Origin of the sequence: Blastomonas sp. RAC04 (assembly GCF_001713435.1) — a bacterium.
GTDB lineage: Bacteria > Pseudomonadota > Alphaproteobacteria > Sphingomonadales > Sphingomonadaceae > Blastomonas > Blastomonas fulva.
In genome coordinates this window covers 1,691,006-1,747,832 of sequence record NZ_CP016460.1, presented here as the reverse complement: position 1 = coordinate 1,747,832, position 56,827 = coordinate 1,691,006, and the positions used below count along the sequence as shown (strand labels likewise).

Here is a 56,827-nt window from a genome sequence, read left to right as displayed (position 1 = left end):
GCGGGCATTTCGAAGCTGTCGAGCCACTTGCCGTTAACATAGGCGTAGAAGTCATCGCCGGGCTTGACCGCCGGGTTCATCACGGTGGTGTCGATGCCCCATTTGCCCCAATAGTCGCGCGCGGTGGTGGTGATGCCCTCGGCATCGGGGGTGCCGGCCAGCGGCGCGTCGGCAGACGCTTCGCCTTCGATCAGCAGGTCGATTTCCGGGCCCTTGCCGTCGGTTTCGTGCGCGCTGACAGGTGACGCCGCCAGCGCGATGAGCGCTGCCGATGCCAGCAGAATCGATTTTACCATATGTAGCTCCCCTAAGGTTTGTTGAGCCCGCATTGCAGGCGGTCGCCATGCCGCGCCGGAACGGCGGACTGCGACGATGCGGGCAGCCTAGGGCGTGTCCGACAGGCGGGCAAAGCTTTTCGGCAGGCAGCAGGGCAGCGTCGACCAACGGCTTTGCAGCACCAGCTGGCCGCGCCGCCCCCGCGGCCGCGATCAGCCGGGCATCGCGATCGTCCGCCGTCCGGGAAGGACGCTCAGGCTGCTGCTTCCGGCCAGATCGGTGCTGCGTTCGCGAATGGTGCGCAACTTGTGCCAGTGCGCTGTGGCGCTTTGCTGGGTCAGTTGCAGCGTCATGTAGCCGCGCGAGCTGGTATCGGCCCATTTGAGCTGCGGATTGCCGCGCACCAGTGCACCTGCGACATCGGCGGGGGCAATGGTCGGCGCATAGGCCTCGAACCCCGGCGAGCTGATCGAATGACCGGCAAACTCGACCCCGGCGGGCTTGTCGCCCGCATCCAGATCGAAGCCCCAGCCATTGTGGCTGTCGCCCGACAGCACGACCAGATCGGCGTCCGCGGCTTGCGCGGACTGGAGCAGCGCCTCGCGCTGGACGGGGTAGCCATCCCATGCGTCCATGTTGAACGGCAGGCCGGCCTTGCTCGCGGCAAGCCCCGCAGCCGATCGGCTGCGCACGATCGCGGGCGCGTCCCTGGGCACCCAGTCGGCGGTTTCGAGCGGAAGCTTCATCGATCCCATCACGCATTGCTGCGCCCACACCTGCCAGCGGGTGCCCGACGCCTTGGACGCCTTGAACTGCGCGCCCAGCCAGCGTGCCTGATCGTCACCCAGCATATGGCGGGCAGGGTCGACCCATTTTTCGTCGCGGAACCTGGCCAGTGCTGCAGCGATGTCGCCGCCACCGGCAAACGCATCGGCGAGCTCGGCGGGTTTGTCTCGGCCCGACAGGCGGCTTTCGGTGCGGATCAGCGTGGCAAGGTTGCCGATCTGGTAGCTGGTCCACAAGGGGTCGGCGGGCGCCAGATCGGCGACCGGCATCCACTCGCGATAGACCTGTTCGGCGATGCGGCGGCGGGTCGCATAATCGCCTTCGCTGTCGCTCTGATGGTTCTGCGCGCCATCGCGATAGCTGTCGTTGGCGATCTCGTGGTCGTCCCACATCGCGATCATCGGCACCACCTGGTGCAGCCGCTGCAGATCGGCATCGAGCCGGTAGCTGGCATAGCGCAGCCGGTAATCGGCCAGCGTCACCATCTCGTGATCGGGCTGGACGCTGCGTCCGGGGAGCGCCTGACCGCGCGTGGGGTACACGTCGAGACCGTATTCATAGACATAGTCGCCGGTGTGCACCGCCAGATCCAGGTCGTTGCGCGCGGCGGCATGGGCATAGCCGTTGAACCAGCCAAAGGGCAGGTTGGAGCAGGAGAACACGCCGATGTTGAAGCCTGCGGTCTCGCCCACCGGCAGCGTACGGGTGCGGCCGACCGGTGACGTGCTGCCATCGGCCGCAACGAAGCGATAGAAATACCAGCTGTCGGGCTTGAGCCCTGTGACGGTGAGCTTGGCGATATGGTCGCGCGCGGCGCTGGCAGTGACCGACCCGCCGCCCACAGGCCTGGCGAAATCGGGGGTAGGGGAGAGCTCGGCGGTCAGTCGGGCGTCGCTGTCCGCGACATAGCGCGTCCACAGCAGCACCGAATTGCCCGAAGGTTCGCCGCTCGCCACGCCATGGGTGAAGCCGCGCCCTGCAAACAGCGCCTGCGCCGCACCGGGAATGGACAGCGCGGCAAGCCCGAAGGTGCCCGCCTTGATCAGCAGCCTGCGGTCGATTGTCATGGTCATGGGGACGGCCTCTCCGGAGTGTTTTTGCAGCGCATCGGACAGCGCGCGTGTCTGATGGTCAAGTCCCGTGTCGTGCGTGTGACAATAGCGTGAAATTTTGAAGATTACAGAAATATGACATATGAACGTCTTTTATATGACAATGATGTTGCATTGACTGTCACATAGGCATAGCATTCGACCTGTCACGTTGAGAAAGGATCAGATGACATGAACACCAAAGTTATCGCAATCGCGGCCGTGGCCGCCCTCGGTATGGCTGCGCCTGGCTTTGCCCAGCCTGTGCAGAACCGGGCGGCGGCGAATGAAATCGGTTATGATGCCGGCGCGCTGGGCTATGCCGCGCTGCTGCAGGGCAATTACCCGGCCGCTCTGGAACAGATGCAGGCCGCAGAGAAACAGGTTTCACCGGCCGCCCGCCGCGATCCCGCAAGGTTGATCAACATGGGGCTGGCCTATGCCAAGATGGGCGATGTTGCTTCGGCGCGTCAGCATTACCAGGCGGCGATCAACGCCCCGGCATCGTTCGACATCATCCTGTCGGACGGGCGCGTGATGGACAGCCGCGTTGCCGCGCGCCACGCCATGCGCCGCCTCGATCAGGGCTATGCCAGCCGCTGATCGCGCCGATCGATCGAAAATCACCAGCGCCCGGCCGGACCTGTTCCGGCCGGGCGTTTATGCGTCCGGCTGTGGGACAGTTGTGGCAATTAAGTCACCTTATTCGCGCAATGCGCATGCGCGTGGCGACTCATTCGGCGCTCGCCAAGGCCTTGGCTGAACTGCAGGCTTCGCCCAGGCGTTCGGATTAGTCCTTATTTATTAGGTAGATAGGTCGGTGCATCTGCCCCGTGACCCGGTTCTGTCACATAAGACTCCAAACCGTCATAATCCTGTCGCTCCATTGTCACTGAAATAGCGCCGCAGGTTCATCTTGCCTGCCTATCTGCCCCCTCGAACGGCGTTCCAGGGGGTGGAATCAGCTCATCTCCGCCTCGTTCCAGAAAAGCCGACAGACTGATCTGTCCTGATTTGCGGAGATTCAAAGATGCTCAATGCACGTGTTCGTTCGGTCCTGATGGCTTCGGCCGCGGCCCTGGTAGTTACCGCTTGCGGCGCAGATGACGTCGCATCGCCCGGCGAAGGCGTCATCGTTGTTCCGACTCCCACGCCGGCACCCGCGCCCGCCCCGACGCCGACTCCGACCCCCACGCCGACCCCGACCGGTCCGGCTGCAGACTGCCCCAACGGCACCGCCAATGTCGGCACCATCACGCTGGGTGGCGGCGCAGTTGCCCGCAACTGCCAGCTTTCGGGCACGATCACGACCAACCTGGTGATCCCGCGCCGCGCCGGCACTGTCTACTCGCTCTCGGGCCGCGTTCAGGTCGGCGTCGATGTCGGTGCCGCAGGTGGCGCCGGAACCTCGGCCATCCTGACCATCGAGCCGGGCGTGACCTTCTTCGGATCGTCGGGCGCCGACTTCCTTCTGGTCAACCGCGGCTCGCAGCTGTTTGCCGAAGGCACCGCGACTCAGCCGATCATCTTCACCGCACGCGACAACGTCGTGGGCACCGCCACCGCCAACTCCAAGGGCCTGTGGGGCGGTGTCGTGATCCTCGGCCGTGCGCCGCTTTCCGACTGCGCCACCGGTTCGCCGACCAACCCTGGCGGCACCCGCACCGATTGCTCGGGCGTCGTCGAAGGCACCAACGCCAATTATGGCGGTGCGGTCCCCACCGACAACTCGGGCCGCATCGCGTTCTTCCAGGTTCGCTATTCGGGCTTCGAGGTCCAGCCGGGCAACGAGCTCAACGGCATCACCCTGGCAGGCGTGGGCTCGGGCACCTTCTTCCAGAACGTGCAGGTCTACAACAGCTCGGACGACGGCATCGAATGGTTTGGCGGCCGCGTCAACGGACGCAACCTCGTCGGCCTGGGCAATGACGACGACACCTTCGACATGGATCTGGGCTATCAGGGCTTCAACCAGTTCCTGCTGGGCATCCAGACCGCCAGCGCCAACCACGTGATCGAAGGCGATTCGAACGGCAACGAAAACGCCGAGCCGCGCACCAAGTGGTCGATGTCGAACGCCACGTTCGTCTCCACCCAGACCACCGCAGACGAAGCGGCGATCCTGCTGCGCGGCGGCATGGACTTTGCCGCGTTCAACAGCGTGATCAGCGGTCCCGGCTGGTGCCTTGACGTTGACTCGGCGGTGACGATGCAGGCCGCAGGCACTGCGGGCGCTGGTGACGAAGCCGGCCCGCCGCGCTTTGAATCGGTGTTCCTCAGCTGCCCCAACGCCTTCACCGATGATGGCAACGTGACCGTTGCCGCCATCCAGGCGCTGTTCACCGCCGGATCGAACAACACCACCAACGGCACCTCGACGCTGTCGGGCATCTTCATCAATGGTGCCAACGAAACCGCGCGTCCGGTGTTCAACGTCACCGCGATCAACAGCTTCTACAACTCGGTCACCTATATCGGTGCGGTGCGTGATGCTGCCGACACGCGGTTCCAGGGATGGACCTGCGGCCTTTACAGCAGCACGCCTGCTTGCACCGCCGTGCCGACCATTCCGACCACCTGATTGTAAACCGCTGACCGGTTTCGGGGCGGCGGCGAAAAGCGCCGCCGCCCCTTTTTGATGAATTCTTGGAGGGACTCATGGCGAAATTGACGCCGCTTTCATTCGCTGCATTGCTGATGGCCAGCTCAGGCTTGGTTTCGCCGGCCGCCTTCGCCCAGGAAGCCCCCGCGCAGCCGACCCAGGATGCCGCCCAACCGGCTGCCGAGGAACCGGACGCCGAGGAACCCGCCCAGGAAGAGATCGAAATCTCCGGTCCCGGTGCGGGCGGCGGCAGCAGTGAAATCGTGGTGCGCGGTCGCTTCATCCCCAACCCGATCCGAGCGACCTCCGAGGTGCTCTCGGTCCTCAGCGAAGCCGACATCGCGCGCACCGCCGATGGCGACATTGCCGGATCGCTGCAGCGCGTGACCGGCCTCAGCGTCGTCGGCGGCCGCTTCGTGTTCGTTCGCGGTCTGGGTGAACGCTATTCGCTCGCGCTGATGAACGGATCGCCGCTGACCTCGCCCGATCCGCTGCGCCGCACCGTGCCGCTCGACATCTTCCCGACCAGCGTCATCGCCTCGACCACCATCCAGAAGAGCTATTCGGTGGACTATCCGGGCGAATTCGGCGGTGGCGCAATCAACCTCACCACCAAGTCGGTTCCGCGCGACCCGTTCTTCAAGATCGAGGTCGGCACCGGCGGTGACACCATCACCACCGGCGAGGTGGGCTATACCTATTTCGGCTCCTCGACCGATTTCACCGGCTTCGACAATGGCGCGCGTACGCTGCCGCGCAACCTGCGCAACGCCTTTGCCTCGGGCAATCCGATTTCCGTGGGGGCCAATTTCACCGCCGGTGAAGTGCGCGACCTGACCGCAAGCCTGGCCAACGCCAACACTGCGCTGATCCAGCGCAACAACAACATCCCGGTCAATTTCTCGGGCCAGATCAGCGGCGCGACCAGCTTTCTGATCGGCGATGTCAACATCGGCATCGTCGGCGCGACCGGCATCAACAATACCTGGCGTACGCGCGGCGGCGTCCAGCAGATCTCGCAGGGCATCGTGCCGGTGAACGGCGTCGATACGCTCAACCCCGACATCGATTTCCGCTATCTGACCACCGAGAACCGCATCGTCGTCAACGGCCTGCTGGGCATCACCGCGGACGTCGGCGAGCACAAGTTCAAGCTCACCAACGTCTTCATCCGCGATACGCTTAAGGACGCATCGATCCGTGAAGGCATCGACGCGCGCGTCACCGACACCCGGCTGATCAACCGCAGCCGTACCAACTGGTTCGAACGCCAGCTGATGAACACCCAGTTCGTCGGCGAGATGAAGTTCGACGATTTCCGCCTCAACTTCCGCGGCAGCTACGCCAATTCGCAGCGCGAAGCCCCGTATGAGCGGACGTTCGACTATACCTTCAACGCGGTCGCTGGTGACTTCGTCAACGATCTCCAGTCGGCGGGCGAGGGCGCGCGCATCGCGTTCAGCGATCTCGACGACAATGTCTACGGCGCCAATGTCGACCTTGCCTATGACACCGACATCGGCTTTCCGATCACCTTCTCGGCCGGCTATGCCTATTACAAGAACGACCGTACCTCGATCCGCCGCGACTTCCGCTTCCTGAGCGGGCAGGGACCGCTGCCGTTTGCGGTTTCGCAGCAGCGCCCCGACTTCCTGCTGTCGGACTTCAACGTCTACACCTTCGATGTCCGCCTGGTCGAAACCTCGGGCACCAACGGCGCGGCAGCCTATGATGCCGGGCTGGAAGTGCATGCAGGCTATCTGCAGTTCGAGGCCAAGTTCACCGACACCCTCAAGCTTCAGGCAGGCGTGCGCTATGAAGATGGCTCCCAGTTCGTGCTGCCGATCGATCTGTTCGGCCTGGGCAGCGCCAATCTGGTGGCGACCAGCATCAAGAAGGACGACTTTCTGCCTGCCGCGACGCTGACCTGGAACCTGGCCGAGGACATGCAGGTGCGCTTTGCCGCCTCCAAGACCATCGCCCGGCCGCAGTTCCGCGAGCTTGCGCCGCAGCAGTATCTCGATCTGGAATTCGACCGCACCTTCTTTGGCAACCCGTTCCTCAAGAACAGCCGCCTGATCAACCTCGAAGCGCGCTACGAATATTTCTTCGGGCGTGACGAGCGCGTGACCGCCGCGATCTTCTACAAGGACATCAAGGATCCGATCGAAAACCTCGGTTTCCGTCAGGGCGACAACTTCTTCACCACCTTCGCCAACGCACCCACCGCCACGCTCTACGGTGCGGAAATCGAGCTGGTGAAATATTTCGATCTGATCGATCTGGGCGGCACCTTCTTCGAGGAACGCCGTCTGCTGATCGCGGGCAACTACACCTACACCAATTCGGATGTGAAGGTGACCGCGCAGGACCAGATCGCCGATCCGCTGAGCGGCAACATGGTCGCCGCCTCGACGATCTTCCGCACCGGCGGCTTTGCGCTGACCGGCCAGTCCGATCATATCGCCAACATGCAGGTCGGGCTTGAAGGCACCGGCGAACGTCTGTCGCAGCAGACCATCCTGCTGTCGTGGAACAGCAACCGCGTGACCAACCGCGGTCCTGCGGGCCAGCCCGATTTCGTCGAATACACCGGTCCCCGGCTCGACTTCGTGTGGCGCGAGGGCTTCAAGGTCTTCAACAAGGTCGCCGAGCTCAAGTTCGAGGCCCGCAACCTGCTGGGAACCGATTATGTCGAATTCCAGCAGCTCAACACTTCGACCATTCTCAACAACGCCTATGACATCGGCCGGGCCTTCTCGATCAGCGCATCGCTGCAGTTCTGATCGGTCCAAGGCGGCCAAACGATATGTGTGATGGGGGGCAGTCCGCAGGGGCTGCCCCTTGCCGTTGGCGTTTCAGGCCGATCACGCGCGCATTTGCATTCAAATATCTGTCATAAACTGGTAATCCAACCGTCATGCGCCGCGCCTAGCAGCGTGTCAGGGCCAAGGGGATCGGCCCGCAACGGGGAGTGATTCGTGGCATCAGCGGCCCATCACGGCGCGCAGACAGGCCTTGGTGCTTCTCTTTCCCGATTCCGGTCGGCAAGATTTGCAGCCCCGGCCAGCGGTCTGGCGCGGTTTCTGCCCAAGGAGTTGTATGGCTGGCTGCGGGCGCTGCTGATCCTTGCGCTGGTCATCCAGATCGCGCGGCTGATCTGGACCATCATCACACCGATCGCGCCTTTGGGCGACTGGCAGGCGCGCACCGCCAATGTCATGTCCGCGCCTTCGCGCGCCGCGCTGTTCGCGAGCTTCGACGGGTTCGACCGCGCGGCGACCGCGGGCGATGCCAGCGCGGCAGTCACCTCGCTCGATCTGACGCTCTACGGTTTGCGGATGAACGAGGCTTCGGGCGGCGGCTCGGCGATCATCGCCGGGTCGGACGGCGTCCAGCGCAGCTATGGCGTGGGCGAGGAGGTGGCACCGGGCGTCAAGCTGGTGCAGGTGCTGTTCGATCATGTCGTGCTCGAACGCGGCGGATTGCGCGAGAGCCTGTTCATCGACCAGTCGGTTCCCGCCGATACCGTGGGCGACACAGCGGCGGCGCCAGCCACACCGGCGCAGGCGCTGCCTGTGGCGCAGGCCGGGCCGCTCACTGCAGAGGCGATCACCGCGGGCATCGGCTTTGCCCCGCGCAATGAGAACGGGCGGGTCAGCGGTTTTGCCGTCACCCCCAAGGCCGATGGCGCGGTGTTCGCGCAGGCCGGCTTCAAGCCCGGCGATATCGTCACCGAAATCAACGGCCGCAAGGTCAGCTCCGCGCAGGATGGCGCGGCGTTGGCAGGGCAGCTTCGTCCCGGAGCCCGGCTGTCGCTGCTCATTGAGCGCGGCACCGAGACCCTTCCCATTGCGCTGATCATACCGGAACCATGAAAAAACACATTTCAACCCTGGCGCTTTGCGCCGCGCTCGTGTTCGCGTCACCTCTGGCCGCGCAGCACAGCCTCAATGTCCGCGATGCCGATGTACGCGCCTTTATCGAGGATGCGGCCACGGTGACCGGGCGCACGTTCATCATCGATGGCCGTGTGCAGGGCAAGGTTTCGGTGGTTACCGACCGACCCTTGAGCCGCAGCGAGTATTTCGAGGTGTTCCTCTCCACGCTGCGCGCCAACGGGCTGATCGCGGTGCCGACCGCCAACGGCGCCTATCGCATCCAGCCGACCGATGGCGCAGCGTCTGCGCCGGGCCGGGTGGGCAGTCGCGGCGGGCAGAACGAGTTCGTCACCGAGGTCTTCCGCCTGCGCGCGATCGACGCGACCACCGCGGTCGAGACGCTGCGTCCGCTTGTCAGCCGCGAAGGATCGATCACCGCCAACCGCAGCGGCAACAGCCTGGTCGTCGCCGATTATGCCGACAACATCCGCCGCATCCGCGCGCTGATCGGCCAGATCGATCGCGACAATGCGACCACCCAGGTGATCACGCTCAACCATGCCGGCGCGCGCGAGATCGCGATGACGCTGCAGCAGCTGGCGCCCGCGCCCGGCGGCGGCGCGGAAGGCGGCGGGGGCGGCGCGCCGCTGGTGTCGGTCGTCGCGGTGGATTCGAGCAATTCGGTCGCGCTGCGCGGCGATGCGCCCACCGTTGCGCGGCTGACCGCGATCGCCAGGGAGCTCGATGCGCGCGCTGCGAACGGCAGCGAGATCCGCGTGATCTGGCTCGATTATGCCGATGCCGAGCAATTGGTGCCGGTGCTGCAAATGATGGTCGGCGCGCAGGGCGGCGGCGGTTTGCAGCCGATGTCCGCGACGCCTGCGGCGGCTCCCTCTGCCAATGGCGCAGCCCCGGCTGCGGCGTCCTCCCCGATCGGCGGCGCGGTGGGGCTTTCGAACGGACGCGGCACCGCGATCATCACGCGCTATGAAGGCGCCAATGCGGTGATCATCTCCGCCCCGGTCGATGTCCAGCGCTCGCTCGCCGAGCTCGTGCGCCAGCTCGATATCCGCCAGGAACAGGTGCTGGTCGAGGCGATCATCGTCGAGATCTCCGACCGGGTCGCTCGCGAGCTCGGCGTGCAGTTCCTGATCGGCGGCAAGGACATTCCGTTCCTCGTCACCCCGTTCTCCAACGTCGCGCCCAACATCCTCGATATCGCGGGCGGCATTCTCGCCAACGATCTGGATGAGACCACCACGGTGATCAACGGTGATACCGTGACCACCAGCAACAACAGCGCGGTGGGCGATTTCCTGCGCCAGAACGCTGCCAACCGCATCTTGGGCGCGCGCGGCGGCTATACCGGCTTTGCTGCCGATATCGGCAACAACCGGGTCTTGGGCGCGATCATCAATGCGGTGCAGGAGGACAGCGAGTCCAACATCCTGTCGACGCCATCGCTGACCGTGAACGACAATGTGCAGGGCTCGATCCTGTTCGGCCAGGAAATCCCAATCAGCACCGGCGAGGCGCTGTCGAACAATTTCGACAACGCCTTCCGCACCATCCAGCGGCAGAATGTCGGCATCGAGCTCGAGGTGAAGCCGCAGATCAACGCGGGCAACCAGATCAAGCTCGACATCAGGCAGGAGGTCAGCTCGATCGTCGGACCGGTGAGCAACGATTTCAACGAGCTGATCATCAACAAGCGCGAGGTCAAGACCACGGTTACGGTCAAGGACCGCGAGATCATCGCTTTGGGCGGTCTGCTCGACGACAACGAGCGCCGCACGATCCAGAAGATCCCGCTGCTCGGCGACATCCCGATCATCGGCGAGCTGTTCAAGTCGCGCGGGCGCGAGCGGACCAAGACCAACCTGATGGTGTTCATCCGCCCGACGATCCTGCGCACCGCCGAGGACGCGCAGGCGATCGCGGCGCGGCGCTACAATTATGTCCGCGCGGCGCAGATCGAGTTCAACCCCAAGGTCGAACCCTCGCTCGACACCATCGTGCGCGACTATCTGGGCGCGAACATTCCGGTCGCCGCGCCGCCGGGGCCGAATGACCAGGTGATCGCGCCGCGTCCGATGCCCGGTAGCGGACCGCTCGACACAACCACGCTGCCTGCCAGCCAGCCCGGCCAGGCCGAGCTGCCGCCGGTGGGGGGAGACCGGCCATGAAGATCCGCAAGGGCGAAGCCGGTGACGGCACGATCGATGAAGCCGCCGCCGACGCGCCGCTCGAGCTTGCCGCCGAGCGCAGTCTCGCGCGGATGATGCTCGACATTCCCTATGGTTTTGCCCGCGACAACGGCGTGGTGATGCTGGGCGAGGCCGACGGGCGGCTCAAGGTCGCGCTGCGCGAGGGCGCGGACCCGATCACCTTGCTCGAGGTGCGGCGCTATCTGGCGATGCCGTTCGATGTCGAGCTCGCCCCGGTGGCGCAGTTCGAGCGCTATCTGTCGGATCATTATGCGGTCGAAGGCAATGCCGCGGCGATGGCAAGCTCGATGAACATCGATGGCAGCGATCTGGAGATGCTGGCGAGCGACCTTCCCAGTGCCGAGGATTTGCTCGACAGCGCCGACGATGCGCCTGCGATCCGGCTGATCAACGGCGTCATCGCCGAGGCGGCGCGGCAGGGCGTGTCGGATATCCATATCGAGCCTTATGAAACGGGCCTCGTGATCCGCATGCGGATGGATGGCGTGCTGCAGGAAAAGCTGCGGATGCCGCCCAATGTCGCGCCGGTGATCGTCAGCCGCATCAAGGTGATGGCGCGATTGGACATCGCCGAGCGCCGCGTTCCGCAGGATGGCCGCATCGGGCTGACGATCGGCGGCAAACTGCTCGACGTGCGCGTATCGACCTTGCCCAGCCGGGCGGGTGAGCGCGTGGTGCTGCGTTTGCTCGACAAGGAAAACGCCAATATGGATCTGGGGCTGCTGGGCATGAGCCCGCGCACCCACAAGATCCTTGCCGAGGCGCTGTCCGAGCCCAATGGCATCGTGCTGGTTACGGGTCCCACCGGATCGGGCAAGACCACCACGCTCTATTCGTGCCTCAAGCAGCTCAACGACGGCTCGCGCAACATGCTGACCGTCGAGGACCCGGTCGAGTACGCCATCGAGGGTGTCGGCCAGACTCAGGTGAACCCCAAGGTCGGGCTGACCTTCGCCGCCGGGCTGCGCGCGATCCTGCGCCAGGACCCCGATGTGGTGATGATCGGCGAAATCCGCGATCACGAGACCGCCGAGATCGCGGTGCAGGCCTCGCTCACCGGGCATCTGGTGCTCTCGACCGTCCACACCAACGACGCGATCGGCGCGATCACCCGGATGCGCGACATGAAGATCGAGCCGTTCCTGCTCGCCTCGACCTTGCGCGCGGTCGTCGCGCAGCGGCTGGTGCGGCGGCTGTGCCCCGAATGCCGCGAGCCGGTGCAGGCCGATGGCTCGCTCGCCTCTTTGCTCGGCTTCGACAAGGGTACCGTGGTCTATCGTCCGGTCGGCTGCGACCATTGCAACCACACCGGCTTCCAGGGCCGCATCGGCGTTTTCGAGGCGGTGCGGGTGGATGAAACCATTCGCCGCCTGATCAACGATGGCGGCGATGAGGCGATCATCGCGCGGCACGCCTTCCTGAATGCGCCCAATCTGGGCTCGGCGGCGCGCGAACTGGTGCGCACCGGCCAGACCACGGCCGAAGAGGCGATCCGCATTTCGCGGCGCGAGGCCGAGCCGGTGCCCGAACCGCTGAGAGCCTGATGGCTGACTTTGCCTATAAGGTGATCGATTCCGCCGGGCGCGAGCGACAGGGGCGGATCAGCGCGCCTTCGGATGCGCAGGCGCGCGCGGCGCTGATCCGCAAGGCGTTCCACATCGTTACCGTCACACCTGCACCACCGCGCAAGGCGCTGATCTCGCAGCGCACCGCGCGATTGAGCCCCAAGCAGCTCACCCTGTTCACCCGGCAGATGTCGTCGCTGATGAGCGTCAGCCCCCTGGAAGAGGCGCTGCGCACGATCAGCCGCCAGACCGAAAAGGCCAATGCACGCGAGGTGCTGATCAACGTGCATGCGGGCGTGATGGAAGGGCAGTCGCTCGCCGAAGCGATGGCGCGCGAGCCGCGCAGCTTCCCGCCTTTGTTCCGCGCGATGATCAGCGCGGGCGAAAGCTCGGGCTCGCTGCCGGTGATTACCGAGCGGCTCGCAGCCTTGCTCGAACAGCAGGCCGAGGTGCGCGGCAAGATCATCTCGGCGCTCGCTTATCCGATCATCCTGACCCTGGTCGCGTTCGGCGTGGTGGCCGGGCTGATGATCTCGGTGGTGCCGCGCGTGGTCGAACAGTTCGACAATGCCTCTACTCAGCTGCCGCTGATCACGCGGATCGTCATCGGCATCTCCGATTTCCTCAGCAACTGGTGGTGGGCGCTGGCCATTGCGATGGTGCTCGCAGGCGTCGCCTTCTGGCGCGCCATGAAGGTGGCTTCGTTCAAATACCGCTTCGATGGCATGCTGCTCAAGCTGCCGCTGATCGGGCGGCTGATCCGCGACATGAACGCGGCAAGGCTGGCGCGGACGCTGGCGACCATGGTGCACAGCCGCCTGCCTCTGCTCGAAGGCATGAAGCTGACCACACGCACCGTGCGCAACGCGGTGCTGCGCGAGGCGCTGGAAGAGGCGGTGGAGTCGATCCGTTCGGGGGGCTCGCTTTCGGGCGCGCTCAGGAATGCGGGGACCTTTCCGCCGCTGCTGGTGTATCTTGTCGCTAGCGGCGAGAGCGCAGGCCAGCTCGATACCATGCTCGAGCGCGCCGCCGATTATCTCGAACGCGAGTTCCAGAATTTCACCTCCACCGCGATGGCCCTGCTAGAACCAGCTATCATCGTGGTCATGGGCGGGGTGGTCGCGCTGATCATCCTGTCGATCCTGCTGCCGATCCTGCAGCTTCAGAACCTGACTGGCTTATGAGGACCAACATGCTGAAATTCCGATCCGCGCTGCTCAAGCGCCTTTCGCCCCAGGCGCGCAAGCGTGCCAACGGGTTTACTTTGGTCGAGCTGATGGTGGTGATCTTCATCATCGGGCTGCTCGCGACGATCGTGGTCATCAACGTGCTTCCCAGCCAGGACCGCGCAATGACCGAAAAGGCGCGCAGCGACATCGCGACGCTGAGCCAGGCGCTCGAAATGTACCGGCTCGACAACCTGGCCTATCCGGGATCTGCCGAGGGGCTGAACGCGCTGGTCACCGCGCCGCCAACGCTGGCGCAGCCGGGCCGCTATCGCAGCGGCGGCTATATCAAGAAGCTGCCGCAGGACCCCTGGGGCCGCCCGTATCAGTATATCAGCCCCGGCACGACGGGTGCCTTCGACCTCTATTCGCTGGGCGCCGATGGCGCGCCGGGCGGCGAGAACGAGAATGCGGATATCACCGCGGATGGGGCTTAAGCGCCTAAAGTCCTCCCCCAGCTTGCTGGGGGAGGGGGACCGTTCGCGGAGCGAATGGTGGAGGGGCAGCGGGATCGAGCCCATGAAAACGATGTGCGCCTCGCTACCCCTCCACCCCCGACCTTTGGTCGGCGGTCCCCCTCCCCGAGACAAGCTCGGGGAGGATTTGAGGAACGGCTTCACCCTCATCGAGCTTATGGTCGTCCTGTTCATCATCGGCCTGGTCGCAGGCGCGGTTGTGCTGTCGTTGCCCGGCGACAGCGCGGCGCTCTCCGAAGACGCCGATCGCTTTGCCGCCCGCGTCGCCGCCGCGCGCGATGAGGCGGTGGTCAGCGCTCGGCCCATCGCTGTGTGGATCGCGCCGTCGGGCTATGGTTTCGATGCGCGGCAGGACCGGCAATGGGTGCCCTTGAACGCGCGCACGCTCGCCAACCGCGACTGGAAGCCGGGGACGATGGCGCGGATCGCGGGCGAGGCGGCGGAGGTCGCTGCGCCGCCTGGGACCGATCCTGCCGCTGCCGGCGCCCCTTCGCGCGCGCGCTTCTGGTTCGACAGCACCGGGCTTCCCAACGCCCCAGTGGAGGTGGTGCTGTCGCGTGGAGCCAACAGCGATCGGATCATCATCAGCGCAACCGGCGAGGTGGGCCGCCCCCGCTAGTTGGCCGAACTGGTCACCGCCAGCGCAGGTTGTCCCGCGTCAGCTGGTCGAGCCGGGTGACCCCCATCAGCTTCATGCCGCGTTCGATCTCTCCGCGCAGGTTGGCAAGCGTGCGCTCAACCCCGCGCTGACCGCCGGCGGCGAGCGCGTAGAGATACAGCCGACCGCCCGAACACGCCTTCGCGCCGAGGCTCAGCGCCTTGAGCACATGCGTGCCGCGGGTGATGCCGCCGTCGCAGATCACCTCGATCCTGTCGCCGACCGCATCGACAATCTCGGCAAGCTGGTCGAACGGCGCGCGGCTGCCGTCGAGCTGGCGCCCGCCATGGTTGGAGACCATGATCGCGGTTGCGCCGATCGCCACGGCGCGGCGCGCATCCTCGACGCTCATGATCCCCTTGAGGCAGAACGGGCCGTCCCAGGCCTTGCGGATGTCCTCGGCCATTGCCCAGTCCATCGACTGGTCGAGCATGGTGTTGAAATAGTCGGCGACCGAAATCGCGGCATTGCTGCCCGCCGCGATATGGCTTTCGAGGTTGGGCAGCGAAAAGCGTTCGCGGCCCATGTAGTTGAGCGACCAACCCGGATGCGTGGCAAAGCTCAGCGCCGACCGGGGCGTGAGTTTGGGCGGAGAGGTGAATCCGGTGTGCAGGCACCGCTCGCGCTTGCCCGAGACGATGGTATCCACGGTCAGTGCCAGCGCATCGAACTTCGCTGCCTTGGCCGCCTGGATCAGCGCGGCGTTCAATCCCTTGTCCTTGTGAACATAGAGCTGAAACAGCTTGGGGCTGGAGATGCTGTCGCCGATCTCGGCAAGGCTGACCGTGGCGAGCGAGGAGATGCCGAAGAAGGTGTTGAACTTCTCCGCCGCCGCGCCGACCGCCTTTTCGCCGCGCCAGTGAAACAGTCGCTGCAGCGCGGTGGGGGAGAGGAACAGGGGCATGTCGATCTTGCGCCCCATCAGCGTGGTCGACATGTCGATATCGGCAACGCCTGCCAGCACGTTGGGGATCAGGTCGCAGTCCTCGTACGCTGCCGTGTTGCGGCGCCGCGTCCTCTCGTCGTCGGCGGCGCCATCGATGTAATGGAACACCGGATAGGGCAGCTTGCGGCGCGCGAGGTCACGAAAATCGTCGACCGTGTGGCAATCGGCCAGCCGCCGGACCGGAAAACGTCGCATGTGTGTTGCCCCCAAATCCAGTCCCAACTGCCGACACTCTTGCAACAGATATTCCCGTCACCCCCGCGAAAGCGGGGGTCCCGCTTTTGGAAGCATCCTCTGTGAAAAGCGTCATCCCCGCGTTCGCGGGAATGACGGCTGAATCGACCAAAGCGTTATAATGTAACGACGACGGCTTTCGCCGGAGAACGGGGTTTGTTCAAGAGGACTTTTACTTCATGCTCGCGGGCGCAGGTGCGGACGGGTATTTGCAGCCGCGCTGCAGCCCGACGCCCTTGAGGAAGCTTCGGCGGACGACGCCGGCATAGACTGCAGCATTGTAGCGACGCTCCTGCGCGGCTGCGCCCGAAATCTCGCGGATCACGCGGCGGAAGGGGATGATCGAGTTGACGATCAGTCCGCCGACCTTGCCTGCGGTGTCCTTGCGCTTGTCATCGCGGGTCTTTTCATAGGGCACGTCGAGATCTTCGCCCAGCACCGCATCCATGTCGCCGATCGCGCTGCGTATCTGCGAGCAGGTCTTGATGCCCACCAGCGAATAGGGCTTGTCCTGAATGGCGATCAGGTTTTCCGGAATGTCCTTCTTGTCGAGCCCGACATCCTCGACCGGCTGGGTCACCACCTCTTCTGCCACCTGTTCGGTCGAGCGCGGGCCATTCGAGCCCGGGTTCTGCGCACTGGCAGGCAGGGCGCTGCCGACAAAGGCAAGGCTGGCAAGCGTGATCACGGTGCGGTGCATGGTTGTTCCCCTCATGTCGGCGTCAAACGGGACGCCCTTGTTGCGGATACGCGCGGACCTGCAAAACGATGCACCGTTCTAGAGCCGTGCCGCGCTGAACGTGTCGCACTGCGCCGGATCGCCGGTGCTCAGGCCCTTTTTCAGCCACGCCATGCGCTGTGCCGACGTGCCATGGGTGAAGCTTTCGGGCACCGGCCTGCGTCCGGCGGCCTTTTGCAGCGTATCGTCGCCGATGGCGTTGGCGGCGGTCAGACCTTCCTCGATATCGCCCGGCTCGATCCGCTCGCGGTTGCGCGCGGCCCACACCCCGGCATAGCAGTCCGCCTCGAGCTCCATGCGGACCTGCAGGTCGTTGCCCTGTGCCTCGCTGGCAGTGCGCTGCGCGCGGCGGACCTGATCGGAGCGGCCGCTGATCGTCTGGATGTGGTGGCCGACCTCGTGCGCGATGACATAGGCCTGCGCGAAATCGCCCGCTGCGCCGAAGCGGGTGGCAAGCTCGTCGAAGAAGCTGGTGTCGAGATAGATGCCGTTGTCGGCGGGGCAATAGAACGGCCCCATCGCGCTTTGCGCCGCGCCGCAGCCGGACTGGCCGTTGCGGTCGTAGAAGGTGAGGGTGGCGGGCTGATAGGTCTGCCCCTGTTCCTTGAACAGCGCCCCCCAGGTGTCCTCGGTGCTCGCGAGCACCTGGCAGCTGAACTTGCTCTTTTCATCGACCGCGCAACTCTGGTCTGCGCTCTGGCCTCCAGCCGCTCCAGGGCCCTGCGTCTGCACCGGCGCGCCGCCAGGCATGCCGCCGCCCTGCATCAGCTCCATCGGGTTGATTCCGAACACCAGCGCCGCGATCCCCAGGATCAGGATGGTGCCGATGCCCATCTTGCCGCCGCCGATGGGAAAGCGCGGGCCACCCCCGCCGCCGCCGCGCTGGTCGGAGATATTGTCGGAGGTGCGATAGTCGTCGAGCTTCATGGCGTTGGCGGTTCCTGTCCTGATTGGCAGGGATGGTACGCCGGGAACGGCGTTTTGGCAGCACCGTTTTTTCACGCCAATTGCGTTATGGTGCGCTGCGGCATAGGGTTGGCGTCAAAGCGCGTGGACGCACGCCACCAGATAAGGACCTTCTATGCCCGGCACTCAAGATGCGCTGGATACCCAGTCCGCAGCCGTTCCGCTGCCTGAAACCGTCGCGCTGGTGCTGCAGGGCGGGGGTGCGCTGGGATCGTATCAGGCCGGCGTGTTCAGCGAGCTGGTGCGGCAGAATGTGCGAATCGACTGGGTCGCAGGCATCTCGATCGGTGCGATCAATGCGGCGATCATCGCAGGCAACGAGCCGCATCTCGCCTGCACCCGGCTGCGTGAGTTCTGGGAGCTGGTAACCTCGGGCACGTTCGACTTCATGCTGGGCGATGCCGATTACTGGCGCGAGATGAACCATTATGCGGGCGCCGCGATGGCCGCGACCGTCGGCGTGCCGGGCTTCTTCCGCCCGCACATGTTGCCGCCCACCTTCGCCTGGCCGGGAACGCCTGCTGCGGTCAGCATGTATGATACCACCCCGATGATCGAGACGCTCAACCGCTTTGTCGACTGGGACCGGCTGAACAACGGGCCCGTGCGCTTCTCGGTGGGCGCGGTGAACGTGGAATCGGGCAATTTCTATTATTTCGACACCAAGGACCCGCATGGTCCGCAGACGATCGATGCGCGGCACATCATGGCATCGGGCGCGTTGCCGCCGGGCTTTGCGCCGGTGGAGATCAACGGCAAGCATTACTGGGACGGCGGCCTGGTGAGCAACACGCCGCTCGCCTATGTGCTCGACAACCAGACCAGCGACATGCTCGCCTTCCAGATCGACCTGTTTCCCGCGCGCGGCGAACTGCCCACCAAGTTTGCCGACGTGATGAGCCGCGAGAAGGATATCCGCTATTCCAGCCGCACCCGGCAGGTGACCGATTACTATCTCAAGCTGCGCAAGGAGCACGAGGCGCTGCGCAAGGTGCTGGCGATGCTGCCGCCCGATATGTGCAGTGATCCCAATGTCGAGCGCGTCCGCGCGCTGGTCGAGGACAATGCAGTCAACATCGTTCACCTGATCTACAATGTGCAGCGCTGGGAAAGCGGGATGCGCGACTTCGAGTTTTCGCGCGGCACCATGGACATGCACTGGGAGCAGGGGATCGAGGCAGTGCAGGCGGTGATGAAGCGCGGCGACCTGCTCGCGCAGAATATCATGGACGGCAAGACTGCGGCGTTCGACCTCGCCCCGCACGGCTGACCGGGCCGCCGGGGCCCAGGAAACAAGGGGAGAGAGAGCATGGCTTTGAGGTTTGCAGCCGGGCTGGCACTGGCCGCGCTGGCGCTTGGTTCGCCCGCGCCCGCGCAGCGCTGGCAGGACATCATCACTCCCGCCGACGCCGAGCGGCTCCGACAGCGCGATTCGGCATTCGCCGCTGCACTTGCCGAGGTCCAGGCTTCCGAATTTGCAGGAGAGCTGGCCAAGGCGGCATTGCTGTACGACCCCAAGAAGCGCCTGGAAAACCCGCTGCCGCCCGAGGGCAAATATCTGTGCGCGACGCACAAGCTGGGCGGCAAGTATCTGGCGTTCATCGCCTATCCCGATTTTGCCTGCGCGATCTACGGCAGCAGCGCGACGCGGCAGTTCGTCAAGCTCACCGGATCGCAGCGCCCGGTCGGATTCATCCACGCCGATGGCAAGCGCAGCGGGGTGTTCCTCGGCTCGCTGATGCTGGGCGACGACGAGACGCTGGTGCCTTATGGCCAGGACAAGGAACGCGACATGGCCGGAACCGTCGAGCGGATCGGCAAGGACCGCTGGCGGATCGTCTTTCCCAACCCCTATTATGAATCGACGCTCGACATCATCGATCTGCGTCCGATGAGGTAACGCCCATGCCAAGCGGAACCGCTCTGAGCTATTCGATGATCATGCTGCTGACCGGGATCGGGATTCCGGTGATGGCTGCGCTGAACAGCCAGCTCGGCGTCAGGCTGGCGAACCCGGCGGCGGCATCGGTCATCCTGTTCCTGTCGGCGCTGTTCATCGCGGCGGCGGCAACCGCGGTTGTAGGCCTGCCCGATCTGGCCAAGGTCCGCGCCGCGCCGCCGCACCTGTTCTTCAGCGGTGCATTCGTTGCGTTCTATGTGCTGTCGATCACCTGGATCGGACCGCGCTTCGGCATCGGCAACGCGGTGTTCCTGGTGCTGCTGGGGCAGATCGTCGCCGCCGCCCTGATTGATCACTTCGGCCTGTTCGGGGTGCCGCGCAGTCCGCTCACCGCGCTGCGCATTGGCGGCATGGTGATGATGACAGTCGGGGTGCTGATGGCGCGCAAGATCGGCTGAGCGTTTTTGACTGACATGGCAGATCCAAGCCGCTAGCTTCCTGGACAAACATATGTCTGGGGAGACACTTATGCCGGTCGCATCGATGTTCGCGCGCGCGCTTGCCGCATCCACTCTGGCGCTCGCGGTTGCGATGCCCGCGCAGGCGCAGGACACGATCCGCGCCGATATCGCCGCGGACATGCCGGGCCTGATGGACCTCTACCGCGATCTGCACGCCAATCCCGAGCTCAGCTTCCAGGAGGTGAAGACCGCCAGGAAGCTCGCCGCAGAGGCGCGCAAACTGGGCTTCGAGGTCACCGAAGGTGTCGGCAAGACCGGGGTGGTCGCGGTGATGAAGAACGGCCCCGGGCCGGTGGTGATGCTGCGCGCTGACATGGACGGGCTGCCGGTGGTCGAGCAGACCGGCCTCGCTTACGCCAGCAAGGTGCGCGCGATGAGCCCGGCGGGGATCGAGACCGGGGTGATGCACGCCTGCGGGCATGACACGCACATGACCGGCTGGGTCGCCACCGCGCGGCAGCTGGTCAAGCGCAAGGCGGAATGGTCGGGCACGCTGGTCATGATCCTGCAGCCGGCCGAGGAGATCGGATCGGGCGCGGTGGCGATGCTGGAAGACGGTCTGTTCACGCGCTTTCCCAAACCCAAATATGTGCTCGGCTTCCATGATGCCGCGCAGGCGCCCGCCGGGTTCATCGGTTACACCCCGGGCTTTGCGCTCGCCAATGTCGACAGCGTCGATATCAAGGTGAAGGGGCTGGGCGGGCACGGGGCCTATCCGCAGTCGACCAAGGACCCGATCGTGCTGGGCGCGCGCATCGTCACCACGCTGCAGACGCTCATCAGCCGCGAGCTCGACCCGCAGGACGCCGCGGTGGTCACCGTCGGCAGCTTCCAGGCTGGCGCCAAGCACAACATCATCTCGGACGAGGCGACGCTGCTGCTCACCGTGCGCAGCTATTCGGACGAAACCCGGGCCAAGATCCTCGAAGGCATCAAGCGCATCGCCAAGGGCGAGGCGATTGCGGCAGGCGTGCCCGAGGACAGGATGCCGGTGGTGACGATGAGCGACACCTTCACCCCTGCGGTCTACAACAGCCCCGATTTCACCCGCGAAACCGCCGCGATGCTAAAGGCGCGGTTTGGCGATCAGCGCGTGGCGCAGGTACCGCCGTCGATGGGGGGCGAGGATTTCAGCCGCTTCTACCGCGCGGACCCGGACAACATCACCAGCCTGATCTTCTGGGTGGGCGGGGTGCCGGTCGCCGAATACACCAAGGCCAAGAAGGAGGGCATCGAGATGCCTTCGCTGCACAGCCCGTTCTGGGCGCCCGAAGCCGATACCGTCATCGCGACCGCCGCCGAGGCGATGACCGCGATGACGCTCAAGCTGATGCCGAAGGCACCCTGATCAGAGCAATTGTGGCTGGCGTTCGGCGGCGCGGCTGCCGACGCCGGGCAAGTTGAGCGCGGAGACCATCTCGCGCAGTTCCTGCCGCGCGATGATGTGGCTGGTGCCCAGATCCGCCAGATGGCCCTTGTCGAGCAGGGTGAGCCCTGAGGGGAACAGCTCGCGATAGACCACGCGTTCGGACAGGCCCTGCACATAGCGGAAGCCGACGCGCTTGGAGAGTTCGGCCAGCGCCGCATCGAGCCTGCGCTTGTTGCGCGCGTCGGTCTGCTGGGTGCGGTTGCGCAGCACCACCCAGTCGATCTCGATCCCGTCGGTCTTGGCGCGCGCCTTGCGCGCTTCCCAGATCAGCTCGGCATAGAAGCTCAGGCGGCGGACCTTGAAGTTTTCGGGGTCCACCTGGCCGATCAGGTCGAAATCGACGAAGCTGTCGTTAAGCGGGGTGACCAGCGTGTCGGCGCGGGTGGCGACGAAGCGCGCGAACTTGTCGTCGCGGCCGGGTGTGTCATAGACCAGAAAGTCGCATTCCTGGCTCATCTTGCTGACCATCTGCTCCAGCCGCGCCTGAGTGTCGTCCTGGAACACCTCGAAATTGGGGGTGGGCAGGGTGATGCTGCGGCGCTGCTGCGTGGCGACGCGGTTTTCCAGATAGCGATGCAGCGTGCGCTGGCGCGGATCGAGATCGATCGCGCCGACCCGGAAGCCCAGATACGAAAGCGCCACTGCGACATGCACCGCGCTGGTCGATTTGCCGGTGCCGCCCTTTTCATTGGCAAATACGATATGGTGCGGGGACGCCTTGCGCGTCATCATGTCCATGGTTTTCAGCCCCTTCCAGCAGGACGACGAATGTGCCAGTGCTGCCTAGTGAATCACGTGCGGGCACGACCCGTACCCCATGCGGCAGTTCCCTATCGGAGGCTTTACCAAGGTGCAAATCATACGTCGGGTAGACAGGTTGCGGTCAGCGGTTTCGCTGCTTCGGCGGCAGGGCGGAGAGGTGGCTCTGGTGCCCACCATGGGCGCGCTGCACGCAGGGCACATGCAACTGATGCGCGAGGCGAAACAGCGGGCCGACCATGTGGTCGCCTCGATCTTCGTCAACCCCATGCAGTTCGGCGCGAACGAGGATCTTGATGCCTATCCCCGGCAGGAAGAGGCGGATGCCGCGATGCTGAGCGAGGCTGGCGTCGCGATCCTGTGGGCACCCGATGTCGATCAGGTCTACCCGGCCGGCTTTGCCACCAATGTCAGCGTGGCGGGGGTCAGCGACGGCCTGTGCGGCGCGGCCCGGCAGGGCCACTTCGATGGCGTCGCCACCATCGTCGCCAAGCTGTTCAATCAGGTCCAGCCCGACATGGCGCTGTTCGGCGAGAAGGATTACCAGCAGCTGGCCGTGATCCGCACGATGGCGCGCGATCTCAATTTCGGGCTCGACATCATCGGCGTGCCGACGGTTCGTGATGCCGACGGGCTCGCGCTGTCGTCGCGCAACGCGTATCTGACATCCGAACAGCGCGCGGCAGCCGCGATGCTGCCGCGCGCGATGCAGGCGGGGATCGCGGTGATCGAGGCGGGCGGCCCGGTGGGTGAAGCGACGCGCGGGATCGAACAGGCGCTGCTCGCCGCCGGATTTGCCAGCGTCGATTATGTTACCCTGGCCGATGCGGCGACGCTCCAGCCGATGGAGATCGCCGATCGACCCGCGCGCCTGCTGGTCGCAGCGCGTATCGGCAGCACTCGGCTCATCGATAATATGCCCGTAAACGCAAGGTAATGTAAAACTTCTGGCATGGTATCTGCCGGATTAACCTTTTCTTCACCACATTTTCCCACTCTCGCCCCTGTCGGATCAACCGGCCATGCAAAGAGGGGCATGTGAGATGGCTAACAGTCTGAAGTCCGCGACGTTTCTGATCGAGAGCAAGCTGGCCGCCGCCGCGCGCGGCGACATCAACGCCTATTTCGATCTGGGGGTGGCATTTTCCACCGGGGGACACGGCGTCAACGTCGATCTGATCGAGGCGCACAAATGGTTCAACCTCGCCGCCGTGAAGGGGCATGAGGAAAGCCAATTGTGCCGCGCGGAAATCTCCGAGGAAATGACCGCACGGCAGATCGCCGAAGCCCAGCGCGAAGCCCGCGCCTGGCTCCAGCAGATCGCAGCGCGCGCCGCCTGACCTATTGCGCTGCCGGTTTGCGGTAGCGTTCGAACCAGGCGATGATTGCCGAGGCCTTGGCCGCGCTTTGCGATGGCCGCGCCGCGATGCCGCCATGGCTGGCGCCCGGAACCTTGACCAGAGCCGTCGGCACGCCGACCAGCTTGAGCGCGGTGTAATATTGCTCGGACTCGCTGACCGGGGTGCGGTAATCCTCGCTGCCGACCACCACCAGAGTCGGCGTCTTCACATTGGCGACGAGCGACAAGGGCGAGCGCGCCCAATAGCTTGCCTGATCCTCCCACGGCATCTTGCCGAACCAGTATTTCGCAAAGAACGCAGGCCCATCGGCGGTCAGCGCCTGGCTGGTCCAGTTGATCACCGGCTTCTGCGTCGCCGCCGCCTTGAAGCGGTCGGTCTTGCCGACGATCCAGCTGGTCAGCACCCCGCCGCCCGATCCGCCGGTGACGAACAATTGATCGGGATCAGCCACGCCCTCGGCAATCGCCTTGTCGACCATCGCGATCAGATCGTCATAATCATTGCCGGGATAGGCATGGTGGATGAGGTTTGCGAACTCTGCGCCGTAACTGGTTGATCCACGCGGGTTGACCGAGAGGACGGCATAGCCCGATGCGGCATAGAGCTGGTTGTCGGTGGAGAAATGCGGGCCATAAGCGGAGAACGGCCCGCCATGGATTTCGAGCACCAGCGGTACCCGCGTTCCCGGCACATGCCCCGGGGGAAGCGTCAGCCAGCCTTCGATCTCGCGGCCGTCAAAGGTCGATGCGGTGGTTACCTTGCGCACATCGCCCAGACGCTTGCTCGCCATCAGCGTGCTGTTGAACCGGGTGAGCGACCGGGTCTTGCCGCCGCTCGCCAGCATGACATCGGCAGGTTTGGTGGCATTGCCACCCGAATAGGCAATCGCGCCGGACTTCGCGACGCTGAACGATCCGCCCGAATAGGGCCGGTCGAGCGACGGGCCAGTCAGGCCGCGCACGATCTCGCGCACCGATCCGTCCATCCCGATGCGTGCGACCAAAGTCTCGCCATGGTCGTCATATTGCGCGATCAGCGCCTGGCCGTCGGGCGCCCAGACGAGCGTATCGATGCTGCGATCGAGCGAGGGTGCGACCGCGCGCTTGCCCGAGCCATCGCGGTTCATCACATAGGCCTGCGCGTTGTGATAGCCGAGCAATTTGTCGTCGAACCCCAGATAGGCAATTTTGCTGCCATCTGGGGAGACCACCGGCGACGCGTCCGGACCGTCGCGATCGGTGAGCGCTGCGATCGTGCCGCTGGCGATATCCAGCGCGTAGATCTCCGCATCGACCGGATCGCTTTCCCAGTTGGGCGAGCGGTTGCCCGAGAAGTAGAGCGTGCTGCCGTCCTTGCTCCAGGTCAGCCCGCCGCCGTCGTGATACTCGCCGAAGCTCAATTGGCGCGGCGCGCCGCCGGTGGCGGGAACGACGAAGATCTTGTCGAACCCGGGCTTGATATAGCCCGCGCCATCGGCGCGATAGGCGAGCATGTCATAGGTTTCGAGCGGCGCGGCCCAGGTCGCGCCCTCGGGCTTGTCGGGCGCCTTGCCCAGCCTGGGCCCTTCGGTAGCCACGAACAGGGTGTAGGCGATCTGCGTGCCATCAGGTGACCAGGCGATATTGCCGGGGCTTTCGGGAAGTCCCGTGATGCGTACCGCCTCTCCGCTCGCCATCCAGCGGACGTAGAGTTGCGGCGCGCCGCCCTCGGCGGTCGAGACATAGGCAAGACGCTTGCCATCGGGCGACCAGCGCGGCTGGCTGTGCCCGCCGGGGCCAGCGGCGACCGGGGTCATCCCGCCGCTCGCGGTGTTGACCAGCCAGATCGACAAGACAGCCTTGTCCGACATGATGTCGTTGGCGCGCCGGACGAAGGCGATTGCACTGCCATCGGGCGCGATCTGCGGATCGGCGGCGACCTCGAGCGAAAACAGGTCCTGGCCGGTCAGTCGGCTGTCAGGCGCGGCTTGGGCGAGCAGGGCAGTGGGGCTGGCGAACGCAAGCAGTAGGGCGGCATATCGAATGGTGCGCATGAGGTGTGGGGCTTTCTGCTGGTTGATCAGCGGGTTGCAGATACGCCAGCGTGCGCCGGGCACGCGCGTGCGTCAAGCCGCAGATGGACCGCGCTTGAACGGCAGCATCTCGGTCAGCATTTCGCGGTCGGCCTGCACAGCTGCGCGCTCGCGCTTGAGGAAATCGCCCACCGCGCGGCGGAAGCCGGGATCGGGGATATAGTGCGCCGACCATGTGATCTCGGGCGCATAGCCGCGCGCCATCTTGTGCCCGCCCTGCGCGCCAGCCTCAACCCGTGAGAGGCCGCGCGCCAGCGCCGCGTCGATCGCCTGGTAGTAGCAGAGCTCGAAATGCAGGAACGGCTTGTCCACCGTGCAGCCCCAATAACGGCCATAGAGCGTGTCGCTGCCGATGAAGTTGAGCGCGCCTGCGATCGGGCGGCCTTCGTACAGCGCAAGGATCAGCAGGATGCGGTCGGCCATCGTTTGCCCCATCAGGCTGAACGCCTCGCGGGTCAGATAAGGCTGGCCCCATTTGCGCGCGCCGGTGTCCTGGTAGAAGATCCAGAACGCGTCCCAATGCGCTTCGGTGATCATGTCCCCGGTGAGGTGGACGATCTCGACGCCCTCCTGCGCCTTGGCGCGCTCCTTGCGCAGATCCTTGCGCTTGCGCGAGGTCAGCGAGCCCAGAAAGCCCTCGAAATCGCCATAATTCTCGTCGTGCCAGTGAAACTGGGTGTCGGCGCGCAGCAGCCATCCGGCCTGCTCGAACAGCGGCAGTTGGGCGGGCTCGATGAAGGTCGCGTGGACCGAAGAAAGGTTGTTCTGTTCGGCAAGGTTCTGCGCGGCGGTCAGGATCGGCAGCGACCACACCGGATCGGCAAGCAGGATGCGCGGGCCGGTCGCGGGCGTGAACGGGACGGAAATCTGCAACTTGGGGTAATAGCTTCCCCCGGCATTCTCCCACGCGTGCGCCCAATTGTGGTCGAAGACATATTCGCCCTGGCTGTGGCTCTTGAGATAGGCGGGCAGCGCCGCGACCAGCCTGCCGTCTTCGCCCTTGATGGTGATCGGGGCAGGGGTCCAGCCGGTGCCGCGGCCGACGCTGCCCGAAGCTTCGAGCAGGCTGAGAAAGGCGTGGGAAACGAACGGGTTGTCGGTGCCCGCCAGCGCATCCCATTGACCCGCATCCAGCGCGGCGATGCTGCGGCCGACCTCGGCGGTGATCGCCTTTTCGCTCATGCGTGCGGGGAAGGGTCCGGCGCCAGGGCGCGTTCGTAGATCGGCGCATCGGCGTGGTCGGCGGCGATGGCGTGCTGTTCGTCGGTGCGCACCGTCCAGGTCAGCACGGGCAGGCCGCGGGCGCGCTGGGCTGCGGCAAAGCCGCTGGGAAGATCGCGAATGTCATAAGCGAGGAAATCGGGCTTGGCCTGCCAAAGATCAAGGTGGCGGCGCATCGTGCCCTTCCAGCCGTGCGAGCCTTCCTCGGTCATCACCAGCCCGCGCACGATGTGCGGCGCCTGCCGCCGGAACCAGGCAGAGACTGCCGGGTGGAAGCTCATGATCGCCGCCTTGCCGCCATAGCCTTCGAGCGCGCGGCGCACCGCAAGGCACAGGGGCGCAACATGGTCGGTCTCGGTCTTGATCTCGATCAGGATCGGCGCGCGCCCGCGCACCACGCCCAGAACCGCGCCGAGTTCTGCGATCGCGCCATTCTGGCCCATCAGCCGGATCTGCGTGAGCTCGGCGGCGGTCTTGCCATCGACCCGGCCCTGAGCCAGCGTCAGCCGGCTCAGCGAAAAGTCGTGAAATACCACCGCGCGGTTGTCGATGCTGCGCTGGACATCGCATTCGATGCCATGGCCGGCGGCGATCGCCGCGGTGAACGCGGGCAGGCCGTTTTCGAGCACAGGGCCCTGCCACATGCCGTCATGCAGACCGCGATGGGCGTAGGGCTGCTCTCCCAGCCAGGCGATGCGGCGGGGTTCGGGCGGCGGCGCCAGCCAGCCGTCAAGCAGGCCGAACGGCGACAATGGCATCGATCTCCACGGCGGCGCCCAGGGGCAGGACGGGAACGCCGACGGCGCTGCGCGCATGCTGGCCCGCCGCGCCGAACACCTGGACCATCAGGTCCGATGCGCCATTGGCGACCTTGGGCTGGGCGTTGAACTCGGGCGTGCTGGCGATGAAGGCGCCGAGCTTGACGATCCGCTCGACCCGGTCGAGCGAGCCCAGAGCCGCCTTCATCTGCGCGATCAGCATGATGCCGCAGGCGCGCGCGGCGGCCTCTCCGGCCTCGAGCGAGACATTCTCGCCCAGCCGTCCGGTGACGACCTTGCCGTCGATGAACGGCAGCTGGCCCGAGATGTAGAGCATGCCGCCCACTTCCACGGCGGGGACATAGGATGCGACGGGAGCGGCGGGCTGGGGCAGTTCGAGACCCAGTTCGGCGAGCTTTTGTTCAATGCTGTCAGTCATATGCTCGTATTCTCCAATGTGCTGGCCAGCGTCAAGCCGCGGCCTCGATGCCGGGGGCCGGGACACCCAGCGCGATGCGTTCCATCACCCAGTCGAGCGCGGCGGTCCAGCTGTCGATCCGCGCATGCGCATGGCCCGCAGTCGCCGCGCAGACGATGTGCGGCGCCAGCGCGGTCTCGCCGACCATATGCAGCCGCCAGACCTCGGGCGCGTGCTCGGCGGCCGATTCGTGATGCTGCGGCAGGTCGTCAACAAAGATCGCGACCGAAGGCGCGTGCTCGTCGACGATGCGCTTGAGCGGTTCGCCCTTGGGCCCCTGGTTGCACACGACGCGGTGGTGCAGCCCGAAGCGCGCAAGCTGCTCGCTGCGCGATTGCTGGCGGTGATCGTTGAGGTTGGTCAGGACCACGATGTCGGCATGCTCGCCGATCGCCTTCAATGCCTCGACCGCGCCGGGAATCGGCATCTGGCGGTGCATTTCGGTGTCGAAGAAGGCGTTGAGCAGCGGCCAGATGTCGCCGGGCTTCACCGCCTCGCGGGTCTTGCGATCGACCAGTGCCTTGGCAAAATCGCCGCCGGACATGTCGAACTCGATATCGTGCGCCTCGTCCAGCCAGTCGCGGAACGGCGCGACCATATACAGCAGCACCTCGTCGCAATCGGTGATCAGCAGCGGGCGGGGTGCCTTGGGAGAGGGGGTCATGTCGGGTCCGTTCGGTTTCAAGTCTGGCGTTCCAGCTGGATGCGGGCATTGACCAAGGCCGCGGGGCTCGCGCCGATGGCATCGGCAGCGGCGATCAGATCCGCCTCATGCCCTTCCAGATAGCGGATGAATTCCGCCAGAATGCGGGGGCTGGACGCGCCGGCGCGCAGGTCGTCCACGGTCATTCCGGTGAGCGATAGCAGCCTTTCGGCGCGCTCGCCATCGCCGAGCAGCCACGACAGCGCCAGCAGCGCCATGGTGGCCGGATCATGTGGGTCGCCCCTGTCTGACGGGGTATCTGGCCTGATTGTATCGGTCACGGCTTTGGCCTACATCCGCGTTCTGGTGGATAACGTCCGGCGCCCAATGCACCGGCAATTTGGATAAGCGGTTCAGTGGCAAAAAGAGTGCTGGTTGTCGAGGATAACGACCTTAATCGCAAACTTTTCTGCGATCTCCTCACCGCGCACGGCTTTGCCGTCGAGGGGCTGGCCGATGGCCGCGAGGTGATGGAACGCGCGCGGCAGTTCGTGCCCGGGCTGATCATCATGGATATTCAGCTGCCGCATATCAGCGGGCTGGAGCTGATCGAGGCGATCAAGGCCGATCGCGACCTGCGCCTCATCCCGATCATGGCGGTGACCGCTTATGCCGGCAAGGGTGATGAGGACCGGATTCGCGCCGCCGGAGCGGAGGGTTATGTCTCAAAGCCTGTGTCGATCGGCCCGTTCATGGCGGCGGTGAACGCGCTCGTGTAAAGCGCGCTCACCGGGCCGTGGTTCGGTTCAGATGCGTTCGATGATGATCGCAGGGGCCATGCCGCCCGCAGCGCACATCGTGATCAGGCCATAGCGACCGCCCGAGCGCTCGAGCTCATCGAGTGCGGTGCCGATCAGCATCGATCCGGTCGCGCCGATCGGATGGCCCAAGGCCATCGCGCCGCCGTTGATGTTGACCTTCTCGCGGTCGAGATCGAGATCGCGGATGAACTTTTCGGCGACCACCGAAAACGCCTCGTTGATTTCCCACACGTCGATGTCGTCCTTGGACAGGCCTGCGCGCTCCAGCGCCTTTTTCGCGGCGGGGACGGGCGCGTTGAGCATCAGCGTCGGGTCATCGCCCATGTTGACATAGGTGACGATCCGCGCGCGGGGCTTGAGCCCGTGCTTGTCGGCATAATCCTTCGAGGTGATCAGCACGGCAGCGGCGCCATCGACCACGCCCGAGCTGTTGCCCGCATGGTGCATATGCTCGATGGTGAGATCGGGATAGCGCCGGTTGATCTGCTTGCGGAAGGTGGTGCCGCCGATCTCGAAATCGGCCATGCCGGCAAAGGCGGGCTTCAATGCGGCAAGGCTTTCGGCGGTGGTGTCGGGGCGGGGGAACTCCTCGCGGTCGAGCGCGATGCTGCCGTCCGGGTTATACACCGGGACCACAGACTTGTCGAACCGGCCCTCTCGAATCGCGCGCGCGGCGCGCTGCTGGCTGACCAGGGCCAACGCATCCAATGCCTCGCGTGAAATGCCTTCCATCGATGCGATTGCATCGCCGCACACGCCCTGGTGCGACTGCGGGTGCAGTTCGTCGAGCGCGGGGTTGTGCGATCCCATCAGCGGCGGCGGCATCCCGGCATTGGCTTCGGCAGCGCCCACGGTCTGGGTGTAGCTCATCATCTCGGTGCCGCCCGCGATCACGCAATCTTCCATGCCTGACATCACCGCTGCGGTCGCGAGGTTCACCGAGGTGATGCCGCCGCCGCAGAAGCGGTCCAGCGTCATGCCGCTGGCCTTGACATCATAGCCTGCTGCGAGCGCGGACATGCGGCCAAGGTCGCCGCCCTGCTTGCCCTTCTGGGTCGAGGTCGACCAGATGACGTCGTCGACGGTGGCGGTGTCGAGATGGTTGCGGTCCTTGATCGCCTTGAGCACCGTCGCGGCCAGATCCTGCGGATGCAGGTGCGACAGCGCACCCTTGCCGGGCTTTCCGACCCCGCGCGGGGTGCGGACAGCGTCGATGATATAGGCGTCGGCCATGCTGGTATCCTCTCGGGTCTGGTTGATTTAACCGATCAGTTAAACCATCCCAAGGGCGCCAGCAAGCGTCAATTCAGGGCTTCGAGCTTCTCGTTGCATTCCAGCCAGGCAGCTTCTGCCTCGGCGAGCAGTTCGCCCAGCCGTGTGCGTTGCCGCGCCAGTTCGCTCATCGTCAGCTTGGCGTGTTCGGGCTTGGCGGAAGACGGATCGAACATCGCGCGGTCGATGTCCGAACACTGCGCCTGCAGCTCGGCGACGGCCTTTTCCGCTGTCTTGACCTTGTTCTCCATCTTGCGGATCTGGTCGCGGTGGAAGGCGTCGGCCTTCTTGTCCTTCTTGGACATCTTGTGCTTGGGATCGCCCTTGGGCTGGTTGATGCCCAGCACGAAGTCCATGTAGTCGCGCATCGATCCATTGTACTCGGTCGCGGTGCCTGCATCGACCAGCACCAGCCGGTCGGCGGTCAGCTCGACCATGTGACGGTCATGGCTGATCAGGATCACCGCGCCGTCATATTCGTTGAGCGCCTGCACCAAAGCCTCGCGCGCATCGACGTCCAAGTGGTTGGTGGGTTCGTCGAGGATCAGCAGGTGCGGAGCATCGCGGGTGATCAGCGCGAGCGCCAGTCTTGCGCGCTCGCCGCCCGACAGCGTGCCGACGCTCGACATCGCGCGGTTGCCCGAGAAGCCGAAGCGGCCCAGTTGCGCGCGCACGGCAGCAGGCGTCTTGCCCTTCATCGCGCGGGTCATCTGCTCGAGCGGGGTGCTGTCGGCCTCGAGCTCTTCGACCTGATACTGGGTGAAATAGCCGATCTGCATCTTGCCCGCGGTTTCCATCGCGCCTTCGAGCGCGGGAAGCTGCGCGGCGAGCAGGCGGGCGAGCGTGGTCTTGCCGTTGCCGTTGCGGCCCAGCAGCGCGATCCGGTCATCGGGATCGATGCGCAGATTGAGCCGCCGCAGGATGGGATTGTCCTCAGCATAGCCGACCGCTGCCAGATCGAGCGTGATCAGCGGGGGCTTGAGCTCGGACGGGCTGGGGAAATCGAACGACAGGCTCGGGTCTTCCATCAGCGCGGTGATCGGCTGCATCTTGGCGAGCATCTTGGCACGCGACTGCGCCTGCTTGGCGGTCGAGGCGCGGGCGCTGTTGCGCGCGACATAGTCCTGCAATTTGGCGCGCTGGGCATCCTGCGAGGCCTTTGCCGCCGCAAGTTGGGCTGCGCGTTCGGCGCGCTGGCGCTCGAAGCTGTCATAGCCGCCGGGATACAGCGTCACCTTCCCGCCCTGCAGGTGCAGGATGTGGTCGACCACGTTGTTGAGCAGATCGCGCTCGTGGCTGATGACGATCAGCGTCGCGGGGTAAGCCTTGAGGAAGTTCTCCAGCCACAAGGTCGCTTCGAGGTCGAGGTGGTTCGAGGGCTCGTCGAGCAGCAGCACGTCGGGCTGCGAGAACAGCAAGGCGCCCAGCGCAACCCGCATCTTCCAGCCGCCCGAAAAGCTGTCGAGCGGGCGGTTCTGCATTTCGTCGTCGAAGCCCAGCCCGGTGAGGATGATCGCGGCGCGCGATGGGGCGCTGTAGGCGTCGATGGCGAGCAGCCGTTCGTGGACATCGCCCAGCCGATCGGGATCGGTGCAGGTCTCGGCCTCTTCGAGCAGGCTCGTGCGCTCCACATCCGCGGCGAGCACGGTATCGAGCGGAGTCATCGCTCCGTGCGGCGCTTCCTGCGCGATATAGCCAAGTTTGGCGAGGCGCGGCATCTCGATCTCGCCGTCATCGGGCTCGAGCTCGCCGATCATCACCTTCATCAGCGTGGACTTGCCCGCGCCGTTGCGCCCGATCAGGCCGATGCGGCCGCCGGGGGGAATGGCTGCGGTTGCGCCGTCGAGGATCGTGCGGCCACCCAGCCGGACGGTGATGTTGTTCATTGCGAGCATGCACGCGCGCCTACCAGCCCGCAGCGCATTAGCCAAGCGGGGCGTTGTTGCATTGCAGCGAAAAGCCGCGATCAGCTTGCGGCCGGATGAACGGGGCGTGCTGGCTGATACACTTTGCGACACTTTTGTGCCCGATCCGGCAAAGCTGTGCGACAATGCGCCTCTAGAACGGGTCTCAAGGAAGTCGTCCTGGCCTCATCCCCCCCTTTGCACCGGTTGGGGCGGCTTCCTCCCCCTCAGGAATTGAACATGAAGGAATACCCCATGAAGAAGACCCTTATCGCAGGTGCCGCGCTGGCCGCGATGCTCACCGCCAGCATGGCTGTTGCGCAGCCCGCCGGTGGCAAGATGCGCGGCCCCGATGCCAATCAGGACGGCGTGATCACCCAGGCCGAGGTCCGCACCCAGGCGCAGACGATGTTCGCGCGGATGGACGTCAACAAGGACGGCAGGATCGACAAGGCCGATCGCGAAGCGCGTCAGGCCGAGCGCTTCAAGAAGCTCGACACCGATGGCAGCGGCGAAGTCAGCCTGGCCGAAATGACCGCAGCGCGCGAAGCCCGCGAGGCGAAACGCGCCGAACGCATGAGCATGCGCGCCGAAGCCGGCAAGGGCGAGCCCGGCGCTCGCCAGGGTGGCAAGTGGCGCGGTGGTCCCGGCAAGGGCATGCGCGGCGGCCATGCTCGCATGATGCGTCTCGACACCAACAAGGATGGCGCGATCACTCTGGCCGAGTTCGAGGCCGGTGCGCTGGAGCGCTTCAAGCGCCAGGACACCAACAACGATGGCCAGGTGACCAAGGCCGAGCGCGATGCTGCGCGCGAAGCGATGAAGCAGCGCTGGCAGGAAAAGCGCGCCAAGCCGGCGGGCTGATTTTTCCAGCCTTTGACGATCTTCCGGCTCCGGTGCAGGTTCCCCGCTGCACTGGGGCCGGTTGCCATTGATCCTCGTAACCGGCACATGCTGATCCACCATGAATGACTTGCCCCACATCCTGCTCGTCGACGACGAGCCCAGCTTGCGCGAACCGCTCGCCGAATATCTGGTGGGGCAGGGATTTGCCGTGACCGAGGCTGGCGATGCCGCCAGGGCGCGCACGCTGATGCGCGACCAGCGCTTTGCCATCCTGCTGCTCGATATCATGATGCCCGGCGAGGATGGCCTCAGCCTGTGTCGCCATGTCGCGGCGCAATCCGAAATCCCGGTGATCCTGATCACTGCCAAGGGCGAGGCGATGGACCGCATCATCGGGCTGGAGATCGGTGCCGACGATTATGTCGTCAAACCCTTCGACCCGCGCGAGCTGGTGGCACGCATCAAGACCGTTCTGCGCCGCGCCGCGCGCGTCCCGCAGACACCCGAGGACGAGGTCCAGGGGTTCGAATTCGACGGCTGGCGGCTCGACACGGTCAAGCGCCGCCTGACCGATCCCGATGGCGCGCTGGTGCCCATTTCTACCGCCGAGTTCAAGCTGTTGCAGGTGTTCTGCGAGCATGCCGGGCACGTGCTCAACCGCGACCAGTTGCTCGATCTTGCGCACGGCCGCGAGGCGCACCTGTTCGATCGCGCGATTGACAACCAGATCAGCCGCCTGCGCAAGAAGGTGGAGGCCGACAACCGCACCCCGCGGCTGATCAAGACCGTGTGGGGTGGCGGCTATACGCTCGCCGCCAAGGTCCGCCGTCTGGCCAACCCCGATACGCCATGAATATGCTCAAGCGGCCCAGTTTCAAGCGGTTGTGGCCGTCCAGCCTTGCCGGCCGCCTGCTGCTGACCATCGCGCTCGCGCTGCTGGTGGGGCAGCTGCTCAACGCGGTACTGCTGGTGCGGGCGCAGCGCGATCAGGCGATGGACCGGGTCGCGGCGGAAGCGGCGGTGCGGCTGATCGCTTCGACCGACCGGCTGGAGCAGGGCAGGCCGTTGCGCGAGCAGCGGCTCGGCCGGATGGGCCGCGCGCCCGGCCTCAGGATGCGGCGCACTGCGCTCGATCCGGTCAGCCCGATCACGCCTGCGATGCAGGCGATGCCCAAGATCGAACAGCGGTTGAACGCCATCCTGCCGAGCTATGGAGTCAATTATCGCGATATCCGGGCTGCAGCCATGCCCGCACCGCCCCGGCCGCGCCGCATGGACCGGCTGGCGGCGGAAATCGGCGGGCGCGATGACGAACGCATCCGCCAGCTCGCGGTGATCGCGATCGAGCGTCCCGACGGCCAGTGGCTCAGCGTGCGCGTTCCGGTGGCCGAGGCGTCGAATCGAATCGGCGTGACCATCATCGCGCAGACCGTGGTGCTGTATCTGGTGATGCTGGTGCCCCTGGTGTGGCTGACCCGCCGGATCGCGCGCTCGATGGGCGCGCTGCGCAATGGCGTGGCGCAGTTCGAGAAGACCCAGCAGGCGCAGCCGATAGAGCCTTCCGGCCCCAGCGACCTTGCCGATCTCACCCGCTCGTTCAACGCGATGAGCGCGCGGATTTCCGCGATGCTCAACGAGAAGGACGTGATGCTGGGCGCGATCGGGCATGATCTCAAGACGCCGCTCGCAGCGCTTCGGGTGCGGGTCGAATCGGTGCCCGATGACCGCCAGCGCTCACGCATGGTCGCCAGCATCGATGATATCACCCGCACGCTCGACGACATCTTGTCGCTGGCGCGGATCGGACGCACCGGCGAGGCGCCCGAGCCGGTCAATCTGGTCGCGCTGGTCGAGATGATCGCCGACGAGTACCGCGATCTGGGGCAGGACGTGGAGCTGGCCGAGTGCGAACGCATCGTCGCGCCGCTGCAGCTCACCTGGATCCGCCGCGCGCTGCGCAACGTCATCGGCAATGCGGTGCGTTACGGGTCACGCGCGCGGATCAGCATCGCGCGGCAGACGTCGAGCGTGGCAATCACCATCGACGATGATGGCCCGGGGATCGCCGACGATCAGATCGAGCGGATGTTCGAGCCCTTCACCCGTCTGGAAGCCTCGCGCAACATGGCAACCGGCGGCACGGGGCTGGGGCTGACACTCGCGCGCGCGGTCGCGCACCAGCATGGCGGCTCGCTGACCGTGCAGAACCGCCGCGGGGCGGGCGGCGCGATCGAAGGCCTTCGCGCAGTGCTGACGCTGCCGGTGGGCTGAGGTTTAGCGTCTAAACTCCGTCATTCCCGCGAACGCGGGAATCCCGCTGTTGCGCTCGGGCAGTGCTGGTAGCGGGACCCCCGCCTCCGCGGGGGTGACGAAGAACTTTGTCTGCGCGGTGTGCTTCCACGACCCGCAACACACCTTCCCCTTCGCGCACCCACCCGCTAGAGCATTGGCATGACGCACAGCCCTCCCACCACCGCCTATCCCGCCACCCGCCTGCGCCGCACGCGTTCTACGCGATGGAGCCGCGACATGGTCCGCGAGACCAGCCTGTCGCCTGCCAATCTGATCTGGCCTTTGTTTGTGACTGAGGGCGAAGGGGTCGAGGAGCCGATCGCCTCGCTGCCCGGCGTCTCGCGCTGGTCGGTCGATGGCATTGTGGAGCGCGCGAAGGAAGCGGCCGAGGCGGGGATCGCGTGCATCGCTCTGTTCCCCAACACCCAACCCGAACGCCGCAACCAGGACGGCGCCGAAGCGCTCAACCCCGACAATCTGATGTGCCGCGCGATCCGCGCGATCAAGGCCGAGCTTGGCGACCGAATCGGCGTGCTCACCGATGTCGCGCTCGATCCCTATACCGCGCACGGCCAGGACGGTCTGGTCGATGACGAAGGCTATGTGCTCAATGATGCCACGGTCAAAGTGCTGGTCGGCCAGGCACTCAACCAGGCGGCGGCAGGCGCGGACATCATCGCCCCGTCGGACATGATGGATGGCCGCATCGGGGAAATCCGCGCCGCGCTTGAGGCGCATGGCCATCACAATGTCCAGATCATGAGCTATGCCGCCAAATACGCCAGCGCGTTCTACGGCCCGTTCCGCGACGCGGTGGGCTCGTCTGGGCTGCTCAAGGGCGACAAGAAAAGCTATCAGATGGATCCGGCCAACGGCGACGAGGCGCTGCGCGAGGTCGCGATGGACATCGCAGAGGGCGCCGACAGCGTTATGGTCAAGCCGGGGCTCCCGTATCTCGATATCGCGGCACGCGTGAAGCAGACCTTCGGGCTGCCGACCTATGCCTATATGGTCTCGGGCGAATATGCCATGATCGAGGCAATGGCAGCCGCTGGCGCGGGCGACCGCGATGCGGTGGTGCTCGAAAGCCTGCTTGCCTTCCGCCGCGCAGGGTGCAGCGGGATATTGACCTATCATGCGCTCCACGCGGCCAGACTGCTGGCGAAGGGCTGACGGCATGCACGACGTTTCCATCATCAGCCTGCACGGCAAAACCCCGCGGATCCACGACAGCGCGTTCATCGCGCCGGGATGCCGGATCATCGGCGATGTCGAGATCGGCCCCGATGCCAGCATCTGGTACAACTGCGTGATCCGTGCCGACGTCAACCGCATCGTCATCGGTGCGCGCACCAATGTGCAGGACGGCACCGTCATCCATTGCGACAGCCCGCGCCCCGGTCAGCCCGAAGGCTTTCCGACGCTGATCGGCGAGGATGTGCTGATCGGCCACATGGCGATGATCCACGGCTGCGTGCTAGAGGATCGCGCGTTCGTCGGCCTGGGGTCGATCGTGATGGACGGCTGCCGAATCGGCGGCGATGCCATGCTGGCGGCGGGCGCGATGCTCACCCCTGGCAAGTCGATGCCCGGCGGGCAGCTCTGGGGCGGACGCCCGGCGCAGTTCATGCGCGATCTGCCCGAGCCTGCCATCGCCGGAATGCGGATCGGCGTGGCGCACTATGTCGAAAATGCCCGGGCGCACAAAGCCGCCGTTGACGGATCCTGATCCGGAAAGATACGAGCCATGTCGCCTGGCCTGATCGAACATCTGCCATGGATCTGCGCGCTGGTCGCCACGCTTGCGGCGCTCGAGCTGCTGCGCCGTCTGCGCAAGGTGCTGCGCGAAAACCTGGCGCTGCAGCGCGACCGCAACCGGGTAACGCTGTCGCTCGATCTTGCGCTCAGCGTCGGCCGGATCGGCAACTGGCAGTTCGAACGGTCGGAAACGTCGCTGCACTGGTCGGACGAGGTGTTCGCCATCCACCAGCGTGATCGGCGGCGCGGCCAGCCCGGCCTGCAGGAGGCGATCTGCTATTACCACCCCGACGACCGGTTGAAGGTCGCCGACGCCGTCCAGCGCTCGCTCGATCATGGCGAGGACTATGATTTTCGTGCGCGCATCATCACCGATGCCGGAGAAATGCGCGAGGTAATGTCGCGCGGAACCTGCCGCTATGGCCGCGATGGCACCACGATCGGCGTGATCGGCTTCATCATCGATCTGACATCCGGGCCGGTGGGACAGGACTGAGGATCCAGCTCAGCTCGTCCGGTAGTTGCGCGGGGGCACGAACCGCTCGCCGCGTGCCCGCGCCTGCATCGCCTCGTCGGCGATCGCGGTCTTGCGCTCGACCGCAGCGATGCGCGACTGGCGCCGTCGCGTCAGCCCGCCGCTTTCCTCGGTCAGCGCCATTGCGACCTTGCGGATCTGGTCGCCGCGCGTGCCGATCAGCAACGCGAGGAAAACCGAGGCGAGCGAGATGGAGAGGAATGAAATGAACACACTGTCTGGCGACATGCTGACCCCCTTTGGCGCTGAAGTTCAACAAGATGTGCGCATTGCTGGTTAAGCGCCCCTTGGCAGCAAGGGTTAAGAGGACGTTGACGACAGATTTATCTTCTCTTTACCTCTCGCGGTTGGGTCATGCACCAACCCCAGCTCCGCCGTGAAATGAAAGCCCGCCATGCCCACCCAGATCGCGCCCACCGTGCTGCTGCTTGCCATATCGAACATCTTCATGACCACCGCCTGGTACTGGCATCTCAAGGGCGGGACAGAGGCCGCGGCGGCGCGCCCGATCTTCTGGGTGATCGCGATCAGCTGGGGTATTGCGCTGGTCGAATACTGTTTTGCGGTTCCCGCCAACCGCATCGGCTTTGCGCATGGCTGGACGCCGGGTCAGCTCAAGATCGTGCAGGAGGCGCTCGCGCTGACCGTGTTCGGCGTGTTCATGGTCGCGGTGCTGGGCGAGGCGCTCAGCTGGCGGCATCTTGCGGCCTTTGGCTGTATCATGGCAGGGGTGGGTTTCCTGTTTGTTGGCAAATAGCCGTTACCGCCGCTGCGTGCGTTCCCACCTCGCATCCGTTTCCGCATTCTCTCCCTCCCTCAAAGCACAGGACCCCTCATGCCCGACAGCTACAGCCTGACCCTGTCCTGCGCCGACCAGCCCGGAATTGTCGCTGCAGTCGCCGGGTTCCTGGCCGGCAACCACGCCAATATTCTGGAATCGCAGCAGTATAACGACCGCATCGAAGACCGGTTCTTCATGCGGGTAAGCTTCGAGCTGCTTTCGGGTGCCGGGTCGATCGAGGCGTTTCGCGCCACCTTTGGAGAGGTCGCCGCGCGGCATGGCATGGAATGGTCGATCCGCGACATGGCGCAGCCGCGCCGGGTGCTGCTGCTGGTGTCGAAGTTCGATCACTGCCTGGGGGATCTTCTGTATCGCTCGCGCATCGGCGAGCTCAACATGGCGGTGACGGGAATCGTCTCCAATCATCCGCGCGAAGCGATCAGCCACACGATGATCGGCGACATCCCTTATCATCATCTGCCCGTGACCGCGGCGACCAAGCCCGCGCAGGAAGGCGCGATCCGCGCGATCATCGAGCAGACCGACACCGAACTGGTGGTGCTGGCGCGCTATATGCAGATCCTCTCGGACGAGATGGCGCGGTATCTGTCGGGGCGCTGCATCAACATCCACCACAGCTTCCTCCCCGGCTTCAAGGGGGCCAAGCCCTATCACCAGGCGTGGGAGCGGGGGGTGAAGATCATCGGCGCCACCGCGCATTATGTCACCGGTGATCTCGATGAGGGCCCGATCATCCATCAGGACGTCGAGAACATCAGCCACAGCGACACCCCCGACGATCTGGTGCGCAAGGGACGCGACATCGAGCGTCGCGTGCTCTCGCGCGCGGTGCGGTTCCATCTGGAGGACCGGGTGCTGGTCAACGGCAGCAAGACCGTGGTTTTCCACGACTGAATTGCGTCGGGCTAGGGAACCGTTAACTCCCCGGCGCGATCATGTCGTGTGGCCAGATCAACCCCCAGAATATCGCCCAGCGCAGACCAGGGCCAGACCCGCATCTTCGGTCTCGCGCTGCTGTTGGCGGCGCTGGCAGGCTGGAACCTCAACGCCTGGCTGGTGCCGGTGGAGGAGAGTGGGATAGCCCCCGCCATCCAGCCTGAAACACCCGACCCCTGGGCGCAATCGCGCGAGCAACGCCATCTGCTGGAGGTGCAGGAGGATGCGCCCCAACAGGTGGCGCAGTTTGCAGGCGCGCCGATCGTCAACGCCCGGCCCGACACGGTCTCGGTCCGGTTCGGCATCTGCGGCGGTGGCGCGCGGGTCACCTGCGTGGTCGATGGCGACACCATCTGGCTGCGCGGGCAGAAGATCCGCATCGCCGATATCGATACGCCCGAGGTGTCCTCGCCGCGCTGCCCCGCAGAGCTCGAGCGCGGCAGGCTGGCGACGCAGCGGATGGTCGAGTTGCTCAACGCAGGGCCGTTCACGCTCGAACCCGGGGCGAGGGCGCAGGACCGCTATGGCCGTGCGCTGTTTGTCGTGACTCGCGGCGGCGCCAGCGTGGGCGGCGTGCTGGTCGATGAAGGGCTGGCGGTGTGGTACGGCAACGGCCGTCCCGACTGGTGCTGAACGCGCGCTAGATCGGGGCCCTGTCGGGCCTGCGCCGGGCGTTGGACGGCATGTCGAACAGCACGCGGCGCTGCTTGAAATCGATCATCATCCGGCTGAACAGCCGCAATGTTCCCATGCCCAGCAGCAGCGCGGGAGTCTTGTCCAGACCCAGCTCGGCAAAGGCCTGCGAATCGGCGAACACGATCGGCACAAATTCGAACTGCGCGCGCCCGATCCGGAAATCGTTCGCCAGCCCCGAGTTGACGGTCACCGACTGGCCGGTGACCGAGACCAGGCTGCCCTGTTCCTGGGTCAGCTTCTTGCCGCTGCCCAGCCGCCGCAGCAGCGCAAGATTGCCGATGTTGGACTGCGCGCCGGTGTCGATCACCACGCTGATCCTTTTGCCCCCCAGGGTAGCATCGGTGAAGATCAGCTGGCCCGAACGGCGGCGCGCGGTGACGATGATCTCGAAGTCGCTGGATGCGGCGCGCTTGGCGACATCTTCTATGCTGATCGCGTTGGTGGTGAAATCGAAGAGGATGCGCTGGTCCTGCAGGCCGTCCAGCCCCAGGATGCCATCTGCACCGATGTGATGCGCTTCCAGGATCGGCGCGACCACCTCCCCGTAATTCTGCCGACCCAGCGTCAGATCGGGGACATAGACCGTCTCCACCATCTTGCTGCCCGCGATGCTGACCAGCCGGGCGATCTCGGCGAACTTGAGCATCAGCTCGCCTGCAATGTCGCGCGAGACGACGGTGCGTTCGGACCCGGTATCGATCAGGAAGGAGAACGGGCCGCGGCCATCGATGCTTACCGGCACGGTCATGCGGTCGGCACGGTCCTGTGCGATGCTGACCACCTCGGCGCCCGCACTCAAGGCGTTACCCTCCAGCGCGCCGACAGTGGCATTGGCAACACTCGGAGCAGCGGGGACAGATGGCGCCGGGCTCGATTGGGCTGCCGCAGCGGATGCGCACAGCGCGAAGGCAAGGGCCAGCGCACCGGGCAGGGGGCGTAAGGTCATGGCTGCGATCCTCTCCCGCGCCCGTTTCAGGCCGGGCGCTTCCGCGAGATTACCACCAGCGGTGACCGCCCGCAATCAATCGCCGCGCATCGCGGTGGCGGCAAGGCTCTCGGCCTCGGTCAGCAGCGCATCGTCGGTCGATCCTTGCGCAACGCTCTCGCGCCCGATCATCACCAGCACCGGCACCGCGAGCGGGCTGACGCGTTCGAGATCGATGTGCAGCATCGTGCCTGCCGCGCGGTCGAGCAGATCGCCCAGCCGCCCGACATCGGTCATCCGCGCGCGCGCATCGGCCCAGGCGGCCTCGAGCAGCACATGGTCGGGCTCGTACTTGCGCAGCACATCGTAGATCAGGTCGGTCGAGAAGGTGACCTGCCGCCCGGACTTCTTCTTGCCCGGATGCTGGCGCTCGACCAGCCCGCTGATCACCGCGACCTCGCGAAAGGCGCGCTTGAGCAGGTACGAATTCTGCACCCAGTCGGTGAACTCATCGGTCAGGATATCCGCCGATAGCAAGGCGCCGGGATCGGTGATCGGCTTGAGGCCCCACACCGCGAGCGCATAATCGTTGGCGACAAAGCCCATCGGCTGAAGCCCGCGATCCTCCATCCGCCGGGTGAGCAGCATGCCCAGCGACTGGTGCGCGTTCCATCCCTCGAACGGGTAGCAGACCATGTAGTGGCGCCCGTGGTGCGGGAAGGTCTCGACCAGCAGCTGATCGGGCTCAGGCATCGCCGAGCGCCAGTCCTGCATCTCGAGCCACTCGCGTACGTCATCCGGGAAGCGCGGCCAGCTCGCGCGGTCGGTCAGGAAGCCGCGCACGCGCTGCGACAGATGCGTGGTCAGCGGCATCCGCGCGCCGTTGTAGCTGGGGATCTGCGAGGCCTTGGCCGACGCCTTGACCAGCAGGTCCATGTCCTTGATCCGCTCTACCTCGAGCCCCATGCCTGCGAACACGAAGGTGTCGCCAGGCGCGAGCTGCGCGGCGAAATTCTCCTCGACCTTGCCCAGCGAACGCCCGTTCTTGAAGCGCACCTCGAGCATCGGAGTGTCGACGATGATGCCCGCATTCAGGCGATATTGCGCAGCAAATTTGGGATGCGCGAGCCGCCATGTGCCATCGGCCAGCCGCACCAGCCGCTTGAACTTGTCATAGGCCTTGAGCGAATAGCCGCCGTTCTCGACAAAGCCGAGCACCCGCTGAAACGCGGCGCGGTCGATGCCGCTATAGGGCAGGGCGGACTGCACCTCGTCGAGTAGAGCATCCTCGTGGAACGGCCCGGCGCAGGCTGCGCCCATGATGAACTGCGCGAGCACGTCGAGCCCGCCGGGGCGGAAGCTTTCGCCATCGCGCTGGCCTTCGGTGACCGCATCGAAGGCCGCCTGGGCTTCCAAATATTCGAAGCGGTTGCCGGGGACCAGGATCGCGCGGCTGGGGCAGTCGAGCCGGTGGTTGGCGCGGCCGATCCGCTGCAGCAATCGCGACGATCCCTTGGGCGCGCCCATCTGGATCACGCAATCGACATTTCCCCAGTCGACCCCCAGATCGAGGCTGGCGGTGGCGACCAGTGCGCGCAATTCGCCGCGCGCCATCGCGCCTTCGACCTTGCGCCGCGCCTCGACCGACAGCGAGCCGTGGTGGATGCCGATCGGCAGATGCGCCTCGTTGAGTTCCCAGAGCTTCTGAAAGATGAACTCGGCGAGGAAGCGCGTGTTGCAGAAGACAAGCGTGGTCTTGTTTCGCGCGATTTCCTCGAGCACCTGCGGCACGGCATAGTTGCCGCTGTGCCCCGCCCAGGGAACGCGATCATCGGTAATAAGGATCGACAGGTCAGGCTCCGCGCCGGGCTCGCCCTCGACCAGGGCTACGGTATCGATATCGCCATAAGGCGCGAGCCAGGCGCGATAGGCGTCGGCATCGGCCACCGTCGCCGACAGCGCAACCCGACGCAATTTGGGCGCGATGGCCTGCAACCGCGCGAGCGAGAGGTTGAGCAGGTCGCCGCGCTTGCCGGTGGCGAAGGCGTGAACCTCATCGACGATCACGGTCTTCAACCCTGCGAACATCTCGAAGCTCTCAGGGTAGGACAGCAACAGGCTGAGCGATTCGGGTGTTGTCAGCAGGATATGCGGCGGACGCGCGCGCTGGCGCGCCTTGCGGTCCGATGGCGTGTCGCCGCTGCGGGTCTCGATGGTGATGGGTAGCCCCATCTCGGTCACCGGGGTCAGCAGATTGCGCTGCACGTCGTGCGCCAGCGCCTTCAGCGGCGAGATGTAGAGCGTGTGCAGCCCGTCATGGCTCTGGCCGTCGGTGAAATCGGCCAGCGTAGGCAGGAACCCCGCCAGCGTCTTGCCCGCGCCGGTTGAGGCGACCAGCAGCGCGTGGTGCCCGGCGTCTGCCTGCTCCAGCATCTCCATCTGATGCCGCCGGGGTGCCCAACCGCGCTTCCCGAACCAGTCGGTGATGATTTGGGGCAGCGCCATGGCTGCGGATATAGGGGGAGAGGGGGGCGAACTAAAGGGGCGGCCTTCTATCATTCGCCCGTGGGGGCAGGAGCAATCCGCGCCGCAGCCTTATTCCAGCACGGTGATGATCGCCGAGAAATCGAGCCCCTGCGCGTCGGCTTCCACGAACGCGGCGTAGATCGCCTCGGCGCGCTCGCCCATCGGGACCTGAGCGCCGTTAGCCTTGGCTGCTTCGAGCGCAAGCCGCATGTCCTTGAGCATCAGCGCGGCGGCAAAGCCACCCGCATAGCCGTTGTCCGCCGGACTGGCGGGGCCGACGCCAGGCACGGGGCAATAGCTCGTCATCGACCAGCTCTGGCCCGAGGCCTTGGACGAGATGTCGTAGAAGGTCTGCAGATTTAGCCCCAGCTTCTTGGCCAGCGCAAAGGTCTCGCAGGTCGCGGCCATCGTCGCGCCCAAGAGCATGTTGTTGCAGATCTTCGCGGCCTGGCCTGCGCCATTGTCGCCTGCGTGGATCACCGCCTTGCCCATGTCCGAGAGGATCGGGGCTGCGCGCGAAAAGCCACCCGAGCTGCCGCCGACCATGAAGGTCAAGGTGCCGCCATTGGCCGCCGCGATTCCGCCCGAGACCGGCGCATCGACCGCCTCGAGCCCGCGCTCCTTGGCGGCGGCTGCGACCTGCCGCGCGGTGTCGACGTCGATGGTCGAGCAATCGATCAGCAGCGTGCCGCGCTTGGCCGCGCCGAACACGGTGTCGTTATAGACCGATGCGACATGCTTGCCTGCAGGCAGCATGGTGACGATGACATCGGCATCGCTGACCGCCTGCACCGGATCGGACACGGGATGGCAGCCCGCTGCGCCCGCGCGCGCCAGCGCCTCGCCCGAAAGATCGAATGCGATGACCTTGTGCCCGGCCTTGGCGAGGTTCGCCGCCATGCCGCCGCCCATATTGCCCAGGCCGATAAATCCGATCGTCGTCATGTTGTCTCTCCGTTGTCCGAAACCGCGTTAATGCGCGCTTCGATCAAATCCCACCTGTTGCCATACAAGTCTGCAAAAACCACCACCCGGCCATAGACTTCATTGCGCGGAGTCTCCGCAAACGTCACGCCTGCCGCGAGCATTCGTGCATAATCGCGGTCGAAGGCGCGGGTGTGCACGAAGAACGCGACGCGTCCGCCCGCTTCCTTGCCGACGGCGGCTGTCTGTTCGGGCGAGGTGGCGCGCGCCAGCAGCAGTTCGCCGCCGTCGCGTCCACCCACCCGGACCCAGCGTTTGCCGCCGCCCAGATCGCTGTCTTCGAGCAGCGTCCAGTCCAGCGCGTCGACGAACCAGGAGATGGCTTCGTCATATTCCCGGACCAGATAGGCGGTGTACGCAAGCCGCACGCGTTTAGCCCCTCATTCAACCCATCGTCGGGATGACGAAGGCATTGCCGCCGTCGACCGCGCCATCGGGCCAGCGCGAGGTGATCGTCTTGACCTTGGTCCAGAACTTCACGCCTTCCATGCCGTGCTGGTTGGTGTCGCCAAAAGCGCTGCGCTTCCAGCCGCCGAAGGTGTGGTAGGCGACCGGCACCGGGATCGGTACGTTGATGCCGACCATGCCGACATTCACGCGAGCCGCGAACTCGCGTGCGGCGTGCCCGTTGCGGGTGAAGATCGCGACGCCGTTGCCATACTGGTGCTTGCTGGGGAGGGCTACCGCTTCCTCGAAATCGGCGGCGCGGACGATCTGCAGCACGGGGCCGAAGATCTCTTCCTTGTAGCTGCTCATTTCGGTGGTGACGTGATCGAACAATGTCGGGCCGACGAAGAAGCCGTTCTCATGGCCCTGGAGCGTGAAGCCGCGGCCATCGACGACCAGCTCGGCGCCCTCGTCGATGCAGGTCTGGATCCAGCCCTCGACCTTGGCCTTGTGCGCGGCGGTGACCACCGGGCCGTAATCGGCATCGGGGTCGGACGACACGCCGAGGCGCAGCTTTTCGATCGCGGGGATCAGCTTGGCGCGCAGCCGCTCGGCGGTCTCGTTACCGACGGGGACGACGACCGGGAGCGCCATGCAGCGTTCGCCTGCCGAGCCGAAGGCCGCGCCTGCGAGATCCTTGACCACCTGGTCGAGATCGGCGTCGGGCATGACGATGCCATGGTTCTTCGCGCCGCCCATTGCCTGCACGCGCTTTCCGGCAGCAACGCCGCGCTGGTAGAGATAATGCGCAACATCGGACGATCCGACGAACGACACGCCGGCGATCGCGGGGTGATCGAGGATCGCGTCGACCATTTCCTTGTCGCCATGGACGACCTGCAGGATGCCATCGGGCAGGCCAGCTTCGCTCATCAGCTCGGCAAGACGCACCGGTACCGAGGGGTCACGCTCGCTAGGCTTGAGGATGAAGGCGTTCCCGGTGGCAATCGCGGGGCCGAACATCCACATCGGGATCATCGCGGGGAAGTTGAACGGGGTGATGCCGGCGCCGATGCCGATCGGCAGACGCATCGAATAGACGTCGATGCCCGGGCCCGCGCCATGGGTGTATTCGCCCTTGGAGGCGTGCGGGATGCCGCAGCAGAATTCGATGACTTCCAGACCGCGCTGGATATCGCCCTTGGCATCCGCATGGACCTTGCCGTGCTCGCTCGACAGCAGGGCTGCGAGTTCATCGATATTGGCTTCGACCAGCGCCTTGAAGTTGAACATGACGCGCGAGCGGCGCTGCGGGTTGGTCGCGGCCCAGGCGGGTTGCGCGGCGAGCGCGGCCTCGACCGCGGCGTCGAGCACCGCCTTGTCGCCCAGATCGACCCTGGCCTGCACCGAGCCGCTGTTGGGATCGAAGATGTCGGACTGGCGGGGGCTGGCGGGGGCAGAAACGCCGGTGGCCAGACGGTGGGTGACGGTGCGCATGGTCGCTCTCCTGTAGGTGCTTGTCGCTTAGACAGCGCAATAGCCTCTGGCATTCATGCAATCAATTGCGTAAAAACGTCACAACGGGCTGCATAAATACAATGGCCAGGAGAGGGTTCGCATGACACGGCATGGCTTATGAACTGGGATGATCTGCGCATTTTCCTGATGCTGGCGCGCGCCGGATCGGTGGCGGAGGCCGCACGGCGGCTCGAGATCGACCCTACCACCGTGGCGCGGCGGCTTGCGCGGCTGTCGGGCGACCTGCAGTCGACGCTGTTCGAGGCAAGCGGCAAGGGGATCGCGCTCACCGAGCACGGGCGCAAGCTGCTGCATTATGCCGAAGGCGCCGAGCAGGCGCTGGTCGATGCGCGCACCGAGCTGACCGGCGAGCAGACGGTGTTTGCCGGCACCATAAGGGTGAGCGTCGCGGAAGGCTTTGCCGCCTGGGTGATCAGCCACAACCTGGCCGAGTTTCACCGCCTTCACCCCGCGATCCGCATCGAGCTGGTGGCCACCAACGGCTTTCTGAACCCGTCCAAGCGCGAGGCGGATCTGGCGATCATGCTGTCACGCCCGACCGCGGGGCCGTTGAAGGTGCGCAAGCTGGTGGACTATCAATTGGGGGTCTATGCCGGCCGCGATTACCTCGCCGCCGCCGGACCGATCGCCAGCGTCGACGACCTGCGCCGCCACCCGCTGATCGGCTATATCCCCGATTTCATCTATGCCGACGAACTGCGCTATCTCGACGAAATCGGCCCAGGCCTTGAGCCGGTGCTGACCAGCTCGAGCATCAACGTTCAGCACAGCCTGATCGCGTCGGGCGCCGGGGTGGGGATCCTGCCGTGCTTCATGGGCGAGCAGAACGTGCGGCTGGAGCGGGTGCTGGCGGATCGGGTCGCGATCCACCGCAGTTTCTGGCTGGTGGTGCACCGCGACATGCGCAAGCTCGCGCGGGTGGATGCGTTCATCGGCTGGCTGGATGATGTCGCACGGCGGATCGCGCCGCTGACGGGCGAGGACGCGTCACCAGTACGATAACGCGTCCGCCGTGTCGGCCTGCAAAGGCCGTCAGATATGGATCGGCTTGCCCTGCACCGCCATCGCAGCTTCCTTGAGCGCTTCGCTGTGCGTGGGGTGCGCATGGCAGGTGTAGGCTATGTCCTCGCTGGTGCCACCGAACTCCATTGCCTGTGCGGCCTGCGCAATCATGGTGCCGCCCAATGACGCGATGATCCACACGCCGAGCACGCGGTCGGTCTTGGCATCGGCGATGACCTTGACCATGCCGTCGCCTTCATGGTTGGTCTTGGCGCGCGAATTGGCCATCATCGGGAACTTGCCGACCTTGATCTCGCCACGCTCTTTGGCCTGCTCTTCGGTGAGGCCCACGCCAGCGATCTCGGGCATGGTGTAGACCACGCTCGGGATGATGTCGTGATTGACGATACCGGTGAGCCCCGCGATGTTCTCTGCCACCGCGATGCCTTCGTCCTCGGCCTTGTGCGCGAGCATGGGTCCGGGAACGACATCGCCGATCGCCCAGATACCAGGGACCGACGTGCTGAAGTCATGATCGATCTCGACCTGTCCGCGGCCATTGACGGCAAGGCCGGCCTTGTCGAGCGCGAGGCCATCGGTGTTGGGACGACGACCGATCGACACCAGAACGACGTCGGCCTCGATGGTTTCGGTGTCGCCGCCGGCTGAGGGTTCGACCGACAGCATCGCCTTGCCGCCTTCGACACTAGCGCCGGTGACCTTGGTCGACAGCTTGAACTCGATGCCCTGCTTCTTGAACACCTTGAGCGATTCCTTGCGGATTTCGCCGTCCATGCCGGGCAGGATCATGTCGAGATATTCGACCACGGTGACCTTGGCGCCCAGGCGCTTCCACACCGAGCCGAGCTCGAGCCCGATCACGCCGCCGCCGATGACGACCATATGGCCGGGCACCTTGGCAAGCTCGAGCGCGCCGGTGGAATCGACGATGATCTGGCTGTCGTTATCGACCGTGATACCGGGCAGCGGGGTGACCGACGATCCGGTGGCAATAACGATGTTCCTGGCGCGATAGCTCTTGTCGCCCACGGCCACCGTATCGGCGCCGGTGAACGCGCCGCGGCCCTTGATCCACTCGACCTTGTTCTTCTTGAACAGATATTCGATTCCGCCGGTCAGCCCCTTGACCGCATCGCGGCGCTGCGCGTGCATGGTTTCGAGGTCGAGCGTGACCGATCCCTTGATGCCCAATTTGGCGAGCTTGCCGCTAGCGGCTTCCTCGAAAAGCTCGGACGCGTGCAGCATCGCCTTGGACGGGATGCAGCCGACGTTGAGGCAGGTGCCGCCCAAAGTCTCGCGGCTTTCGATGCAGGCGGTCTTGAGGCCGAGCTGCGCCGCACGGATTGCCGCGACATAGCCACCGGGACCGGAACCGATCACCAGAACGTCGAAATCATAGTCAGCCATTTTCAAACTCCATCGTGCGCCGGATTTAACCGGGCTACGTTTGCAATTCCATCCCCGTCATTCCCGCGAACGCGGCAAGCCCGCCTTGCGATGCCGGAGAGAAAAAGCGGGACCCCCGCCTGCGCGGGGGTGAAGCAAGAAGGAATTGCAGCTTCCCGCCCACGCCGGACACGCTATCAAAGATCGATAAGCAACCGCGTCGGATCCTCGATCGCTTCCTTGATACGCACCAGGAAGGTCACCGCCTCACGGCCATCGATCAGACGGTGGTCGTAGGACAGGGCCAGATACATCATCGGGCGCGCCTTGATCTCGCCATTGGGCATCACCACCGGGCGCTGGTCGATGCGGTGAAGGCCGAGCACTGCGCTCTGCGGAGGGTTGATGATCGGGGTCGACATCAGCGAACCGAACACGCCGCCGTTGGAGATGGTGAAGGTGCCGCCCATCATCTCGTCCATCTTGAGCGTGCCGTCCTTGGCGCGCTTGCCGAAGTCGGCGATGGTCTTTTCGATGCCGGCAAACGACAGCGTCTCGGCGTTGCGGATCACCGGCACGACCAGGCCGTTGGGCGCGCTGACCGCGACCGAGATGTCGGCGTAGTTGTGATAGACGATCTCGTCGCCCTCGATCTGCGCGTTGACCGACGGGACATCCTTGAGCGCAAGGCACGCGGCCTTGGCGAAGAAGCCCATGAAGCCCAGGCGGATGCCGTGCTTCTTCTCGAACAGGTCCTTGTACTTGTTGCGCGCCTCGATGACGGCGGTCATGTCCACGTCGTTGAACGTGGTCAGCATCGCAGCGGTATCCTGCGCGCTCTTGAGGCGCTTGGCGATCGTCTGGCGGATGCGGGTCATGCGCACCCGCTCGGTATCGCGACCGGCAGCGCCGCTGACGGCGGGCGCGCTGGCAGCGACAGGCGCGGGCGCTGCGGCGGGCGCAGGCGCAGCCTTGGCGGATTCAGCCGCAGCGAGCACGTCTTCCTTGGTCAGACGGCCATCCTTGCCGGTGCCACGGATGCCGGTGGGGTCAAGCCCATGTTCGAGCACCAGACGGCGCACCGCAGGCGACAGGCTCACAGGCTCGCCCGAGCTGACCGACGGGGCAGGCGCAGGATCGGCCTTTGCAGCGGCGGGGGCAGGGGCAGGGGCGGCGGCCGGGGCCGGAGCAGGCGTCGCGGGCGGCGACGCTGCCGCCGCGCTGCCGGCCGCCTCGATCATCGCCAGCAGCGCGCCGACCTGAACGGTGTCGCCAGCGGCATACATCTGCTGGCCCATCACGCCTGCCGACGGCGCGGGGACTTCGACCGCGACCTTGTCGGTTTCCAGGCTCGCGATCGCCTCATCGGCGGCGACCGCATCGCCGGGCTTCTTCAGCCACTCGCCGATGGTGGCTTCGCTGATCGATTCACCCAGAACGGGGACTTTGACTTCGATGCTCATGGTTCACAAACCTTCGTCTTTGTCCGCTTCAACTCGCGGAAACAACTTCATTTTCTTGCGGGTAGTCAGCTCTTGCGCTGACGACGGATCTCATCGCGGACATCATGGCCCAGTGCGTCTGCAATCAGCGCGCCCTGTTCGGCCTGGTGCCGCTTGGCAAGACCGGTGGCAGGCGATGCCGCCGCGATCCGGCCTGCGTAGCGAGGACGCTTGGGGGCGACCCCGGCATCGGCCAGGCATTCCTCGATGAACGGCTCGACGAAGAACCACGCGCCGTTGTTGCGCGCCTCTTCCTGCGCCCAGACCACCTCTTCCAGATTGACCATGCGCTTCAGGCGGATGGTCAGCGGCTCGCCGGGGAAGGGGTAGAGCTGTTCCAGCCGGATGATCGCGGTGTGCTTGTCGCCCGCCGCATCGCGCGCTTCCATCAGGTCGAACGCGACCTTGCCCGAACACAGCACCAGCCGCTTGACGTCCTTGTCCTCCGGCTGGGCCGGATCGGACAGGATGCGCATGAAGTGGCTGTTGCCGCAGAAGTCGTTGGTCTTCGATACCGCCATCTTGTGTCGCAGCAGCGACTTGGGCGTCATGATGATCAGCGGCTTGCGGAACGGGCGGTGCATCTGCCGGCGCAGCACATGGAAGTAGTTGGCCGGCGTGGTAATGTTGCACACCTGCATGTTGTCGCCTGCACACAGCTGCAGGAAGCGTTCCAGGCGTGCCGAGCTGTGCTCGGGCCCCTGGCCTTCCATGCCGTGCGGCAGCAGCATCACCAGACCGTTGGCGCGCAGCCACTTGGCCTCGCCACTGGCGATAAACTGGTCGATCATGATCTGCGCGCCATTGGCGAAATCGCCGAACTGCGCTTCCCACAGCACCAGCGTCTTCGGGTCGGCCATGGCATAGCCGTACTCGAAGCCCAGAACGCCATATTCGGACAAGGGGCTGTCGAGCACCTCGAACCGGCCGTGCGGAACCTGTTCCAGAGGCAGATAGCGGCCGCCGGTGTTCTGGTCGATCCACACCGCGTGACGATGGCTGAACGTGCCGCGGCCCGAATCCTGGCCCGACAGACGCACGGCATAGCCTTCCGACACCAGCGACCCGAACGCCAGCGCTTCGCCGGTCGCCCAGTCGAAGCCTTCGCCCTTGTCGAACATGTCGCGCTTGGCATCGATCACGCGGCGCAGGGTCTTGTGGACCTCATGGCCTTCGGGGATCGTGGTCAGCGTGCGGCCCAGGCTCTCGAGCAGCTTGCGGTCGATGCCCGTTTCGACATTGCGGCGCGCATATTCGGGGTCGGCAGGCGCGTGCAGGCCAGACCAGCGTCCGGCAAACCAGTCGGCCTGGTTCGCCTTGTAGGTCTTGCCCGCCTCGAACTCGACTTCGAGATTGTCCGAAAACGCCGTGGCCGTGCCGTCGATCCAGTCCTGCGTTACCACGCCCTGGTCGATCAGGCGATCGCCATAGATCTTGCTGACGCGCGGATGCTGGCGGATCTTGGCGTACATCTGGGGCTGGGTGAAGCTGGGCTCGTCGCCTTCGTTATGGCCAAACCGGCGGTAGCACCACATGTCGATGACGACATCGCGGTGGAATTGCTGGCGGAAATCGATGGCCATCTTGCAGGCAAAGGTAACAGCTTCGGGATCATCGCCGTTAACGTGCAGGATCGGCGCCTGAACGCCCTTGGCGACATCGGAGGGGTAAGGCGAGGAGCGCGCGAATTGCGGGCTGGTCGTGAAGCCGATCTGGTTGTTGACGATGAAGTGGATGCAGCCGCCGGTGTTGTAGCCGCGGATGCCCGAGAACCCGAGGCATTCCCACACGATGCCCTGACCGGCAAACGCAGCATCTCCGTGCAGCAGCACGGGCAGCACCTGGCTGTGATCGGCCAGATCGTCGCGGTTGACCTGCTGCGCGCGAACCTTGCCCAGCACGACAGGATCCACCGCCTCGAGATGCGAGGGGTTGGGGACCAGCGACATATGGACGCTGATGCCGTCGAATTCGCGATCGGTGCTGGTGCCAAGGTGGTACTTCACGTCGCCCGAGCCTGCGACGTCGTCGGGGTTGGACGAACCGCCCGAAAACTCGTGGAAGATCACGCGATAGGGCTTTGCCATCACGTTGGCGAGCACGTTGAGGCGGCCGCGATGCGGCATGCCGTAGACGATTTCCTTGAGGCCAAGCTGGCCGCCGTACTTGATCACCGCCTCGAGCGCAGGGATCATCGATTCGCCGCCATCAAGCCCGAAGCGCTTGGTGCCGACGTATTTCTTGCCGAGGAAGTTCTCGAACGTTTCGGCTTCGATCACCTTGGACAGAATGGCCTTCTTGCCGTTCTCGGTAAATTCGATGACCTTGTCGACGCCTTCCATCCGGTCCTGGAAGAAGCGACGCTCCTCCACGTCCGAGATGTGCATGTATTCAAGGCCGACCTTGCCGCAGTAGTTGGCGCGCAGGGTATCGATGAGCTGGCGCACGGTGGCGCTTTCAAAACCCATGGTGCCGCCCAGGAACACCTTCTCGTCCATCTCGGCCGCGGTGAATCCGTGATATTCGGGGGTCAGGTCAGCCGGGATGTCCTGCTGCGACAGCCCCAGCGGATCGAGGTCCGCTGCCAGATGGCCGCGCACCCGGTAGGTGCGGATCAGCATCATGGCGCGGATCGAGCGGTCCGCGGCGCGCGCGATCACGGCCTCGTCCACGGGCTGGCCCGCGCCTGCCGACGCGCTGCGGATCGCGGCCTTGACCGCAACCTGCATCTGCATCGGGTCGAGCGCCGCGGTCAGGTCATCGCCATCGCCCAGCGGCCAGTTGCTCAGCTGCCAGCTCGGCCCCGCCTGGGGGCCCTCGGCGGGATCATAATCGTTTGCGTCGTAGGTCATACGTTCTATCCACTTAATCGCCGAACACGGTCCCCTGCGAAGGCAGGGGGCCATCTCCTAAGCTGGCCGTTCGATGCTCCGGCCGTTCAATCCCGATCCGCCCGGAGATGGGCTCTGCCTGCGCAGGCGATCGTATTGGTCTGGCTAGAGACCAAGTTGCCACCACAGGTCGTCCCAGTCCTTGTTCAACTCTTCAATCACGCGGACTTTCCATGCCCGCTTCCATTTCTTCATCTGCGCCTCGACCAGCCTGGCCTCGTGCAGGTCTTCGAATGCTTCGAACCAGACCAGCCTGGTGCAGCCGTGCCTCTTGGTGAAGCCATCGATCTGCCCGTTGCGATGTTCGTCCGCCCTGCGGACGAGATCGTTGGTCACTCCGATATACAAGGTGCCTTTCCTGCGGTTGGCCATGATGTAGACATAGCCCTCGCGCATGACCGCACCCCCCGCTCAATCCCGATCAGTCAGGAGATGGCCCCCTGCCTGCGCAGGGGACCGACTTTCGGATGAGAGGGTAACTAAAATCACACCGTTTCCAGTAGCTCCGCCAGCGTCTGGCCAAGCAGCGAGGGCGAGGGGGAGACGCGGATGCCGGCGTCTTCCATCGCCGCGATCTTGTCGTCCGCGCCGCCTTCGCCGCCCGAAACGATGGCCCCTGCATGGCCCATGCGGCGGCCCGGAGGCGCGGTGCGGCCTGCGATGAAGCCGACCATCGGCTTCTTGCGGCCGCGCTTGGCTTCGTCCTTGATGAACTGCGCGGCTTCTTCTTCGGCGCTGCCGCCGATTTCTCCGATCATGATGATCGAGGTGGTCTCGTCGTCGGCCATGAACAGTTCGAGCACGTCGATGAAGTTGGTGCCGTTGACCGGATCGCCGCCGATGCCGACAGCCGTGGTCTGGCCGAGGCCGACTGCGGTGGTCTGGTGTACGGCTTCATAGGTCAAAGTGCCCGAGCGCGAGACGACGCCGACCGAGCCCTTCTTGAAGATGCTGCCGGGCATGATGCCGATCTTGCACTCGTTGGGGGTCAGCACGCCGGGGCAGTTGGGGCCGATGAGGCGCGACTTGCTGCCGACCAGCGCGCGCTTGACGCGGACCATGTCGAGCACCGGAATGCCTTCGGTGATCGCGACGATCAGTTCCATTTCGGCATCGATCGCTTCCAGGATCGAATCCGCGGCGAACGGCGGCGGAACATAGATGCAGCTTGCGGTCGCGCCGGTGGCGGCCTTCGCTTCAGCCACGGTGTTGTAGTTGGGCAGGCCGATATGCGTGGTTCCGCCCTTGCCCGGCGTCACTCCGCCGACCATCTGGGTGCCATAAGCCAGCGCCTGTTCGGTGTGGAAGGTGCCGGTGGCGCCGGTCATGCCCTGCGTGATCACCTTGGTGTGCTTGTTGACGAGAATGCTCATGGTTTCAGAAACTCCATTGCAGTGGCCGTGAAGACGAGGCCGGATAGGGGAATATTGGCGGCGGCGAGTGCGCCTTGTGGCACGAAGCTGATTTCCATTTCCATGTGGCCGGGTTTCAGCCCCGGGTTCCACACATGCTTGATGATCCCGCCCTCGGGCGTCTGGGTGTCGTTGGGCTTACGCGCGGCCCAGCCTTCCAGATCCTCCGGTGATATGGCGCTGGCGGCGGTGAAATCATAGACGCGGCAGCCCTGCGAGCGGATCTTTTCCAGATCGACGCCCGACAGCACGACGCCCAGCTCGCGCCCGGCGACGGTCATGCGGTATTCGCCGCCCTCGATCAGCTTCATGTCGGGATCGCTTTCGGCGAGCTTCGCCTTGCCGAAGGCGACCAGTGCCATCAGCGCTCCGGTGTCATTGGCAGGCACCGGCTGCCAGCCTGCGGCGAGCACGGATGCCTTGGCGACGGCCATGTTCTCGATACCCGAACAGGCGGTCGCAAACGCGGAGAGAACCTCTCGCGCAGGGTAGGGGTTTTCGGCTGGCGGCGCGTCCTGCATCGCCGCCAGCGCGAAAAGTCCGATCAGAAGACCGGAGGCCGCCATCAGGCGAGGCTCGAATCCAGGTTGCGGCACGCGTCGAGCAGTTCCTTGACCGCATCGACCGACACCTGAAGGTTGCCCTTGGCTTCGTCGTCGAGTTCGATCTCGACGATCTGCTCGACGCCGCCGGCACCGATGATCACCGGCACGCCGACATACAGGCCATCAAGCCCGTATTTGCCTTCGACAAAGGCTGCGCAGGGCAGCAGGCGCTTCTGGTCCGACAGATACGCTTCGGCCATCGCGATGCCGCTGGTGGCGGGCGCATAATAGGCCGAACCGGTCTTGAGCAGCGCGACGATCTCGCCGCCGCCGCCGCGGGTGCGCTTGACGATTTCGTCGATGCGCTCCTTGGTCGAACGGCCCTGCTTGATAAGGTCGGGAACGGGGATGCCGGCGACGGTCGAATACTGGACCACTGGAACCATGGTGTCGCCATGGCCGCCGAGCACGAAGGTGTTGACGTCGCGCACCGAGACCTGGAACTCGTCGGCGATGAAGTGGCTGAAGCGCGCGCTGTCGAGCACGCCCGCCATGCCGACGACCATGTGGTGCGGCAGGCCGGAGAATTCGCGCAGCGCCCAGACCATCGCGTCGAGGGGGTTGGTGATGCAGATGACGAACGCGTTCGGTGCGTTGGCGGCGATGCCTTCGCCCACGGCCTTCATGACCTTGAGGTTGATGCCCAGCAGGTCGTCGCGGCTCATGCCGGGCTTGCGGGCAACGCCTGCGGTGACGATGATGACATCGGCGCCGGCAATGTCGGCATAATCATTGGTGCCGGTGATCTTGGCGTCAAAGCCTTCGACCGGGCCGCACTGCGACAGATCGAGCGCCTTGCCCTGGGGCACGCCTTCCACCACATCGAACAGCACGATATCGCCCAGTTCCTTGAGCGCCGCGAGGTGCGCGAGCGTGCCGCCGATATTGCCTGCGCCGATCAGCGCGATCTTCTTGCGTGCCATGGTCAATCCTTTCCGAAAGTTATGAAGCCCGGCCGAAACTGCCTGTC

General features: G+C 65.2%; 53 protein-coding genes (1 of these 53 only partly in view). 26 read left to right on the top strand and 27 right to left on the bottom strand.

The genetic code is table 11. The annotated features are described in order from the left end of the window. Both BSY18_RS09235 and BSY18_RS09230 read right to left on the bottom strand, forming a co-directional pair. Window positions 1-296, bottom strand: the 5' portion of a protein-coding gene (locus BSY18_RS09235; RefSeq protein ID WP_069050392.1) for a M13 family metallopeptidase. 1,903 nt of this gene lie to the left of the window's left edge; only the first 296 of its 2,199 coding nucleotides appear in the window; its start codon is at window positions 294-296; its stop codon lies off the left edge, out of view. Between the two features lie 192 nt (window positions 297-488). Beyond that, entirely contained in the window at window positions 489-2,135 is a 1,647-nt protein-coding gene (locus BSY18_RS09230; protein ID WP_069050391.1) for an alkaline phosphatase D family protein, read from the bottom strand. Window positions 2,136-2,345: 210 nt separating this feature from the next. On the opposite strand from BSY18_RS09230, the gene BSY18_RS09225 reads away from it, so the two are divergent. From BSY18_RS09225 to gspH, 9 genes are all read left to right on the top strand, one after another. Continuing rightward, window positions 2,346-2,756, top strand: coding sequence for a tetratricopeptide repeat protein (locus BSY18_RS09225; RefSeq protein WP_069050390.1), 411 nt, complete (start codon window positions 2,346-2,348; stop codon window positions 2,754-2,756). A gap of 427 nt (window positions 2,757-3,183) precedes the next feature. Beyond that, window positions 3,184-4,734: a hypothetical protein gene (locus BSY18_RS09220; RefSeq protein WP_069050389.1), complete on the top strand. Its 1,551-nt coding sequence runs from the start codon at window positions 3,184-3,186 to the stop codon at window positions 4,732-4,734. A gap of 131 nt (window positions 4,735-4,865) precedes the next feature. Continuing rightward, complete coding sequence (locus BSY18_RS09215; RefSeq protein ID WP_236823495.1) at window positions 4,866-7,541, top strand: TonB-dependent receptor domain-containing protein; 2,676 nt, start codon at window positions 4,866-4,868, stop codon at window positions 7,539-7,541. Between the two features lie 195 nt (window positions 7,542-7,736). Continuing rightward, on the top strand, window positions 7,737-8,633 hold the full coding sequence (locus BSY18_RS09210; protein ID WP_083231390.1) for a type II secretion system protein N: 897 nt from the start codon (window positions 7,737-7,739) through the stop codon (window positions 8,631-8,633). After that, window positions 8,630-10,822, top strand: a complete 2,193-nt coding sequence (gene gspD, locus BSY18_RS09205; protein ID WP_069050387.1) for a type II secretion system secretin GspD — start codon at window positions 8,630-8,632, stop codon at window positions 10,820-10,822. Before BSY18_RS09210 ends, gspD begins: the two co-directional genes overlap by 4 nt. Further along, window positions 10,819-12,408 carry a type II secretion system ATPase GspE gene (gene gspE, locus BSY18_RS09200; protein WP_083231389.1) on the top strand — a complete coding sequence of 530 codons (1,590 nt, stop codon included), beginning with the start codon at window positions 10,819-10,821 and terminating at the stop codon, window positions 12,406-12,408. Before gspD ends, gspE begins: the two co-directional genes overlap by 4 nt. Continuing rightward, complete coding sequence (gspF, locus tag BSY18_RS09195) at window positions 12,408-13,613, top strand: type II secretion system inner membrane protein GspF (protein ID WP_054136706.1); 1,206 nt, start codon at window positions 12,408-12,410, stop codon at window positions 13,611-13,613. Before gspE ends, gspF begins: the two co-directional genes overlap by 1 nt. Before the next feature lie 8 nt (window positions 13,614-13,621). Continuing rightward, entirely contained in the window at window positions 13,622-14,092 is a 471-nt protein-coding gene (gspG, locus tag BSY18_RS09190; RefSeq protein WP_054136707.1) for a type II secretion system major pseudopilin GspG, read from the top strand. Window positions 14,093-14,174: 82 nt separating this feature from the next. Next, on the top strand, window positions 14,175-14,750 hold the full coding sequence (gene gspH, locus BSY18_RS09185) for a type II secretion system minor pseudopilin GspH (protein WP_442856574.1): 576 nt from the start codon (window positions 14,175-14,177) through the stop codon (window positions 14,748-14,750). Window positions 14,751-14,763: 13 nt separating this feature from the next. Here the strand turns inward: gspH and BSY18_RS09180 are convergent, their stop codons facing one another. The 3 genes from BSY18_RS09180 to ypfJ all read right to left on the bottom strand — a co-directional run bounded on the left by BSY18_RS09180 (window position 14,764) and on the right by ypfJ (window position 17,635). Then, window positions 14,764-15,930 (bottom strand): alpha-hydroxy acid oxidase, encoded by a 1,167-nt coding sequence (locus tag BSY18_RS09180; RefSeq protein WP_069050385.1) that lies wholly within the window; start codon window positions 15,928-15,930, stop codon window positions 14,764-14,766. Between the two features lie 211 nt (window positions 15,931-16,141). Continuing rightward, window positions 16,142-16,684, bottom strand: coding sequence for a hypothetical protein (locus tag BSY18_RS09175; RefSeq protein WP_236823494.1), 543 nt, complete (start codon window positions 16,682-16,684; stop codon window positions 16,142-16,144). A 63-nt stretch (window positions 16,685-16,747) separates the two neighbouring features. Beyond that, entirely contained in the window at window positions 16,748-17,635 is an 888-nt protein-coding gene (ypfJ, locus tag BSY18_RS09170; RefSeq protein ID WP_069050384.1) for a KPN_02809 family neutral zinc metallopeptidase, read from the bottom strand. Between the two features lie 154 nt (window positions 17,636-17,789). Here ypfJ and BSY18_RS09165 point away from each other — a divergent pair, with 154 nt between their 5' ends. The 4 genes from BSY18_RS09165 (at window position 17,790) to BSY18_RS09150 (ending at window position 21,443) form a co-directional block, all read left to right on the top strand. Continuing rightward, window positions 17,790-18,944: a patatin-like phospholipase family protein gene (locus BSY18_RS09165; protein WP_054134770.1), complete on the top strand. Its 1,155-nt coding sequence runs from the start codon at window positions 17,790-17,792 to the stop codon at window positions 18,942-18,944. A gap of 39 nt (window positions 18,945-18,983) precedes the next feature. Continuing rightward, entirely contained in the window at window positions 18,984-19,574 is a 591-nt protein-coding gene (locus tag BSY18_RS09160; RefSeq protein WP_083231387.1) for a DUF4893 domain-containing protein, read from the top strand. A gap of 5 nt (window positions 19,575-19,579) precedes the next feature. Beyond that, a complete protein-coding gene (locus BSY18_RS09155; RefSeq protein WP_069050383.1) occupies window positions 19,580-20,032 on the top strand; it encodes a DMT family transporter in 453 nt (150 codons plus the stop codon). A 70-nt stretch (window positions 20,033-20,102) separates the two neighbouring features. After that, the gene (locus tag BSY18_RS09150; protein WP_069050382.1) at window positions 20,103-21,443 is read left to right on the top strand and encodes an amidohydrolase; all 1,341 of its coding nucleotides are present in this window, start codon (window positions 20,103-20,105) and stop codon (window positions 21,441-21,443) included. On the opposite strand, the gene BSY18_RS09145 is transcribed toward BSY18_RS09150, so the two are convergent. Next, a complete protein-coding gene (locus tag BSY18_RS09145; protein ID WP_171900198.1) occupies window positions 21,444-22,262 on the bottom strand; it encodes a division plane positioning ATPase MipZ in 819 nt (272 codons plus the stop codon). Between the two features lie 112 nt (window positions 22,263-22,374). Between BSY18_RS09145 and panC the strand changes: the two genes are divergently transcribed. Continuing rightward, window positions 22,375-23,220, top strand: a complete 846-nt coding sequence (gene panC / locus BSY18_RS09140; RefSeq protein ID WP_069051826.1) for a pantoate--beta-alanine ligase — start codon at window positions 22,375-22,377, stop codon at window positions 23,218-23,220. A 106-nt stretch (window positions 23,221-23,326) separates the two neighbouring features. Next, a complete protein-coding gene (locus tag BSY18_RS09135; protein WP_033926480.1) occupies window positions 23,327-23,623 on the top strand; it encodes a sel1 repeat family protein in 297 nt (98 codons plus the stop codon). Window position 23,624: 1 nt separating this feature from the next. On the opposite strand, the gene BSY18_RS09130 is transcribed toward BSY18_RS09135, so the two are convergent. From BSY18_RS09130 to BSY18_RS09105, 6 genes are all read right to left on the bottom strand, one after another. Then, on the bottom strand, window positions 23,625-25,676 hold the full coding sequence (locus BSY18_RS09130) for a S9 family peptidase (RefSeq protein WP_069051825.1): 2,052 nt from the start codon (window positions 25,674-25,676) through the stop codon (window positions 23,625-23,627). A gap of 72 nt (window positions 25,677-25,748) precedes the next feature. Then, a complete protein-coding gene (locus BSY18_RS09125) occupies window positions 25,749-26,897 on the bottom strand; it encodes a GNAT family N-acetyltransferase (protein WP_069050381.1) in 1,149 nt (382 codons plus the stop codon). Further along, window positions 26,894-27,694 (bottom strand): glycerophosphodiester phosphodiesterase family protein, encoded by an 801-nt coding sequence (locus tag BSY18_RS09120; protein ID WP_054134765.1) that lies wholly within the window; start codon window positions 27,692-27,694, stop codon window positions 26,894-26,896. The genes BSY18_RS09125 and BSY18_RS09120 overlap by 4 nt, the downstream gene beginning before the upstream one ends. Next, window positions 27,666-28,133, bottom strand: a complete 468-nt coding sequence (locus BSY18_RS09115) for a RidA family protein (protein WP_054134764.1) — start codon at window positions 28,131-28,133, stop codon at window positions 27,666-27,668. Before BSY18_RS09115 ends, BSY18_RS09120 begins: the two co-directional genes overlap by 29 nt. Window positions 28,134-28,164: 31 nt before the next feature. After that, window positions 28,165-28,836: a hypothetical protein gene (locus BSY18_RS09110; RefSeq protein WP_069050380.1), complete on the bottom strand. Its 672-nt coding sequence runs from the start codon at window positions 28,834-28,836 to the stop codon at window positions 28,165-28,167. A 17-nt stretch (window positions 28,837-28,853) separates the two neighbouring features. Next, on the bottom strand, window positions 28,854-29,156 hold the full coding sequence (locus tag BSY18_RS09105) for a DUF3572 family protein (RefSeq protein ID WP_231683878.1): 303 nt from the start codon (window positions 29,154-29,156) through the stop codon (window positions 28,854-28,856). Between the two features lie 75 nt (window positions 29,157-29,231). On the opposite strand from BSY18_RS09105, the gene BSY18_RS09100 reads away from it, so the two are divergent. Further along, window positions 29,232-29,594 (top strand): response regulator, encoded by a 363-nt coding sequence (locus BSY18_RS09100; RefSeq protein WP_054134761.1) that lies wholly within the window; start codon window positions 29,232-29,234, stop codon window positions 29,592-29,594. Between the two features lie 27 nt (window positions 29,595-29,621). Here BSY18_RS09100 and BSY18_RS09095 read toward each other — a convergent pair whose 3' ends face one another. Both BSY18_RS09095 and BSY18_RS09090 read right to left on the bottom strand, forming a co-directional pair. Further along, window positions 29,622-30,869 carry an acetyl-CoA C-acetyltransferase gene (locus tag BSY18_RS09095; RefSeq protein WP_069050379.1) on the bottom strand — a complete coding sequence of 416 codons (1,248 nt, stop codon included), beginning with the start codon at window positions 30,867-30,869 and terminating at the stop codon, window positions 29,622-29,624. Between the two features lie 68 nt (window positions 30,870-30,937). Further along, on the bottom strand, window positions 30,938-32,803 hold the full coding sequence (locus tag BSY18_RS09090; protein ID WP_069050378.1) for an ABC-F family ATP-binding cassette domain-containing protein: 1,866 nt from the start codon (window positions 32,801-32,803) through the stop codon (window positions 30,938-30,940). Between the two features lie 264 nt (window positions 32,804-33,067). On the opposite strand from BSY18_RS09090, the gene BSY18_RS09085 reads away from it, so the two are divergent. The 6 genes from BSY18_RS09085 to BSY18_RS09060 all read left to right on the top strand — a co-directional run bounded on the left by BSY18_RS09085 (window position 33,068) and on the right by BSY18_RS09060 (window position 38,204). Next, window positions 33,068-33,676, top strand: a complete 609-nt coding sequence (locus tag BSY18_RS09085) for an EF-hand domain-containing protein (RefSeq protein ID WP_069051823.1) — start codon at window positions 33,068-33,070, stop codon at window positions 33,674-33,676. 100 nt (window positions 33,677-33,776) lie between these two features. After that, entirely contained in the window at window positions 33,777-34,511 is a 735-nt protein-coding gene (locus BSY18_RS09080) for a response regulator (RefSeq protein WP_069050377.1), read from the top strand. Then, window positions 34,508-35,929, top strand: coding sequence for a sensor histidine kinase (locus BSY18_RS09075; protein WP_069050376.1), 1,422 nt, complete (start codon window positions 34,508-34,510; stop codon window positions 35,927-35,929). Before BSY18_RS09080 ends, BSY18_RS09075 begins: the two co-directional genes overlap by 4 nt. Before the next feature lie 180 nt (window positions 35,930-36,109). Beyond that, complete coding sequence (gene hemB / locus BSY18_RS09070) at window positions 36,110-37,123, top strand: porphobilinogen synthase (protein WP_069050375.1); 1,014 nt, start codon at window positions 36,110-36,112, stop codon at window positions 37,121-37,123. Between the two features lie 4 nt (window positions 37,124-37,127). Then, the gene (locus BSY18_RS09065; RefSeq protein WP_054134754.1) at window positions 37,128-37,679 is read left to right on the top strand and encodes a gamma carbonic anhydrase family protein; all 552 of its coding nucleotides are present in this window, start codon (window positions 37,128-37,130) and stop codon (window positions 37,677-37,679) included. An 18-nt stretch (window positions 37,680-37,697) separates the two neighbouring features. Beyond that, window positions 37,698-38,204 carry a PAS domain-containing protein gene (locus tag BSY18_RS09060; RefSeq protein WP_069050374.1) on the top strand — a complete coding sequence of 169 codons (507 nt, stop codon included), beginning with the start codon at window positions 37,698-37,700 and terminating at the stop codon, window positions 38,202-38,204. A 9-nt stretch (window positions 38,205-38,213) separates the two neighbouring features. Here the strand turns inward: BSY18_RS09060 and BSY18_RS09055 are convergent, their stop codons facing one another. Continuing rightward, a complete protein-coding gene (locus BSY18_RS09055) occupies window positions 38,214-38,471 on the bottom strand; it encodes a hypothetical protein (protein WP_054134752.1) in 258 nt (85 codons plus the stop codon). Window positions 38,472-38,637: 166 nt separating this feature from the next. Between BSY18_RS09055 and BSY18_RS09050 the strand changes: the two genes are divergently transcribed. The 3 genes from BSY18_RS09050 to BSY18_RS09040 all read left to right on the top strand — a co-directional run bounded on the left by BSY18_RS09050 (window position 38,638) and on the right by BSY18_RS09040 (window position 40,614). After that, a complete protein-coding gene (locus tag BSY18_RS09050) occupies window positions 38,638-39,000 on the top strand; it encodes a DMT family protein (RefSeq protein WP_054134751.1) in 363 nt (120 codons plus the stop codon). Between the two features lie 78 nt (window positions 39,001-39,078). Next, window positions 39,079-39,939 carry a formyltetrahydrofolate deformylase gene (purU, locus tag BSY18_RS09045; RefSeq protein ID WP_069050373.1) on the top strand — a complete coding sequence of 287 codons (861 nt, stop codon included), beginning with the start codon at window positions 39,079-39,081 and terminating at the stop codon, window positions 39,937-39,939. 48 nt (window positions 39,940-39,987) lie between these two features. After that, a complete protein-coding gene (locus BSY18_RS09040; protein WP_236823493.1) occupies window positions 39,988-40,614 on the top strand; it encodes a thermonuclease family protein in 627 nt (208 codons plus the stop codon). A gap of 7 nt (window positions 40,615-40,621) precedes the next feature. Here the strand turns inward: BSY18_RS09040 and BSY18_RS09035 are convergent, their stop codons facing one another. The 5 genes from BSY18_RS09035 to BSY18_RS09015 form a co-directional block, all read right to left on the bottom strand. After that, entirely contained in the window at window positions 40,622-41,623 is a 1,002-nt protein-coding gene (locus BSY18_RS09035; RefSeq protein WP_083231386.1) for a retroviral-like aspartic protease family protein, read from the bottom strand. Between the two features lie 75 nt (window positions 41,624-41,698). Beyond that, entirely contained in the window at window positions 41,699-44,107 is a 2,409-nt protein-coding gene (locus BSY18_RS09030; RefSeq protein WP_069050372.1) for a ligase-associated DNA damage response DEXH box helicase, read from the bottom strand. Window positions 44,108-44,197: 90 nt separating this feature from the next. Continuing rightward, the gene (gene mmsB / locus BSY18_RS09025) at window positions 44,198-45,073 is read right to left on the bottom strand and encodes a 3-hydroxyisobutyrate dehydrogenase (RefSeq protein WP_069050371.1); all 876 of its coding nucleotides are present in this window, start codon (window positions 45,071-45,073) and stop codon (window positions 44,198-44,200) included. Further along, the gene (locus tag BSY18_RS09020; protein ID WP_069050370.1) at window positions 45,070-45,480 is read right to left on the bottom strand and encodes a VOC family protein; all 411 of its coding nucleotides are present in this window, start codon (window positions 45,478-45,480) and stop codon (window positions 45,070-45,072) included. The genes mmsB and BSY18_RS09020 overlap by 4 nt, the downstream gene beginning before the upstream one ends. 16 nt (window positions 45,481-45,496) lie before the next feature. Next, entirely contained in the window at window positions 45,497-46,996 is a 1,500-nt protein-coding gene (locus BSY18_RS09015; protein WP_069050369.1) for a CoA-acylating methylmalonate-semialdehyde dehydrogenase, read from the bottom strand. Window positions 46,997-47,134: 138 nt separating this feature from the next. Here BSY18_RS09015 and BSY18_RS09010 point away from each other — a divergent pair, with 138 nt between their 5' ends. Next, window positions 47,135-48,040 carry a LysR family transcriptional regulator gene (locus tag BSY18_RS09010; protein WP_069050368.1) on the top strand — a complete coding sequence of 302 codons (906 nt, stop codon included), beginning with the start codon at window positions 47,135-47,137 and terminating at the stop codon, window positions 48,038-48,040. A gap of 30 nt (window positions 48,041-48,070) precedes the next feature. On the opposite strand, the gene lpdA is transcribed toward BSY18_RS09010, so the two are convergent. The 7 genes from lpdA to mdh form a co-directional block, all read right to left on the bottom strand. After that, window positions 48,071-49,468, bottom strand: coding sequence for a dihydrolipoyl dehydrogenase (lpdA, locus tag BSY18_RS09005; protein ID WP_069050367.1), 1,398 nt, complete (start codon window positions 49,466-49,468; stop codon window positions 48,071-48,073). Window positions 49,469-49,644: 176 nt separating this feature from the next. Then, the gene (gene odhB, locus BSY18_RS09000; RefSeq protein WP_069050366.1) at window positions 49,645-50,910 is read right to left on the bottom strand and encodes a 2-oxoglutarate dehydrogenase complex dihydrolipoyllysine-residue succinyltransferase; all 1,266 of its coding nucleotides are present in this window, start codon (window positions 50,908-50,910) and stop codon (window positions 49,645-49,647) included. Window positions 50,911-50,975: 65 nt separating this feature from the next. After that, a complete protein-coding gene (locus BSY18_RS08995) occupies window positions 50,976-53,801 on the bottom strand; it encodes a 2-oxoglutarate dehydrogenase E1 component (RefSeq protein WP_069050365.1) in 2,826 nt (941 codons plus the stop codon). Between the two features lie 144 nt (window positions 53,802-53,945). Next, window positions 53,946-54,236 carry a GIY-YIG nuclease family protein gene (locus BSY18_RS08990; protein ID WP_255352541.1) on the bottom strand — a complete coding sequence of 97 codons (291 nt, stop codon included), beginning with the start codon at window positions 54,234-54,236 and terminating at the stop codon, window positions 53,946-53,948. A gap of 89 nt (window positions 54,237-54,325) precedes the next feature. Then, a complete protein-coding gene (gene sucD, locus BSY18_RS08985) occupies window positions 54,326-55,213 on the bottom strand; it encodes a succinate--CoA ligase subunit alpha (RefSeq protein WP_054134741.1) in 888 nt (295 codons plus the stop codon). Beyond that, window positions 55,210-55,848 (bottom strand): hypothetical protein, encoded by a 639-nt coding sequence (locus BSY18_RS08980; protein WP_150126244.1) that lies wholly within the window; start codon window positions 55,846-55,848, stop codon window positions 55,210-55,212. The genes sucD and BSY18_RS08980 overlap by 4 nt, the downstream gene beginning before the upstream one ends. Next, on the bottom strand, window positions 55,818-56,780 hold the full coding sequence (gene mdh, locus BSY18_RS08975) for a malate dehydrogenase (RefSeq protein WP_069050363.1): 963 nt from the start codon (window positions 56,778-56,780) through the stop codon (window positions 55,818-55,820). Before mdh ends, BSY18_RS08980 begins: the two co-directional genes overlap by 31 nt. Between the last annotated feature and the right edge of the window lie 47 nt (window positions 56,781-56,827).

Bases quoted from the DNA above. Each gene is read 5' to 3' on its own strand.
- BSY18_RS08990 (WP_255352541.1), bottom strand. From the start codon at position 54,236: ATGCGCGAGGGCTATGTCTACATCATGGCCAACCGCAGGAAAGGCACC.
- BSY18_RS09015 (WP_069050369.1), bottom strand. From the start codon at position 46,996: ATGCGCACCGTCACCCACCGTCTGGCCACCGGCGTTTCTGCCCCCGCC.
- BSY18_RS09055 (WP_054134752.1), bottom strand. From the start codon at position 38,471: ATGTCGCCAGACAGTGTGTTCATTTCATTCCTCTCCATCTCGCTCGCC.
- sucD (WP_054134741.1), bottom strand. From the start codon at position 55,213: ATGAGCATTCTCGTCAACAAGCACACCAAGGTGATCACGCAGGGCATG.
- BSY18_RS09130 (WP_069051825.1), bottom strand. From the start codon at position 25,676: ATGCGCACCATTCGATATGCCGCCCTACTGCTTGCGTTCGCCAGCCCC.
- BSY18_RS09125 (WP_069050381.1), bottom strand. From the start codon at position 26,897: ATGAGCGAAAAGGCGATCACCGCCGAGGTCGGCCGCAGCATCGCCGCG.
- BSY18_RS09035 (WP_083231386.1), bottom strand. From the start codon at position 41,623: ATGACCTTACGCCCCCTGCCCGGTGCGCTGGCCCTTGCCTTCGCGCTG.
- mdh (WP_069050363.1), bottom strand. From the start codon at position 56,780: ATGGCACGCAAGAAGATCGCGCTGATCGGCGCAGGCAATATCGGCGGC.
- BSY18_RS09135 (WP_033926480.1), top strand. From the start codon at position 23,327: ATGGCTAACAGTCTGAAGTCCGCGACGTTTCTGATCGAGAGCAAGCTG.
- BSY18_RS09160 (WP_083231387.1), top strand. From the start codon at position 18,984: ATGGCTTTGAGGTTTGCAGCCGGGCTGGCACTGGCCGCGCTGGCGCTT.
- gspD (WP_069050387.1), top strand. From the start codon at position 8,630: ATGAAAAAACACATTTCAACCCTGGCGCTTTGCGCCGCGCTCGTGTTC.
- BSY18_RS09110 (WP_069050380.1), bottom strand. From the start codon at position 28,836: ATGACCCCCTCTCCCAAGGCACCCCGCCCGCTGCTGATCACCGATTGC.
- BSY18_RS09090 (WP_069050378.1), bottom strand. From the start codon at position 32,803: ATGCTCGCAATGAACAACATCACCGTCCGGCTGGGTGGCCGCACGATC.
- BSY18_RS09030 (WP_069050372.1), bottom strand. From the start codon at position 44,107: ATGGCGCTGCCCCAAATCATCACCGACTGGTTCGGGAAGCGCGGTTGG.
- lpdA (WP_069050367.1), bottom strand. From the start codon at position 49,468: ATGGCTGACTATGATTTCGACGTTCTGGTGATCGGTTCCGGTCCCGGT.
- BSY18_RS09150 (WP_069050382.1), top strand. From the start codon at position 20,103: ATGCCGGTCGCATCGATGTTCGCGCGCGCGCTTGCCGCATCCACTCTG.
- BSY18_RS09145 (WP_171900198.1), bottom strand. From the start codon at position 22,262: ATGGACATGATGACGCGCAAGGCGTCCCCGCACCATATCGTATTTGCC.
- BSY18_RS09065 (WP_054134754.1), top strand. From the start codon at position 37,128: ATGCACGACGTTTCCATCATCAGCCTGCACGGCAAAACCCCGCGGATC.
- purU (WP_069050373.1), top strand. From the start codon at position 39,079: ATGCCCGACAGCTACAGCCTGACCCTGTCCTGCGCCGACCAGCCCGGA.
- BSY18_RS09225 (WP_069050390.1), top strand. From the start codon at position 2,346: ATGAACACCAAAGTTATCGCAATCGCGGCCGTGGCCGCCCTCGGTATG.
- BSY18_RS09060 (WP_069050374.1), top strand. From the start codon at position 37,698: ATGTCGCCTGGCCTGATCGAACATCTGCCATGGATCTGCGCGCTGGTC.
- BSY18_RS09010 (WP_069050368.1), top strand. From the start codon at position 47,135: ATGAACTGGGATGATCTGCGCATTTTCCTGATGCTGGCGCGCGCCGGA.
- BSY18_RS09180 (WP_069050385.1), bottom strand. From the start codon at position 15,930: ATGCGACGTTTTCCGGTCCGGCGGCTGGCCGATTGCCACACGGTCGAC.
- BSY18_RS09080 (WP_069050377.1), top strand. From the start codon at position 33,777: ATGAATGACTTGCCCCACATCCTGCTCGTCGACGACGAGCCCAGCTTG.
- BSY18_RS09155 (WP_069050383.1), top strand. From the start codon at position 19,580: ATGCCAAGCGGAACCGCTCTGAGCTATTCGATGATCATGCTGCTGACC.
- hemB (WP_069050375.1), top strand. From the start codon at position 36,110: ATGACGCACAGCCCTCCCACCACCGCCTATCCCGCCACCCGCCTGCGC.
- BSY18_RS09120 (WP_054134765.1), bottom strand. From the start codon at position 27,694: ATGCCATTGTCGCCGTTCGGCCTGCTTGACGGCTGGCTGGCGCCGCCG.
- BSY18_RS09050 (WP_054134751.1), top strand. From the start codon at position 38,638: ATGCCCACCCAGATCGCGCCCACCGTGCTGCTGCTTGCCATATCGAAC.
- BSY18_RS09165 (WP_054134770.1), top strand. From the start codon at position 17,790: ATGCCCGGCACTCAAGATGCGCTGGATACCCAGTCCGCAGCCGTTCCG.
- gspH (WP_442856574.1), top strand. From the start codon at position 14,175: ATGAAAACGATGTGCGCCTCGCTACCCCTCCACCCCCGACCTTTGGTC.
- BSY18_RS08995 (WP_069050365.1), bottom strand. From the start codon at position 53,801: ATGACCTACGACGCAAACGATTATGATCCCGCCGAGGGCCCCCAGGCG.
- odhB (WP_069050366.1), bottom strand. From the start codon at position 50,910: ATGAGCATCGAAGTCAAAGTCCCCGTTCTGGGTGAATCGATCAGCGAA.
- gspG (WP_054136707.1), top strand. From the start codon at position 13,622: ATGCTGAAATTCCGATCCGCGCTGCTCAAGCGCCTTTCGCCCCAGGCG.
- BSY18_RS09085 (WP_069051823.1), top strand. From the start codon at position 33,068: ATGAAGAAGACCCTTATCGCAGGTGCCGCGCTGGCCGCGATGCTCACC.
- BSY18_RS09075 (WP_069050376.1), top strand. From the start codon at position 34,508: ATGAATATGCTCAAGCGGCCCAGTTTCAAGCGGTTGTGGCCGTCCAGC.
- gspF (WP_054136706.1), top strand. From the start codon at position 12,408: ATGGCTGACTTTGCCTATAAGGTGATCGATTCCGCCGGGCGCGAGCGA.
- BSY18_RS09175 (WP_236823494.1), bottom strand. From the start codon at position 16,684: ATGAGGGGAACAACCATGCACCGCACCGTGATCACGCTTGCCAGCCTT.
- ypfJ (WP_069050384.1), bottom strand. From the start codon at position 17,635: ATGAAGCTCGACGACTATCGCACCTCCGACAATATCTCCGACCAGCGC.
- BSY18_RS09115 (WP_054134764.1), bottom strand. From the start codon at position 28,133: ATGACTGACAGCATTGAACAAAAGCTCGCCGAACTGGGTCTCGAACTG.
- mmsB (WP_069050371.1), bottom strand. From the start codon at position 45,073: ATGACGACGATCGGATTTATCGGCCTGGGCAATATGGGCGGCGGCATG.
- BSY18_RS09230 (WP_069050391.1), bottom strand. From the start codon at position 2,135: ATGACCATGACAATCGACCGCAGGCTGCTGATCAAGGCGGGCACCTTC.
- gspE (WP_083231389.1), top strand. From the start codon at position 10,819: ATGAAGATCCGCAAGGGCGAAGCCGGTGACGGCACGATCGATGAAGCC.
- BSY18_RS09095 (WP_069050379.1), bottom strand. From the start codon at position 30,869: ATGGCCGACGCCTATATCATCGACGCTGTCCGCACCCCGCGCGGGGTC.
- BSY18_RS09220 (WP_069050389.1), top strand. From the start codon at position 3,184: ATGCTCAATGCACGTGTTCGTTCGGTCCTGATGGCTTCGGCCGCGGCC.